Raw genomic sequence first — 57439 nt, 5'->3', positions numbered from 1 at the left:
AGGCACGCTATCGACCGGAAGTTCTGGAGCGCGTATTGCGCGTCACCCGTCACCGCGGTTTTCAGGTTTGTGCCATGAATGTGACGCAGGAATTAAACGGTGATCAGGTACAGATTGATATGACCGTTGCCAGCCACCGATCCGTAGATTTATTGTCAACCCAATTAAGCAAACTGCTGGACATTGCCTGTGTGGAGATCCAGCCGCTGACATCACAACAAATACGTGCCTGAAGGTATCGATTAAGGAAAGTTAATAATGACAAAAAAAGCAGACTATATCTGGTTTAACGGCGAAATGGTTCCCTGGGCGGACGCCAAAGTTCATGTTATGTCCCATGCGCTACACTACGGTACGTCAGTGTTTGAAGGGGTGCGTTGCTATAACTCCCACAAAGGGCCGGTAGTGTTCCGCCATCGTGAACATATGCAGCGCCTGCATGATTCGGCCAAGATTTATCGGATGCCGCTGTCCTATTCTGTGGATGAGTTAATGGAAGCGTGCCGTGAAACGCTGCGTCGCAACAAACTAACCAGCGCCTATATCCGTCCGCTGGTATTTGTTGGCGATGTGGGCATGGGGGTTAACCCACCGGCTGGCTACAAGACTGATGTGATTATCGCGGCGTTCCCGTGGGGGGCATATCTGGGCGAAGAAGCGTTGGATCAGGGAATTGACGCTATGGTGTCGTCCTGGAATCGCGCGGCGGCCAATACTATTCCGACTGCGGCCAAAGCGGGCGGTAATTATCTCTCCTCCTTGTTGGTGGGCAGCGAAGCGCGTCGTCATGGCTATCAGGAAGGGATCGCGCTGGATGTGAATGGTTATGTCTCTGAAGGTGCGGGTGAAAACCTGTTTGAAGTAAAAGATGGCGTGATTTTCACTCCGCCATTTACTTCCGCTGCGCTGCCGGGCATTACCCGTGACGCCATTATCAAGCTGGCGAAGGACAAAGGGTTTGAAGTCCGCGAGCAGGTATTGTCGCGTGAATCGCTGTATCTGGCGGATGAAGTGTTTATGTCCGGTACGGCAGCGGAAATCACGCCAGTTCGCAGCGTGGATGGCATTCAGGTCGGCATCGGCAAGTGTGGTCCGGTCACCAAACAGTTACAGCAGGCGTTCTTTGGCCTGTTCACCGGTGAGACGCAAGACAAGTGGGGTTGGCTGGACCCGGTAAACCCGTAATCAAGCAAAGACAAACTTTTTTCCGGTAGCGATACGCCGCCGGCTACCTGTTTAAACTGGAGTAATCAGAGTATGCCTAAGTACCGTTCAGCCACTACCACGCATGGTCGTAACATGGCTGGAGCGCGAGCCCTGTGGCGCGCCACAGGGATGACCGACGCCGATTTCGGCAAGCCTATCATCGCGGTAGTGAACTCGTTCACGCAATTCGTACCGGGACACGTGCACCTGCGCGATCTCGGCAAACTGGTCGCCGAGCAGATTGAAGCAGCCGGCGGCGTTGCTAAAGAATTCAATACTATCGCGGTGGATGACGGCATCGCCATGGGGCATGGCGGTATGTTGTACTCGCTGCCTTCCCGCGAGCTGATCGCCGACTCAGTGGAATACATGGTCAACGCGCATTGTGCGGATGCGATGGTGTGTATCTCCAACTGTGACAAAATCACCCCAGGAATGCTGATGGCGGCACTGCGTCTTAACATTCCGGCAATTTTTGTTTCCGGTGGACCGATGGAAGCCGGGAAAACCAAGCTGTCTGACCAAATCATCAAGCTGGATCTGATCGATGCCATGATTCAGGGTGCGAATCCGAAGGTCAGCGATGAGGATAGCGCCCAGATTGAGCGCTCCGCCTGCCCGACCTGTGGTTCCTGCTCCGGTATGTTCACTGCCAACTCCATGAACTGCCTGACTGAGGCATTGGGGCTGTCGCAGCCGGGTAACGGCTCGCTGCTGGCGACCCATGCTGATCGCAAAGAGTTGTTTATCAATGCCGGTAAGCGCATCGTCGGTCTGGCGAAACAGTATTACGAGCAAGACGACGCCAGCGTGCTGCCACGCAACATTGCCTCCAAAGCGGCGTTTGAAAACGCCATGACGCTGGATATTGCGATGGGCGGTTCTACCAATACGGTGCTGCACCTGCTGGCGGCGGCGCAGGAGGGTGAAGTGGATTTCACCATGGCGGATATTGACCGTCTGTCACGTCAGGTGCCACACCTGTGTAAAGTGGCGCCAAGCACCCAAAAATACCATATGGAAGATGTGCACCGTGCTGGCGGCGTGATTGGTATTCTCGGTGAGTTGGATCGCGCCGGTCTGCTGAATCAGAACGTGAAAAACGTGCTGGGCTTGACGCTGCCGGAAACGTTGTCGGCCTATGACGTGATGCTGACACAGGATGAGGCGGTGAAAAAGATGTTTGCTGCTGGCCCGGCAGGTATTCGCACCACGCAGGCGTTCTCACAGGATTGCCGGTGGGATTCGCTGGACACTGACCGTCAGGCTGGCTGTATCCGCTCCCGTGAACACGCTTACAGTCAGGACGGCGGTCTGGCGGTGCTGTACGGCAATCTGGCCGAAGACGGCTGTATCGTGAAAACCGCTGGCGTAGACGAAGGCAGCCTGGTGTTCCGTGGTCCAGCCAGGGTGTATGAAAGCCAGGATGATGCGGTAGAAGCGATTCTGGGCGGCGGGGTGCAGGCTGGCGACGTGGTGGTGATTCGCTACGAAGGTCCGAAAGGCGGCCCTGGTATGCAGGAAATGCTCTATCCGACCAGCTTCCTGAAATCGATGGGGTTGGGAAAAGCCTGTGCGCTGATTACCGATGGCCGCTTCTCCGGTGGTACTTCCGGGTTGTCCATCGGCCATGCGTCGCCGGAAGCAGCCAACGGCGGCACCATCGGTCTGGTGCAGGATGGCGACATGATTGCCATCGACATTCCCAAACGCAGCATCGCGCTGGAAGTAAGTGACAGCGAGCTTGCGGGCCGTCGTGAGCAGGAACTGGCGCGTGGCGATGCCGCCTGGACGCCGAAAAACCGTGACCGGCAGGTTTCCTTTGCGCTGCGCGCTTACGCCAGCCTGGCGACCAGTGCGGATAAAGGCGCGGTGCGGGACAAGAGCAAGCTGGGGGGCTAAACGCCATGGCAGTATCACTCCCTCTTCCTGCCGAACCCGGCGGAGCAGAGTATCTGCGCGCGATATTGCGTGCGCCGGTGTACGAAGTGGCGCAAGTTACGCCGCTTGAGCGGATGGATAAACTCTCCTCGCGGCTTGGCAACGTTATTCTGGTGAAGCGTGAAGATCGCCAACCGGTGCATAGCTTCAAGCTGCGTGGCGCTTACGCCATGATGGCGAGCCTCAGTGACGAGCAGAAATTGCACGGTGTGGTAACGGCTTCAGCTGGTAACCACGCGCAAGGTGTGGCGTTGTCCGCCAGTCGCCTCGGTATACGGGCGTTGATCGTGATGCCGGTCGCCACGGCGGACATCAAAGTGGATGCCGTGCGCGGTCTTGGCGGAGAGGTGCTGCTGCACGGGGCTAACTTTGATGAGGCCAAAGCCAAAGCCATTGAACTGTCGCAACAGCAGCAGATGACCTTTGTGCCGCCGTTCGACCACCCGGCAGTGATTGCCGGTCAGGGCACGCTGGCAATGGAACTGCTGCAACAGGATGCGCATCTGGACCGTGTATTTGTGCCGGTGGGCGGCGGCGGCCTGGCGGCGGGCGTGGCGGTGTTGATAAAACAACTGATGCCGCAGATCCAGGTGATCGGCGTTGAAGCGGAAGATTCCGCTTGCCTGCGAGCGGCGTTGGATGCCGGGCAGCCGGTGGATTTGCCGCGCGTCGGTCTGTTTGCTGAAGGGGTGGCGGTAAAACGCATCGGTAACGAAACCCTCCGCCTGTGTCGGGAGTATCTGGACGATGTGATTACCGTCGATAGCGACGCTATCTGCGCAGCGGTCAAAGACCTGTTCGAGGATGTCCGGGCGATTGCCGAGCCGTCCGGGGCGCTGGCGCTGGCCGGGATGAAAAAATACGTCCAGCAGCACAATATCCAGGGAGAACGGCTGGCGCATATTTTGTCCGGCGCCAACGTCAATTTCCATGGGTTGCGTTATGTCTCCGAGCGCTGTGAACTGGGTGAGCAACGTGAAGCGTTGATGGCGGTAACCATTCCTGAACAGAAGGGCAGCTTCCTGAAGTTCTGCCAGTTGCTCGGTGGGCGTTCCGTCACTGAGTTCAACTACCGTTATGCCAATGCCGACAATGCCTGTATTTTTGTCGGCGTGCGGCTGACGCGCGGCAACGTTGAACGTCATGAGATCCTGGCTGAATTGCAGGCGGGCGGGTATCAGGTGGTGGATCTGTCCGACGATGAGATGGCGAAACTGCATGTGCGTTATATGGTCGGTGGCAGACCATCCAAACCCTTGAAGGAGCGGTTGTACAGCTTCGAGTTCCCGGAATCGCCGGGCGCGTTGCTGAAGTTCCTCAATACGCTGGGTACGTACTGGAATATCTCGCTGTTCCATTATCGCAGCCACGGCACTGACTTTGGCCGGGTGCTGGCGGCGTTCGAACGCACGGAGCACGACCCGGCGTTCGAACAACATCTGCAGGCGTTGGGATATGAGTGCCACGATGAAACGCAGAACCCGGCGTTTCGTTTCTTCCTGCAAGGTTAACACCGGTTAGCCTGATGCCATGCGCCCGACGGTGTTACGCCGCCGGGCGCATTTTATTTTGTGAATTGATCAAATATTTCGTTGATAAATTTACCTAAACTTGGAATGTTAATGTTCATTCCATATTTAAAAAAGAGCCAAGCGCCAGTGTACAGTGATGTTAGTAATATTGATGCTATCAATACTGTCTTTAAAGTACGTTTGGTTATTTCCCATGCTTGGTGTCGTGTGCTCGGTTTTTTATTAATGTGAACATGATTGCAAGAAATAAAAACATTGACATCTTTATTCTTTGATGCAGTGGTTATTGTAATTAATAGTAGTATTGTCATGAATGGAATGAAAAAAGATATTGCTGATAAAAGATATAACTTCTGATCATTATTGAATATTATTAATAAAAGTATAAATACTACAGTCAACCAACATAAATAAATCATTGAGAGGAGTATAAGATTCAATTTTGCAATAGATAGTCTGTATTTGTCTGATATTAAATGTGTGGAATAAATTCTTCCTGAAAATAACGGCTCCAGCATTGATATATGCGTTTCCCAGTTTTTTTTCCAGTATTCACCACTCCTAACTATAGATTGGCATATTATAGTTACAAACACACCTAATATTGCAAAAGCACCAATAACAAAAAGTATTTTCTCATCTCTATTATCTACCTCCGGCTTAAAGTAGACAGACAAAAGCAATCCGCATATAGTGAGTAACGCAGCAATCAGAGTCCAACAATATGTTGCTCTTTTCCAGTATAAATCTATTTCTATATTTCTTATTGTATGAGCCTTATCGTAAGCCTCTCTCAGTACAATAATGTCAGTGTTTGATAGGGTTTTCTTATGTGTAACTCTACTGCCTAATAATGCATTGAAGTATGGTTTGTTTGAATTAAAATACTCATTTACGAATGGGTCGATGTCGCTATTTTTTTTCTCTGAGCCGGAGGGTTCTAAATTTTTTGATACATTTCTTCCTAATATATTAAAGGGCATACACAATATCCTGATGTTTTCAGATAGGTCAATGTGAGTTGATATTTTTCTGGTATGAGCTATTCCTTTAGCTCATAGATAGATTGGTACGAACTATTTCCCCTTCACCATCAAATAATCAAACAAATAGCTTTCACCGGCGGCGTCAAACACGGTGATTTGCAACTGCCGGTTATCCACGCAGGTCAACAGCAGTTTTTTCTGTCCGCCGAAGCTGCTTTCCGTCTGGCCAATGGCCTGGGTATCGGTCATCTGGCGGGCGCTGAGCGTGATGTCATCCAGCTTGTTGGCATAGCGGAATGCCACCGAGCCGTTACCGGTAATCTCACCGTCTTCGGCATCCAGCGTCAGGTTGACCAGATGGTATGGCGCTTTCTGGTCATACATTTCTTTGAAGTAATCGCTGAGTTCGCCGTACTCCTGATCAGATAGCTGCAGGTAGTATTCGTAGCTGTAGTCGCCGTCAAAGCAATTGCTACGGCGTGGACGGGCGATCGGGTCAGGCATGGTGTGTTGGGTGACGTCGTTCAGGTAGCGCAGACGGCTGAGTTGCTGCTGGTAGCTCTGGCGCAGGCACTCTTCATCCCGACAGGTGTTGCGGCTGGCGAGCCAGCTACGCTGGAACTGTGTCAGGATCTTGTCTTGTGCGACGCGTTCGGGATTACCGGTGAGAAACGTGCGCGACTTCTGCCACTCTTTCGCCAGCTCGTCATCCAGTTGGCTGAGCGCCGGTGTCTGACAAATCTGCTTCTCCTGCGTCGAGCTGGCCTGCTGGCAGGGAAAGCTGGCTGCCAGCGCCGGGAGCGCACTGCAACCTACAGCCAATGGCAGCAGCAGCGTAGCGAGCGATCGTTTCATCATTTTTCCTGTAAAGTTTCCCAAAATGCCGCTATTAACGGAGCGCTCAGGCGTTTTTTTTGCACGCAAACGCCCAGTTCGAACGGTTCCATGGCCTGAGCTTCTAATATTGACACCCGATTACGCACTGGTTCCGGACTGTTTTCAAGTACTACATCAGGGATTAAGGCGATACCGCAGCCCAGCGCCACCATTGAAACCATCGCTTCATGGCCGGAGACGGTCGCATAAATGGGCGGATTGGTAATGTGCTGACGTCGGAACCAGACGTCAATTCTTTTCCGCACTGGGCCATGTTCCGGCAAAATGAATGGAATTTGCGACCAATCCGGATCGGGTCGCAGTGCCTGGGTTTGCACCGGACAAGGCAATGCCGGAATGATCAACACCAGCGGAACCTTGCCGATGGGCATAAAATCCACGCCGGTCGGCAAGGTTTCCGGATGGCCGGCGATACCGAGATCGGCTTCGTTGGACTGTACTTTATCCAGCGCGTCGGCGGCATCTCCCGTGGTCAGTTTGATTTCTACCAGCGGGTGGCGCGCTCGGAAACGGTCCAGTATCGGCGGTAGGTGGCTGTAAGCGGCGGTGACTGAGCAAAATAGCCGTAGTTCGCCGCTGAGCGACTGGCCCTGCTGTTGTAAAATCAGGCGCAGTTGCTGATACTGTAGCAGGGTTTGCTGAGCGAAGGTTTTCAGGTGTTCGCCGGCATCGGTCAGGCGCACGGTACGGTTGTCGCGCAGAAACAACGCCTGGCCGATGTCCTCTTCCAGACGCTGAATCTGGCGTGACAGGGTGGAGGGGCTGATGTGCATCGCTTTAGCGGTGCGGCCAAAGTGGCGGCTTTCCACCAGATGCAAAAACAGTTTCAGATCCTGTAAGTCCATGCGCGCAGTATCTCGTTTTAGTGTTGCAATTCTTGCAATATGACGTTGTTAATATATCAATTTAAGCAATGCATTTCCTGTCATATCATAATGACATTCTGAGTGGCGGTTAGTGCTTTAGCGCTGTCGTCCCGAACCTAATCCAAACACCCTATCAGATGGAGCACGCCTCAATGGCCAATTACTTCAATACACTGAACCTGCGTCAGCAGCTGGCACAACTGGGCAAGTGCCGTTTTATGAACCGCGATGAATTCGCCGATGAAGCCAGCTACCTGAAAGGCAAGAAAGTGGTCATCGTGGGATGTGGCGCACAGGGTCTGAATCAGGGGCTGAACATGCGCGATTCCGGTCTGGACATCGCCTACGCACTGCGTGCCGAAGCCATCGCGGAAAAACGTGCCTCATGGCGCAAAGCGACTGAAAACGGTTTTAAAGTGGGCACCTATGAAGAGCTGATTCCGCAGGCGGACCTGGTGGTTAACCTGACGCCGGACAAACAGCACTCTTCTGTGGTGCAGGCGGTACAGCCGCTGATGAAACAAGGTGCCGCGCTGGGCTATTCCCACGGCTTCAACATCGTTGAAGTGGGCGAGCAGGTTCGTAAAGATCTCACTGTCGTCATGGTGGCGCCGAAGTGCCCTGGTACCGAAGTGCGTGAAGAATACAAACGTGGCTTCGGTGTACCGACGCTTATCGCCGTTCACCCGGAAAACGACCCGAAAGGCGAAGGCATGGCGATTGCCAAGGCTTGGGCGGCCGCAACCGGCGGTCATCGTGCAGGCGTGCTGGAGTCGTCTTTCGTCGCGGAAGTAAAATCCGACCTGATGGGCGAGCAGACCATTTTGTGCGGTATGTTGCAGGCAGGTTCTCTGCTGAGCTTCGACAAGCTGGTTGCTGATGGCGTTGACCCGGCTTACGCAGAAAAACTAATTCAGTTCGGCTGGGAAACCATCACCGAGGCGCTGAAACAAGGCGGTATCACCCTGATGATGGATCGTCTGTCCAACCCGGCTAAACTGCGTGCTTTCGCGTTGTCTGAACAGCTGAAAGGCATTATGGCGCCGCTGTTCCAGAAACACATGGACGATATTATCTCTGGCGCGTTCTCCAGCGGCATGATGGCTGACTGGGCTAACGACGACGTGAAACTGCTGACCTGGCGTGAAGAAACCGGCAAAACCGCGTTTGAAAACGCACCGCAGTTTGAAGGGAAAATTGCCGAGCAGGAATATTTCGACAACGGCGTGCTGATGATAGCAATGGTCAAAGCGGGTGTAGAACTGGCGTTTGAAACCATGGTCAGCTCTGGCATCATCGAAGAGTCTGCCTACTATGAGTCGCTGCACGAGCTGCCGCTGATTGCCAACACCATTGCTCGTAAACGTCTGTATGAAATGAACGTGGTAATCTCTGACACCGCGGAGTATGGTAACTATCTGTTTGCCAATGCTGCGGTTCCGCTGTTGAAAGGCGCGTTCATGGACAGCCTGCAGCCGGGCGATCTGGGCAAACCGGTCGCGGCGACCAGCGTGGATAACGCACAACTGCGTGACGTGAACGAAGCTATCCGCAACCACCCGATTGAAATCGTTGGTAAGAAACTGCGTGGCTACATGACCGACATGAAACGTATTGCTGTAGCTGGCTAAGGTCATCAGGACTCTCGCATATCAGAACGGGGCGCGGATTGCGCCCCGTTTTTTTTCTATTTATCAGCTATATAGGGAATGGGTCAGCTATGCAGGAAATCAAGGTGGTTAAGGCGTTTCCCTTCTCACTGTCGTGGTTAACGGTCACGGTTGCCGGGGCTTTCGTGCTGCTTTGGGCCTTTCTCTATTGGTCGGATGATGATTACACGCTGGTACGGCAATACCAGCTTGAAGATAACGTTACGGTGAATTTGTTTCAGCTTGAAAGTGGCGATTCAAGGGTAGGGTTTGTCTATCGGTATACTGTCAGCGTGAATGGTGGGGAAGCGAAAGAGGTGCTTAAAACTAACAGCCGTGATGCGGAAGTCCGTATGCAGGATGGCGTACTGGTGATAAACGTAGCCGGCGATGTGTATCGACTGGATAACCGTATTCGTCTTCACGGCGATTATGAAACATTGAAAACCCGCATTACCGTGACTCACCCATAGCATGGTTCGATGGTTCTAGTACGGCCCGATGGTTCGGGCCGTACTGCTGGTACATATTGCTGGCAGTGAATCAGGCGTCTGCCGGTGCAGATTTAAACTCCCGCTCAGCCTGATGGAAGCGCTCGGTGACGACAGTAGAGGGGGCACGCCCCAGCAGGCTTACCACCGCAATTGCAACGCAGGACAGCAGGAAACCGGGGATGATTTCATACAGATTCAGCCAGCCGTACTGCTTCCAGACGATCACGGTCGCGGCACCGACCAGCATACCCGCCAGCGCGCCATTGCGAGTCATGCGTGACCACAGCAATGAAATCAGAATAACCGGACCGAACGCCGCGCCGAAGCCGGCCCAGGCGTAACTGACCAGCCCCAGGACGCGGTTTTCGGGGTTGACTGCCAGCGCAATCGCTATCACCGATACCAGCAGCACCATGGCGCGACCAACCCACACCAGCTCTTTCTGGCTGGCATTTTTGCGCAGAAACGGTTTGTACAAATCTTCAGTAATGGCGCTGGAGCACACCAGTAACTGGCAACTGAGCGTACTCATTACTGCGGCCAGAATCGCGGACAGTAGCACGCCGGCAATCCACGGGTTAAACAGCAGACGCGCCAGTTCGATGAAGACGCGTTCACCGTTCTGAGTAACGTTGCCTGCCTGATCAGGATTGCCCGTGAAGTAGGCAATACCGAAGAACCCGACGGTGATAGCCCCCGCCAGACAAAGCACCATCCAGGTCATGCTGATGCGGCGTGCGTGGCGAATGGTGTGATGTGAGTCAGCGGCCATGAAGCGCGCCAGAATATGCGGCTGGCCGAAGTAGCCCAGTCCCCAACCCAGCAGCGACAGAATGGCGATAGCGTTCAGCCCTTTGAACATGTCCAGATTCGCCGGGCTTTTACCTTCGATCACCGCCAGTGATGGTGTAATACCACCGACAGACAGGATAACGATCACCGGCGTCAGGAGCAGCGCGAAAATCATCAGGCTGGCCTGTACGGTGTCAGTCCAACTGACGGCCAGATAGCCGCCGATAAAGGTATAGGCAATAGTGGCGGCGGCACCGGCCCACAGCGCGGTATCGTAGCTCATGCCAAACGTGCTTTCGAACAGACGCGCACCCGCTACAATGCCGGAAGCGCAATAAATAGTGAAGAACACCAAAATCACCAGCGCGGAAATCACCCGCAGCAGTTTGCTTTTATCTTCAAAGCGATGGCTGAAATAATCCGGCAGCGTCAGAGCATTATGGTTAACTTCGGTGTGTACCCGCAGGCGTCCGGCCACCCAGGTCCAGTTCAGATATGCACCGATGGTCAGGCCAATCGCTATCCAGCTTTCGGATATGCCAGACAAAAAGACCGCCCCCGGCAGCCCCATCAGCAGCCAGCCGCTCATGTCGGATGCCCCGGCGGACAACGCGGTGACCACGCTCCCCATGCGGCGGCCACCCAGAATATAGTCGCCAAAGTTATTGGTGGCGCGATAGGCCATCAGGCCGATCAACACCATCCCGAATATGTACACCAGAAAGGTGACCAGCAAGGGTGTGCTCATGGTCGTCATTGTTGTCTCCATTGTGATGCTATCCGTCAGTCCTGCGCTCCGGCGGGCCGGGCACTGTCCGGCTTGCCGGAACGGATTCGCGATTTAGTTGCTACGGGTTGCACCTTTCAACTGATGGTCGAGTCAACATCAGTACCAATCTGGCCTGATTTGCCGAAACAGCCGGCTGTCCTATCAGAGAAATGGGCGGCAAATATGGTGAAAAGCGTTGTTTGTTAACAAGGTTGCACAAAGTTGCAACATGCCCGATAGTGATTGTGCTTTCCAACATAACTTTCTTATAACAGGAGCGGATATGGGCACCACCACCATGGGCGTCAAGCTTGATGAGGCCACGCGCGAGCGCCTCAAAGCTGCGGCACAGCGAATTGATCGTACGCCGCACTGGCTGATTAAACAGGCCATTTTCAGCTATCTTGAACGCCTTGAACGTGGTGCCGATACGCCTGAAATTCCTCAACTGCTGGTCGGGCAGGACCCGATTGAGGCGGCAGAGATTATGCCGCAATCGCCACAAGAAGAAACCCACCAGCCGTTTTTGGACTTCGCTGAACAGGTGTTGCCGCAGTCGGTACTGCGTTCAGCGATTACCGCCGCGTACCGTCGGCCAGAAACGGAGATGGTGCCGATGCTGCTGGAGCAAGCGCGTATGCCGGAGGCGATGTCACGGGCCGCCAGCACGCTGGCGGCCCGTCTGGCGGCGGCGCTGCGTGGGCAAAAAAACAGCGGCGGTCGAGCCGGCATGGTGCAGAGCTTGTTGCAGGAGTTTTCGCTGTCATCGCAGGAAGGGGTGGCATTGATGTGTCTGGCGGAGGCACTGCTGCGCATTCCGGATAAGCCGACGCGGGATGCGCTGATTCGTGACAAAATCAGCACCGGCAACTGGCAATCGCACGTGGGTCGCAGTACATCGTTGTTCGTCAACGCTGCTGCCTGGGGGCTGCTGGTGACCGGCAAACTGGTTTCCACCCACAATGAATCCCATCTTTCCGGCGCGCTTAATCGCATCATTGGCAAAAGTGGCGAGCCGCTGGTGCGCAAAGGCGTGGATATGGCGATGCGGCTGATGGGCGAACAGTTCGTGACCGGCGAAACCATCGCCGAGGCACTGGCGAATGCCCGTAAGCTGGAAGCGCGAGGGTTCCGTTATTCCTACGATATGCTGGGTGAAGCGGCGCTGACCGCCGATGACGCCGAGGCGTATTTAGCGTCCTACCAACAGGCGATTCACGCCATCGGTAAGGCCGCCTGCGGGCGCGGCATTTACGAAGGTCCGGGTATTTCCATCAAACTGTCGGCGCTGCATCCGCGTTACAGCCGGGCACAGTACGAAAGGGTGATGGAAGAACTTTATCCACGCCTGTTATCGCTAACGCTGCTGGCGCAGCAATACGACATCGGTATTAACATTGATGCCGAAGAGGCGGACCGGCTGGAGCTGTCGCTCGATTTGCTGGAGCGCTTGTGTTTTGAACCCCGACTGGCGGGGTGGAACGGTATCGGTTTTGTGATTCAGGCTTACCAGAAACGTTGCCCGTTCGTGATTGATGCGATTATCGATCTGGCGCGTCGCAGTCAGCGGCGATTGATGATTCGGCTGGTGAAAGGCGCTTACTGGGACAGTGAAATCAAGCGCGCCCAACTGGATGGGCTGGAGGGCTACCCGGTCTATACCCGCAAGCTGTATACCGATGTCTCTTATCTGGCCTGCGCCCGGCGTCTGCTGGCGGTGCCGAACCTGATTTATCCACAGTTCGCCACTCATAATGCCCATACGCTCAGCGCCATCTATCATCTGGCGGGCAACAACTACTACCCAGGGCAGTATGAATTCCAGTGTCTGCATGGCATGGGGGAACCGCTGTATGAGCAGGTGGTGGGCGCGGTGGCGGACGGCAAACTCAACCGCCCGTGCCGGATTTACGCGCCGGTCGGTACCCATGAAACGCTGCTGGCCTATCTGGTGCGTCGCTTACTGGAAAATGGCGCCAACACCTCGTTTGTCAATCGAATTGCGGACCCGGCGGTGGCGCTGGAAACGCTGGTGGCTGACCCGGTCAGTGAAGCGGAGTTGCTGGCGTCGCGGGATGGGCAGGTCGGGTTGCCGCATCCACGCATTCCGTTGCCGCGTGCGTTGTATGGCAAAGCGCGGCGTAATGCCAGCGGATTGGATTTATCCAGCGAGCACCGGCTGGCGTCGCTCTCCAGTGCGTTGCTGACCAGCGCTGCCCGATCATGGCAGGCGCAGCCGGTGCTCGCTGTCGAAGGTGATGTCGGCGGCGACAGTCGGGCCGTGATCAATCCGGCTGAGCCGCGTGATGTGGTGGGGTATGTGCGCGATGCGCAACCGCAGGACATTGCGCTGGCGCTGGAACAGGCAGCCAGCGCAGGCGATATCTGGTTTGCCACGCCAGCGGCTGAACGGGCGGCGATTCTGTCGCGTGCCGCCGATCTGCTGGAAAACCAGCAACAGCAGTTGCTGGGGTTGCTGGTGCGCGAAGCGGGTAAAACGCTGGCGAATGCGGTTGCAGAAGTCCGTGAGGCGGTGGATTTCCTGCGCTATTACGCCGCTCAGGTGAGCGAAACGTTCAACAATCATGACTACCGTCCGCTGGGACCGGTGGTATGCATCAGTCCGTGGAATTTCCCCCTGGCGATTTTCACCGGTCAGATAGCAGCGGCGTTGGCGGCGGGCAACAGCGTGCTGGCCAAACCGGCGGAACAGACTCCGCTGATTGCCGCGCAAGCGGTACAGATACTGCATGAGGCTGGCGTGCCTGCGGGTGCATTGCAATTGCTGCCGGGAGCCGGTGAAACCGTAGGCGCGGCGCTGGTACGCGACGAGCGGGTTCGAGGGGTGATGTTTACCGGCTCTATCGCTGTTGCTACACAGTTGCAGCAAGTACTGGCCGGACGGCTCGATCCGCAAGGGCACACCACGCCGCTCATCGCTGAAACCGGCGGCATCAACGCGATGATTATCGATTCTTCGGCGCTGACTGAGCAGGTAGTGACGGATGTGTTGGTCTCGGCATTCGACAGCGCCGGTCAGCGTTGCTCTGCCCTGCGGCTGTTGTGCGTGCAGGAGGAAGTGGCGGAAAAAACGCTGACGATGCTGCGTGGTGCGATGGCGGAGTGTCGCATGGGCAATCCAGAGCGGCTTTCCACCGATATCGGGCCGTTGATCGATGCCGACGCAAAGCAGCGGATTACGCGCCATATTCAAACGCTGAGGGCGAAAGGGCGGCCAGTGTTTCAGGCTGCCTGGCCGAACAACCGGGACGAAGCGGAATGGACTCGTGGACATTTTATTCCGCCGACGCTTATCGAACTGGAGAGTGTGGAGGAGCTGCAACAGGAGGTATTTGGCCCGGTACTGCATGTGGTGCGCTATTCCCGTAGCCAGTTGGATAGAGTGATCCAGCAGATTAATGCGGCGGGTTACGGACTCACGCTGGGCTTGCATACCCGTATTGATGAAACCATCACACGAGTGACCGGTCTGGCGAAAGTGGGCAACCTGTATGTAAACCGTAATATGGTCGGGGCGGTGGTCGGCGTGCAGCCGTTTGGCGGCGAGGGGCTGTCTGGTACCGGACCTAAAGCGGGTGGGCCGCTCTATCTTCACCGTTTGCTGTCGCACCGCCCGGATGATGCGGCGATACAGACGCTGGCCCGTCAGGACAACGAGCGCCCGGCAGATTTCACCGCACATCAGATGCTGCTGGAGGGATTACGCGCGTTGGAAGTATGGGCGCGACAGACGCAGCGTAACGCACTGGTTTCATGCTGCCAGCGTTATGCCGGGCTGACGCAGAGTGGTACCGTTCGGGTATTGCCGGGTCCCACTGGCGAACGTGATACCTATACGCTGCTGCCGCGTGAGCAGGTGCTGTGCGTAGCAGATAACGACGATGACGCGCTGGTGCAACTGGCGGCGGTGCTGGCGGTGGGCAGTCGGGCGTTGTGGCTTGATACGCCGGCGCGGCAGGCGCTGTATCGGCAATTGCCTGAGCCGGTGCAGGCGCGGCTGGCGTTTTGTCGTGACGGAGTGACGGACGGCAGCCGGTTTGACGCGGTGATTTTCCACGGCGATGCCGATCAGTTGCGCCGCCTGTGCGAACAGTTAGCACAGCGTGACGGCGCCATTGTCGGCGTGCAAGGATTGTCCCGCGGGGAAACCGACATTGTGCTGGAGCGGTTGTTGATCGAGCGCTCGCTCAGTATTAACACCGCTGCCGCGGGCGGCAATGCCAGCCTGATGACGATTGGATAATGAAATCAGAGGTTGTTATCGGTGATTTATGTCGGAACTGTGGAAGGTTTCGTGCTTGATAACATCGGTTATTCTTTTGCAGCATCATCGCACGCACGACAAGGAGAGGCTCAACGCCGCCTCTCCTTGACCTCTGGCTAATGGCTAAACTGCGCCGCTACCGCGGTCCCTTCGGCGTTCGCCTTCGCTGTTCGGACCGCCTGTGACGTGCTCCCAGCACGGCACAGGCTTTCGCCGCGTCCATGCGGCTCATCCGGCGAAGTCGCCCACCTCAGCACAGTTTTAATGCCAGAAAGCACCCACCTGTAATGTAAGAGGGGGTGTTAACAGCCTAAAAACGGCATTCGCCGCCTCTACGCTCGTTAATTACGGTACAGCACCTTGATGATGTGATAGCCGAACTGGGTTTTGACCGGGCCGAAGGGTTTGAGCAGTTCGCAGGAAAACACCGCTTTGTCAAAATCCGGCACCATGTCGCCTTTACGGAATTCTCCCAAATCGCCGCCATTACGTTTTGACGGGCAGGTCGAGTGTTTTTTTGCTAACTGCTGGAAATCCGCTCCCTTCTCCAGTTGAGCCAGAATGTCGGTGGCCTGTTGTTCGGTATCCACCAGAATGTGTAATGCTGCCGCGGTATTTGCCATAGTTAAGCTCCTTGAGCAAAGGGAAAGCCGATGTTGCCAGGCACAGCCTAGCACCCCCTTGTGACGAAAGGAAATGCGGAGCGCGTTCCGAAGCGGGTAACAGATCCTCGCGCCGGCCCGGACTTTTGCTACAATCCTGTTCTGTTACAATCCCCTTCCGTTTGACTGTCGAGCACGAAACACCATGCGCATGAATCCCAGCCAGCAACACGCTGTTGAGTTTGTGACCGGTCCCTGTCTGGTACTGGCCGGGGCTGGGTCGGGTAAAACCCGCGTAATTACTCAGAAGATCGCCCATTTGATCCGTAGTTGCGGTTATCAGGCACGCCATATCGCTGCGGTGACCTTTACCAACAAGGCCGCGCGGGAGATGAAAGAGCGTGTGGCGCAGACGCTGGGTCGCCAGGAAACCCGTGGCTTGCTGATTGCGACTTTCCATACGCTGGGGCTGGAGATCATCAAGCGTGAATACGCCGCGCTGGGCATGAAGTCCAACTTTTCGCTGTTTGACGATCAGGATCAGTTGGCGCTACTAAAAGAACTGACCGAGCTGTGGCTGCAAAATGACAAGGATTTGCTGCAACAGCTCGTGTCAACGTTGTCCAACTGGAAAAACGACCTGATTGATCCGGCACAGGCGACGGCGTTGGCACGCTCGGAGCGGGACCGGTTGTTCGCTCATTGCTACCGGTTGTATGACGAGCATCTGCGCGCCTGCAATGTGCTGGATTTTGATGACCTGATCCTGCTGCCGACATTGCTGCTCAAACGCAATGAAGAGGTACGCGAGCGCTGGCAGAACCGCCTGCGTTATTTGCTGGTGGACGAATATCAGGACACCAACACCAGCCAGTACGAACTGGTGAAGCTGCTGGTGGGCAGCCGGGCGCGTTTTACCGTAGTCGGCGATGACGACCAGTCGATTTACTCCTGGCGCGGTGCTCGCCCACAGAATTTGTCACTGTTGCAGCAGGATTTTCCGCAGTTGCAGGTGATTAAGCTGGAACAGAATTACCGCTCATCCGGACGTATTCTCAAAGCCGCTAATATTCTCATCGCCAACAACCCGCACGTGTTCGAAAAGCGCCTGTATTCCGAGCTGGGTTATGGTGAAGAGCTAAAAATCATCACCGCCAATAACGAAGACCATGAGGCTGAGCGGGTAGTGGGCGAGTTGATTGCCCACCACTTTATCCGCAAAACCCAGTATGGCGACTACGCCATTCTTTATCGCGGCAACCACCAGTCCCGGTTGTTTGAAAAGGTGCTGATGCAAAACCGCATCCCTTATCGCATTTCCGGCGGTACGTCGTTTTTCTCTCGCCCGGAAATCAAAGACCTGCTGGCTTACTTGCGTGTGCTGACCAATCCGGAAGACGACAGTGCGTTTCTGCGCATCGTCAATACGCCAAAACGCGAAATTGGTCCTGCGACACTGCAAAAACTCGGCGAGTGGGCCAGACAGCGTAATCGCAGCCTGTTTAATGCCAGCTTTGACATGGGGCTAAGCCAGACCCTGAGCGGGCGTGGGCTGGAGTCGTTGCAACGTTTCACGCAGTGGATGGGCGGCATGGCCCAGCTGGCGGAGCAGGAGCCGGTGAAGGCAGTGCGTGATTTGCTTCACGGCCTGGATTATGAAAGCTGGTTGTACGAAACCTCGCCCAGCCCGAAGGCGGCGGAAATGCGCATGAAAAACGTCAATACGCTGTTTACCTGGATGACGGAAATGCTTGAAGGCAGTGACCTTGACGAACCGATGACGCTGACTCAGGTGGTAACCCGGTTTACCCTGCGCGATATGATGGAGCGCAACGAAGCCGAAGAAGAACTGGATCAGGTGCAATTGATGACGCTACACGCCTCCAAAGGGTTGGAGTTCCCGTACGTGTATCTGGTGGGGATGGAAGAAGGGTTGTTGCCGCATCAGACCAGTATCGATGAGGAGAATGTCGATGAGGAACGGCGTCTGGCTTATGTGGGCATTACCCGTGCACAGAAAGAACTGACGTTCACCCTGTGCCGCGAGCGGCGTCAATATGGCGAGTTGATACGCCCGGAGCCGAGCCGTTTTCTGCTGGAACTGCCGCAGGATGATGTGATTTGGGAAACAGAACGCAAAGTCACCAGTCCACAGGAGCGGATGCAGAAGGGGCAGAACCATTTGGCCAATTTACGCGCTCAACTGGCGAAGGCCAGAGATAAAAACTGACGGCAGAAAATACGCCGGGCGGTTAGCCCGGCGTGCGGATGACCCTTCTGTCAGGGAGTGACGATTTTGCCGTCCACGCTAACGTTTTTCACCTTACCGAATTTCCACGGCGATGTGCCACTGCACAGATTGCTGAACGTCAGGTTATTGAACTGACTGTCGGTCAGGTCGCTTATCGCGGTGGGCATCACACTGCTGAACTTGATGTTGCTGAAGGTGAACTGGCTTTGCCAGATGTTTTTGCCGTCGTCACCACTTATCTCAATGGCCGGGCTTGAGCCGATACCATCCTGCACAGTAACGTTCTTGACGGTGAAGTCATAGAAACGTGCAGGCACAGTGGCGGGAGTGTAGTCGATGGTACCGTTGTTGTCGGCGTAACTTAATGTCACGATAATGGCCTGCCTGGCAAGGTTTTTCATGGCGCTATTGCGGAATACGATGCCATGCGCGCCACCACCGATGGCGGGAGCGCTCTTGGCTCGCAAGCCAATGTCGTTCTGGTTAATTACGTTGTTTTCCGCCAGGACATCGATAATGCCTGCACCGGTGTGGCTGCCTAACACCACTGCGCCGTGCCCATGACGGAAATAGTTGTTGAATAGCCAGGCGTGTTGTGTCGGCTTCTGGTATTGCGCAGACTGGCCCATACCGGCGGCGAAATTGATGCTGTCGTCACCGGTATCAAACACGCTGTTGAATACCATAATGTTTTGGCTATTGCCAAATTCGACGCCGTCGCCATTGTTGGCATTGAAAGTCTGATGAATAACGCCGTTTTCCACCACATTTTGGCTTTCCAGGAACATCACGCCATGGTTGGCCGGGTTACGAATGGTGACATCAGCGATGTAGGCGTTTTTAACGCCGCGTAGGGTAATCAGGCTTGAACGGTGCTGGCTGTAGGCAGTTTTGGCGTCCATGCCGGTAGCGATAGCCGCTGCTACCTGGTTTTTCGCCAGAATGCCGTCTTTGCTAACCTTGCTGTTATCACTTTTTACGTACTGCGGCAGGTTTTTGCCCAGTTCGTCTTTAGCGTCAGCGCTACGCTGCCAGCCGTTGCCGTCGATAATCCCTTTGCCGGTGATGCGGATGTTCTGGAGTATCCCGACAGCAGAGCTGGTTTTATCGATGGCATTAATCAGCGAAGCCGGGCGCATCTGGGATGAGTAACTGTAAATCTTGTAGGTGTCGGGATAATCGGCCGAATTATCCGACCCTAACAGCGTCGCACCCTGCAACAGATTCAGCGTCATGTCGCTTTTCAGCCACAATGCACCGGTTTTGAAAACCCCTGCCGGGACGTCGATGCGGCAACCGGTTGAGCAGGCGTCAATCGCTTTCTGAATTGCGCTGGTATTGAGCGTGGTGCCGTCGCCTTTCGCGCCGTACTGAGTAATGGTGATCACTTTCGGTATAGCTGTGGTAGTGACAGTGACCGGGTTACTGTCAGCAGAGGTCGTGCCGTCGGCATACACTGCCCGAACAGTGAACTGGTAGTTGGTGTTGGCTTTCAAGCCGTCGATTTTGGCGTTTTGCATTACAATCCGGTGGTGAAAATTGGCTGTATCATTTTTGTAAAACGCATTGATGTATGGCTTAGCTGGCGAGTTTTTGTCGTTGTTTTGACTGGCTAGCCCGATGAGCTGGCCGTTCTGGTAAATCTGGTAGTCGGTGATGTTGGTCGTATCTTCCGGTGCGTCCCACGCCAGCACCACGCTGTGGTCATCATAAGACAATGTTGGAATCTGTAGTTTTTGTGGTGCCTGAACAGTGCTGGCCTCTGTCAGCGCTGGGATGCTGAGCAGGAATATCGACGTTATTGATGCCAGAACATGGCGTCGGGAAAATGTGATGATTTTCATCCGAATTCCTTAATTCTGTTGAAATCAGAGATCTGTACTTGAATCAGGTGCAACGCGACTTTAAAAAAAAGAAAAGGTTTTTTATAAAAACACATCTCATATTTCTTTTTTTCAACGTGCTCACAAAATTAGTCGAGGAAATAACAGAAAGGGGTAACTAATTGTTACCCCTTTTTGCTGTCAGATGGTGTGTTCTTCAATGATTAGTGGCCAGTGCACATAACTTTGCCACAGGCTCTCTTGCGACAGGGTTTCAGCTCTTAAGGGATGTTGGTCAAGCCAGCCGGTAGGTAGAATGACGCGCAAGCTTTCACCCTCTACCCGCAACCTGACTGCTGGCAGGGTGTCGTCGCGGCGGCGGCTGGCAAAGATGATTGCCAGACGCAGCAGACGGCAAAGCCGCTGCGCCAGATTAACCTGTAGCGCGTTTTGTTGTGTCAGCGGGATAGGATCGATGGTGTTGCTCTGGTTTTGCAGCAGTGTCGCCAGTAATTTTTTCTGGGCGGGAGTAAAGCCGGGCAGGTCGCTGTTGCGAACCAGATACGCTGCATGTAATGGTGCCTGACGAAAATCGACGCTCAGGCCGATTTCGTGAATCAGACAGACGCTGCCCAGTAATTCCCGACATCGGCCATCCAGTTGCCAATCACGCGCGACCTGTTGCAGGAAATTGTCCGCCAGCAACCTGACTCGCTGTGCTTGTTCGCTATCCAGCAGATAGCGGCGTTGCAGGTTTTGCAGCGTGCGGTGGCGAATGTCTTGCTCAATCGGCAAATGCAACATGCCGTAGACCAGCCCTTCGCGCAACGCGCCGCCTGCCAGCGTCATGGAGTCGATTTCCAGTTCCTGAAAGATGGCCAGCAGGATAGACAAGCCACTGGGAAACACCAGTGCCCGTTCCAGCGTCAGCCCTTCAATTTCAAGCTCTTCCAGTTTGCTGCACTGGATGGCGCGTTGCTTGAGTTGGCGCAGTTTGCTAAGGGTGATGTATTCGTCCATTCCCTGCGCCACCATGATTTCCTGTAGCGCCTGTACTGTGCCGGACGCGCCGACGCAAATCTGCCACCCTTGCTGGCGCAGAATGTCTTTCACCGGGCGTATCATCTCGCGGGCGGCCTGTTCAGCCTGATCAAAATGGGCCTGAGTCAGGTCACGATCAGCGAAATAGCGTTCCAGCCAGGTGACGCAGCCCATTGGCAGGCTGAATAACTGAGTATGACGGGCACCGATGCCGGTTGCCAGCTCGGTGCTGCCACCGCCGATATCCACTACCAGTCGTTGTTCCGGCCCGCCGGTGGTATGAGCGACACCCTGATAGATGAGTCGTGCTTCTTCTTCACCGCTGATAACCTGAATCGGCAGACCCAGAATCTGTTGGGCTCGTTCAAGGAATTCGTCAGCGTTAGTGGCCAGCCTCAGCGTTGCCGTCGCTACCACGCGAACCTGTTGCGCCGGAATATCCTGCAACCGTTCGGAAAATAGTGCCAGACAGTGCCAGCCGCGCTGCATTGCCTCTGGTGAGAGGCGGTTATTAGCATCCAGCCCGGCTGCCAGACGGACTTTGCGCTTGATGCGAGCCAGCGTTTGTACACTGCCCGCTACCTCACGCGCCACCAGCATATGAAAGCTATTGGACCCTAAATCGATAGCGGCATAAAAAGAAGAAGCGCTCAGCATTGGCAACTCAACCCGGTCGTTTTCGATTGCTGCGGGGCGCACCGCTACGGCGAGGCGCGCCGGGTCGGCGTGGGCCACCGCTGGAGCGCGGGCGGCTCAGACGTTTTGGCTCCGGCAGGTCAGCCAGCAAGGCTTCGCTGCTGTATTTGCTCACCGGAATACGGTGGCCGATATAATCTTCAATCGCTGGCAGATTCAGTGCGTACTCTTCGCAGGCCAGGCTAATGGAATAGCCGCTGGCGCCAGCACGACCGGTACGACCGATACGGTGTACGTAGTCTTCGCAATCATCAGGTAAGTCGTAGTTGAACACGTGGGTTACGGACGGAATATGCAGACCTCGCGCCGCCACATCGGTCGCCACCAGAATATCCAGATGACCCTGAGTGAACTCTTCGAGTATGCGCAGCCGCTTTTTCTGCGCCACATCGCCGGTCAGCAGGCCGACACGATGGCCGTCTGCGGCCAGATGGCCCCAGATGTCTTCACAACGGTGTTTTGTGTTGGCAAAGATGATGCAGCGATCTGGCCACTCTTCTTCGATCAACGTTTGCAGCAGCCGCATCTTCTCTTCATTGGAAGGATAAAACAGCTCTTCCTTGATGCGATGACCGGTTTTTTGCTCCGGTTCCACCTCGACGTATTCGGCGTTGTTCATCTGCTCAAACGCCAGTTCACGTACGCGGTAGGATAAGGTGGCGGAAAACAGCATGTTCAGACGTTGATTAGCCGGCGGCATACGGCGGAACAACCAGCGGATATCTTTGATAAAGCCAAGATCGTACATGCGATCAGCCTCATCCAGCACCACTACCTGAATAGCGCCCATATGGACATGGTTCTGCTTGGTGTAATCGATTAAACGACCGGTGGTACCGATAAGAATATCGACGCCGTCTTCCAGCACTTTTAGCTGCTTGTCGTAGCCGTCGCCACCGTAAGCTAGCCCCAGTCGCAGACCAGTCGCCTTCGCCAGTGCTTCGGCATCGGTATAGATCTGTACCGCCAGTTCACGGGTCGGCGCCATGATCAGTGCACGGGGTTGGTTGGTCTGGCGTTCGGCGGGGGCGGGGTGAGTCAGCAAATAATGAAATGTAGACGCCAGAAATGCCAGCGTCTTGCCTGTTCCGGTTTGCGCCTGGCCCGCCACGTCACGGCCTGACAGCGCCAGCGGTAATGCCAGCGCCTGAATGGGTGTGCAGTTATAAAAGCCTTTATTTTCAAGTGCTTCAATAACCTGCGGATGCAGTGCGAAGTCGGAAAACTTCTGTTCGGTTAAATGTGTTTTGCTCATAGCGTGGTAGAATATCAGTTAACTATTGCTTTACGAAAGCGTATCCAGTGAAATAAAGTCAACCTAATAGTTGGTTAATGCTACACCAATTGGGTAGAGATAATCCTGCGGAGTAAAACATGAGCGATAAAATTATTCATCTGACGGACGACAGCTTTGAGGTGGACGTATTGCAGTCCGGGCATGTGACACTGGTTGATTTCTGGGCTGACTGGTGTGGTCCTTGTAAAATGATTGCTCCGATTCTGGATGAGATCGCCGATGAGTATGATGGCAAACTGACGATTGCCAAACTTAACATTGATGAGAACCCGGCTACTGCGCCGAAATACGGTATCCGTGGTATCCCGACGCTGCTGCTGTTTAAGAATGGCGAAGTTGCCGCTACTAAAGTGGGCGCGCTGTCCAAAGGGCAATTGAAAGAGTTTCTGAACGCCAATCTGTAATTCGTCATACATTTAGTTCCCAGGCGGCAGCGGGATAGGGTAATGAGATTTTCTCATTCTGACCGCTGGACGCCTACCGGGAAGCGTGCTAGATTCGTTAATACTGCACATCGTACTTACCTTATAGTTTGATCCTTAGGCTTGAGCCTGAAGTTAGAATCTAAAGTTTTATCCCATGCTAGGCTCGGAAATTATTAATTTTCAGCATGTTAGCTTCCGGTCCGGCAATCTGACAGTTTTTACGTTAAATTAGTTTTGCGGTGTCTTCGACCTCTTGCCATGTGTGTGCCTCGTATCAGTGCGATTCGGCCTGAGCGGCACAATGTCTGGTGATTGAAGGCGGTTAAGCGGCATGGATGTTCCTGCCATACCATTCACGTTAATAGTTCGAGATTTACCCCGAGTTTAAGAACCCACCATTATGAATCTTACCGAATTAAAAAATACGCCAGTATCTGAGTTGATTACTCTTGGCGAGAATATGGGGCTGGAGAATCTGGCTCGTATGCGTAAACAGGATATTATTTTCGCTATCCTTAAGCAGCACGCAAAAAGTGGTGAAGACATCTTTGGCGATGGCGTACTGGAAATATTGCAGGATGGTTTTGGTTTCCTCCGTTCCGCAGACAGTTCCTACCTCGCCGGCCCTGATGATATCTACGTTTCCCCTAGCCAAATCCGACGCTTCAACCTCCGCACTGGCGATACTATTTCCGGTAAGATTCGTCCTCCGAAAGAGGGTGAGCGCTATTTTGCACTGCTGAAGGTCAACGAAGTCAACTACGACAAACCGGAAAATGCCCGTAGCAAAATCCTGTTTGAAAACCTGACGCCGCTACATGCTAATTCGCGTCTGCGTATGGAGCGCGGTAACGGCTCTACTGAAGACCTGACGGCTCGTGTGCTGGATCTGGCTGCGCCGATTGGTCGTGGACAGCGTGGTTTGATCGTGGCACCGCCGAAAGCCGGTAAAACCATGTTGCTGCAAAATATCGCTCAAAGCATCGCTTACAACCATCCTGATTGCGTATTGATGGTGCTGCTGATTGACGAACGTCCGGAAGAAGTGACGGAAATGCAGCGTTTGGTGAAAGGGGAAGTGGTGGCGTCAACCTTTGACGAACCGGCTTCTCGCCATGTTCAGGTTGCCGAAATGGTGATCGAGAAAGCCAAACGTCTGGTTGAGCACAAGAAGGACGTCATTATCCTGCTGGACTCTATCACTCGTCTGGCGCGTGCTTACAACACCGTGGTACCGGCGTCCGGCAAGGTGCTGACCGGGGGGGTTGACGCTAACGCCCTGCATCGTCCGAAGCGTTTCTTCGGTGCGGCCCGTAACGTCGAAGAAGGCGGCAGCCTGACTATCATCGCCACCGCGCTTATCGATACCGGTTCGAAGATGGACGAAGTGATTTACGAAGAGTTCAAGGGCACCGGTAATATGGAATTGCACCTGTCTCGTAAGATTGCAGAGAAACGAGTGTTCCCAGCCATCGACTACAATCGTTCTGGTACTCGTAAGGAAGAGCTGTTGACCACGTCTGAAGAGCTGCAGAAGATGTGGATTCTGCGCAAGATCATCCATCCGATGGGTGAGATCGATGCGATGGAGTTCCTTATCAACAAGCTGGCGATGACCAAAACCAACGACGAGTTCTTCGATATGATGAAACGCTCGTAATAGGTTGTGTCATACAAGAAAACGCCACGATATCGTGGCGTTTTGCGTTGTCAGCCCGGTATGCGGTAGTTGGCATTTTCGAACACACAGCCCTCTTTGAGAGCTGAGCTGTATAATGGTTTTGTTGCTCGGATGTGCAAGAACTTTCTGAAAATTTTGGTAAATTGACGCCGATAGGCTCAATTACCGGTAGTATTATCAGGCGCTGATAAATGTGTTATGAATCATGATGGGTGCCCAATTAGTCGCCGTATTCCTGTGCTCTGTCTTACTCACTGCTGATGGTTGGCGGTGTCTCTGTCTACATCTGCGTTTGCCTGCTATTGTTCCTGGTTTACCTTATATGCGCGGATGCGTTGGTTAGCACGCTGGATCGCTTTGATACCAGTATTGGTGTGTAGGTAGCGTTACTATCGAAGTCATCGCTATTGTTGATAAACCGAAATTGTGAATAAACCAAATAGGAAAACTTCATGAAACGGGAAACACTCCCTCAGGCGATGCCGCTGGATGATGAACTGGATGTTCGCCTGCTTTGTCAGGTGCTCTGGCAGGGAAAAGTTTGGGTTGTCGGTTTTGCGGTGCTATTTGCGCTGCTGGCGTTGGTTTATTCCTGGTTGGTACAGCCGGTGTGGCGTACCAGCGCGGTTACCGATAAACCGGCGGCAGCCATGTTGTCGTCGTTCTTTGAACAGCAACAGTGGCTACATTCGCTGGATGCGTCGGCTACCATGCCTGATGGTAACGCGATTGTGGAAGATGCCTATAATGAATTCACGATGCAGGCCGCCGCTTACGATACCCGGCGTGAGTTCTGGCTACAGTCGCCTTATTACCGCGAACATCGCAAAGGCGACGACAAGGCGGATGCCATTTTGCTGGATTCTCTGATCGACGATATTCAGTTTATGCCGCGTGATGTTGCAAAAAAAACCAACGATACCCTCAAATTGGCCGCTGATAATCCGCAAGATGCCAGTAATCTGTTACGGCAATATGTGCAATTCGCTAACCAGCGTGCCGTTAATCACCTCAATCAGAATCTGGCTGGAAACTGGGCGGCGCGTATCCGATTTGAGCGTACTTTGCTGCAACGAGAAGAGACGATTGCGCGTGCTGCTTATGATCAGGAGCTAAAGCGTGTGACACAAGCGCTCGCCACTGCCCGCCAGCAAGGGATTACGGAGCCAAAGGGCGAGGAGTTGTCTGATTCGGCGCTGTTTTTGCAGGGGGATTCCTGGTTACAGGCGCGTCTGGATATGTTGAAGGCAAATGGGCCGGAATTTGACGCCGATTACGCGCCACGTCAGTCGGTTCTGTCGATGCTGGAAGCCGGTCCGGTGCTGGCAGACCGCTTTCAGACGTACCGCTATCTGCATACGCCGGAAGAGCCGGTTCAGCGCGACAGTCCGCGCCGCGGTTTTCTGGTGCTGATGGGGAGCTTCATTGGCCTGCTGGTGGGTGCTGGTCTGGTGCTGGTGCGTCGCTCCATCTGAGTGACCAACAGGTTGATAGCAATTTGGGTCAGTAATACATTTTTACCGTGGCGGCAAACCGGAATTAAAGAGAGTCACCAGTGAAAGTCTTGACGGTTTTTGGCACTCGCCCTGAAGCGATAAAAATGGCGCCCATAATAAGGGCGATGGCTCAGGATGCTTTCTTTGAATCCCGCGTTTGTGTGACAGCACAGCACCGTGACATGCTTGATCAGGTGCTGAGCCTGTTTGAGATTATGCCGGACTACGACCTCAATATAATGCAGCCGGATCAGGGGTTGGTGGAGATTTCTTCACGTATTCTCTCTGGTCTGGGGTCGGTGTTGACCCAGTTCCAGCCTGACCTGCTGCTGGTGCATGGCGATACCACCACCACCCTGATGGCGAGTCTGGCGGCGTTCTACCATCGTATTCCGGTTGCCCATGTCGAAGCCGGACTACGTACCGGCAAGCTGACATCCCCCTGGCCGGAAGAGGCTAATCGTCTACTGACCGGGCATATAGCTACCTATCACTTTGCACCAACGATCACGGCGCGGCAGAATTTGCGGCGGGAACAGGTTCCGGCTTCCCGTATCTGGGTAACAGGCAATTCGGTGATTGACGCCTTGTTCTGGGTTCGGGATCGGATTACTCATGATCGTGAATTGCACGCGCAATTGCAGGAGAAGTACGCCTTTCTGGAACCGGAACGAAAAATAATTTTGGTTACCAGCCATCGGCGGGAGAGCTTTGGCACGGGGATGGAACGAATTTGTCACGCGCTGGCGGTACTCGCTCAACATCATCCGGATATCCAAATTGTCTATCCGGTACACCGAAATCCCAACGTGCTGGAGCCGGTTCAACGTATTCTCAGCGGCATTGATAACGTGTTTTTGATAACGCCGCAGGACTATTTGCCTTTTGTCTATCTGATGCATCGCGCCTGGCTGATCCTGACGGATTCCGGGGGAATTCAGGAAGAGGCGCCTTCGCTCGGAAAACCTGTGCTGGTGATGCGCGAGACTACCGAAAGGCCGGAAGCGCTGGCCGCAGGTACCGTGCGGCTGGTGGGAACCGATACTGCGACTATCATCCGAGAGGTTTCCCGCCTGCTGGCAGATGCGTCTATTTATCAGGCAATGAGCTATGCGCATAACCCCTATGGCGACGGGTTAGCCAGCCAGCGAATTCTTTCTGTTTTGAAAAACACCGGGTAACTGCATGAGTTTTAATCGTATCTGTGTGGTGGGCCTGGGGTATATCGGCCTGCCGACTGCCGCATTGTTGGCATCACGGCAACAACCTGTTTTTGGTGTGGATGTGAACCCGCACGTGGTGGAGACCATCAACCAGGGCCATACTCATATTACAGAGCCGGGCCTGGCACAGACGGTGCAACTGGCGGTGGCGCAAGGGTATTTACAGGTCGGCACTCATCCGGTGTCGGCGCAGGCGTTTCTCATCGCGGTGCCGACCCCGTTAAAAGCGGGCCATCAGCCGGACATCTCGTTTGTTGAAACGGCTGCTTTGTCACTGGCGTCGGTGTTAAAACCGGGAGATGTGGTGATTCTTGAATCGACTTCGCCGGTCGGCACCACAGAGCAGATGGCAGCCTGGCTGGCGCAAGCGCGCCCGGATCTGAGTTTTCCCCAGCAGGTGGGTGAAGCGTCGGATATTTGTATTGCCTATTGTCCGGAACGGGTGTTGCCTGGCCGTATCATGGAGGAGCTGCTCAGTCAGGAGCGGGTGATAGGCGGGATGACGCCGCGTTGCGCAGCGCGGGCCAGCGAGTTGTATCGCCTTTTCCTTGATAGTGACTGTGTGATGACCGATGTGCGCACCGCAGAGATGTGCAAGTTGACAGAAAACAGCTTTAGGGATGTGAATATTGCGTTCGCCAATGAATTGTCGCTGATTTGTGCCGAACAACATATTGATGTGTGGACGCTGATTCGGCTGGCTAATCGCCATCCGCGCGTCGATATTTTGCAGCCGGGACCGGGAGTCGGCGGCCACTGCATCGCGGTTGACCCGTGGTTTATCGTGTCTCAGTACCCGCAACAGGCACGCCTGATTCGTACTGCCCGCGAGGTGAATGATGCCAAACCACGCTGGGTGATGGAGCGGGTGAAGATTATGGTGGCAGAGGCGTTGGCGCAGGGGGGAAATCGTGCTCGTGAACTGCGCATCGCCTGTCTGGGGCTGGCATTCAAGCCTGATGTGGAAGATCTTCGCGGAAGTCCGGCGCTGGCGATTGCGGAACAGATTGCCGAATGGCATGTCGGGATTACCTGGGTCGTTGAGCCGAATATCCGGCAGTTGCCGCCTGGGTTACAGGTAAAAGCGAGGTTAGTGAATATTGATCTCGCGCTGAGTGAAGCGGATATGTTGGTGCTGCTGGTGGATCACCGGCAGTTCAGGGCGCTTGCCCCTGAACAGGTAGCGCAACGTTGGGTGGTGGACACCAAAGGCGTCTGGCGGTGAAGCGGCGTCGGTGACCTCTGTTGATTCGGCGTTAACCGGAGTGACCTATGCCTGTGAGTGCTGAGATGTGTGCGGAAATTGAACCTCTGGTATGGGAAAGTGATTTTTTCCAGCGTATCAGTGGAAGGTTGAGTTTCACCGATACCGCACCGCCGTTAACCTTTACTGAGCTGGATCGCTATGAGTTATGTCAGGCTAAACTGGCGGCAGACGATTTGGTGACGGCAGATGCACTGTTTGCGCTGGGGTTCCGGCTGGCGGAAGGCGAGGTGGATTTCAGTATGCCGGTTGTCCCTGCTGCCAGGGCGGTGTTTGCCGTTGGCGTTCGGGAGGCTGAAGTCGGCGATATCCCGGCGCTGCGTGCGGCGGCGGCAAAAAGTTTTGTGCTGAGCCGGTTTCGGGCGCCGTGGTATCGACCGGATGATTGTGGCCGTTTTTACGCTCGTTGGGTAGAGAAAGCGGTATACGGCACCTTTGATGACGCTTGTCTGGTGCTGGGGGTACAAGGTGGGCCGCTGCAAGGGTTTGTCACTTTACGCCAGACATCGCCAAACTCGGCGCGCATCGGCGTGTTGTCCGCCTGGCCGGGTATGACCGGGCAGGGAATTGGGCAACGGTTGATGCAGGTGGCGCGGGTCTGGTGCCAGCAACGTGGTATTCGCCGGCTGACGGTGGCGACGCAGACCAGTAATCTGGCGGCTTTACGGCTCTATCTGCGCAGCGGCGCACGGGTGGAGAGCACCGCCTACTGGTTTTATCGATGAAGGTTTGCAGGTGACGAGATGATTCCTTTTAATGCGCCGCCGGTGGTGGGATCGGAACTGGAATATATGCGGGCGGCGATGCGCAGCGGTAAAATCAGCGGTGATGGCGCCTTTACCCGCCGTTGTCAGCAATGGCTGGAACATTACTCTGGCAGTGGCAAAGTGCTGTTGACGCCGTCCTGCACCGCATCGCTGGAGATGGCGGCGTTATTGCTGAATATCCAACCCGGCGATGAAGTCATCATGCCGAGCTATACCTTCGTTTCGACCGCCAATGCTTTTGTGCTGCGTGGCGCCACCATTGTGTTTGTCGATATCCGTCCCGATACCCTCAATCTTGATGAAAACCATATTGAAGCGGCGATTACAAAAAAGACGCGCGCCATTGTGGTGGTGCATTACGCCGGGGTGGGTTGCGAGATGAGCGCTATCATGGCGTTGGCGCAACAGTACGGCCTTTTTGTGGTGGAGGATGCGGCACAGGGGATGATGTCGCACTATCAGGACCGGCCTTTGGGCGCTATCGGCCATATCGGTTGTTTTAGTTTTCACGAAACCAAGAATTACACCGCCGGCGGCGAAGGCGGTGCGACGCTGATTAACGACCCTGAACTGGCGGCGCGCGCCGACATTATCCGTGAGAAAGGCACCAACCGCAGCCAGTTTTTTCGTGGACAGGCGGATAAGTACACCTGGCGCGATATCGGCTCCAGTTATCTGATGGCGGATATTCAGGCCGCTTACCTGTGGGGGCAACTGGAGGTGGCGCAGCGTATTCATGACCGGCGTCTGACGTTATGGCAACACTATGCGCGGGCATTTGCACCGCTGGCGGCGCTGGGTCGGGTGACATTGCCGGTGATTCCGGCAGACTGCCGTCACAATGGTCACCTGTTTTTCCTGCGTCTGCGTGATGAGGTGGAACGTTCAGCGTTTATCAGCCATATGAAAGAAGCGGACATACTGGCGGTGTTCCACTACATTCCTTTGCATTCCAGTCCGGCTGGTCGGCAATTTGGGCGCTTTGTCGGCGAAGATAGGCATACTACGCGGGAAAGCGAACGGCTGGTACGTCTGCCGTTGTTCTACAACTTGTCTGATCTTAACCAGCGTACTGTCATCCATTCGGCGCTGAGTTTCTTTTCCTGATGTCGCTGGCACGGGCATCACTGTGGACGGCGGCTTCAACGCTGGTCAAAATCGGCGCGGGGCTGGTGATCATCAAACTGCTGGCGGTGGCGTTCGGTCCGGAAGGCGTCGGGTTGGCCGGTAACTATCGCCAGTTGATCACCGTGCTGGGGGTGATGGCCTGTGGGGGGATTGTCAACGGCATTACCCGTGCGGTGGCTGCCGCGCCGCCTGCGCCTGATCGCCCCAGTCCATTGCTGGGAACGGCGGTGTCGCTGTCGATGGGGTTTTCGCTATTGCTGGCGCTATCGCTGGGGTTGCTGGCTACGCCGCTGTCACGCCTGTTGTTTGGCGATGACGGCTACCAGCCGGTCATTGTTGCACTGGCCTGGCTGCAACTGGGGATAGCTGGCTCCAGCCTGCTGCTGGCTATCCTGAAAGGGTATCAGGATGCGCAAGGCAATGCGCTGGCGGTAATGGCGGGCAGTCTGCTGGGCGCGATGGCGTATGGCATTAGTTTCTGGTTGGGCGCGTATACCGGCGCACTGGTGGGCCTGGCGCTGATGCCCGCACTGGTGTGCCTGCCTGCGTTAGCGTTGTTATTGCGGCGCACGCCATTAGGTTTGCGAGCACTCACACCTTCATGGTCGTGGCCGCTGGCCGGGCAGTTAACCCGGTTCAGCCTGATGACGTTGATAACCGCGGTGACGATGCCGGTAGGCTATGTGATGATGCGAAACCTGCTGGCAGCTCATTATACCTGGCAGGACGTCGGGCTATGGCAGGGGATGACGACCATTTCCGATGCCTGGCTGCAATTCATTACCGCCTCGTTTACGGTTTATCTGCTGCCTGCGCTGGCGCGACTGCAAGATAAGACCGCGATCCGGTATGAGATTTTCAGCGCATTACGGTTTGTGCTGCCGATGGCGGCGTTGATGGCCGTGGTTATCTGGCTAATGCGCGATATAGCGATTCACTTACTGTTTTCCGGCGCGTTTTCGGCCATGCGTGACCTGTTTGTATGGCAGCTGGCGGGTGATGTATTGAAAGTAGGCGCTTACGTTTTTGGTTATCTGGTGGTGGCCAGAGCCTCGCTGCGGTTCTATGTGCTGGCTGAATTGGGGCAGTGTCTGTTGCTGGGCGGGTTTGCCCGCTGGCTGATTCCATTGCATGGCGCGCTGGGCGCATCACAGGCGTATCTGGCAACCTATGCGGTCTATTTTTTGTTGTGTTGCGGCGTTTTCATGCTGTATTGCAGGCGAGCATGACCACACTTATCCATGTTCTGGGGGCGGATATTCCCCACCATAACCACACGGTGCTGCGTTTCTTTAATGATACGCTGGCACCGTCGCTGCCGTTGCATCAGACGCAGCGGTTTATGGTGGTGTCGGCGACTGAACTCTCCAGGCATACCTATGCGATGCTGCATATAACACGCTTTGCTAGCCAGAAAGCGCTGGCGCGCGCTGTGGTCGCGCAGGCGCGGGCAGATCGCACCGTCCGCTTCTTTTTTCACGGCCAGTTTAACCCCTGGTTGTGGCTGGCGTTGCTGTGTGGCGGTATCCGCACCACGCAGGCATACTGGCATATCTGGGGCGCGGACCTGTATGAAGAGGCCCACGGCTGGCGCTACCGCTGGTTTTACCGTCTGCGGAGGTTGGCGCAACGCCGGGTCGCGCAGGTGTTCGCTACGCGCGGCGATATCGACTATTTCCAACGCCGCTACCCGGCGGCGTTGGCGTCGCTGCTCTATTTTCCCACCCGCATGAACCCGTACGACGTGCGTACACATGAAAAAGCGCCGGACGCACCGTTGACCATTCTGGTCGGCAACTCCGGTGATCGCAGTAACCGCCATCTGGCGGCGCTGGACGCCATTCATCGTCAGTGTGGCGCGCAGGTGCGGGTGATCGTGCCGATGGGGTATCCGGCAGACAATCATGCCTACATTGAGCAGGTGTCACAGCATGGGCTGGCGTTATTCGGTGCTGAGCGCTGCCGTATTCTGCGCGAATCGTTGGCGTTCGACGACTATCTGGCGTTGTTGCGTACCTGCGATCTGGGTTACTTTCTGTTTCATCGTCAGCAGGGGATCGGCACGCTGTGTTTGTTAATTCAACTGGGTATACCGTTCGTTATCAGTCGTCATAACCCATTCCGGCAGGATTTGGCGGAACAGCGCCTGCCGGTATTGCTGGGCGAGGAGGAACTGAACGAGGCCATGGTGCGTGACGCCCGCGAGCAACTGATGCGGGTGGATACCCGGCAGATTGCGTTCTTCAGCCCCGGCTATGAACAAGGGTGGCGACGGGCGTTGGCGCTGGCAGCGGGAGACGGCGATGACTGAGTGGACGTTTTTCGGGTTGTGGCTGGTCTGGCTGGGGGGCAGCGGCGTGGTGTTGTGGCTCTGCGGGCGTGAGTTCCGCCGTTGTCGTTTCAACTTCAACGTGCTGTTTTCATTGCTGTATCTGCTGACGTTCTATTTCGGTTTCCCGTTGACGGCTTTACTGGCGTTTCGCTTCGGCGTTGAGACGGCCTCGCCACTGAATTTATTGCTGGCGCAGCTGTCCGCCACGGCGTTTTATGTCATCTATTATGCCGGTTATAAAATACGGCTACGATCCGTGTCGTCGGTCACTCGTCCGCTACCGCTGACCATGACGCGGCTGGAAGTCCTTATCGCCTGTGGGTTGCTGGCAATGGTGGCGCTGACGACCACCGCGGTGTTCTTTGCCAACAACGGCTTGTTGTTGTTCAAACTCGGTTCTTACAGCCAGATTTTTTCTCGTGATGTCGCCGGTGTTGCCCTGAAACGCTTCTTTTACTTCTTTATTCCCGCCATGTTGATGTGGTATTTCCTGCATCAGACCCGACGCGCCTGGCTGATTTTCCTGTTGGCGACGGTGGCGTTTGGCGGGTTGATTTATCTGCTGGTGGGCGGCACGCGTGCCAATCTCATTATCGCTTTTGCCTTGTTTCTGTTTATCGGCCTGCAACGCGGCTGGATAGCGCTGTGGATGCTGGCAGCGGCAGGCTGCGCCGGTATTGTGGCAATGTTCTGGCTGGCGCTTAAGCGTTACGGTCTGGATGTGCGCGGTGAAGAAGCGTTTTACACCTTCCTGTATCTGACGCGAGATACCTTCTCACCCTGGGAAAATCTGGCCACATTGTGGCAGCACCTCGACGAGATTACCTTGCAGGGGCTGGCACCCATCGTGCGGGATTTTTATGTGTTTATTCCCACCTGGTTGTGGCCGGAGCGACCGGCACTGGTGTTGAACAGTGCCAACTATTTCACCTGGGAAGTGCTGAATTACCATGCCGGTCTGGCGATATCGCCGACGCTGCTCGGTTCGCTATTGATCATGGGCGGCCCTCTGCTTATTCCGCCAGGTGCGGTCATCGTCGGCTTGCTTATCAAGGGGTTTGATGGACTTTACCGCTACGGACGGCAGGTGGAAAACCGCTATCTGTCCGCCGTGTTGCAGGCGTTTTGCTTTGGCGCGGTGTTTAATCTGATCGTGCTGGTGCGCGAAGGCATCGATGCGTTTGTTTCGCGGCTGGTGTTTTTCTGTCTGGTCTTCGCTGCCTGTTTGCTGGTTGCTAAGTTGCTGTACTGGCTATTGTTGCGCGCCGGTGTGGTCGTTATCCGCACCCCGTCTCAAGGAGAAGGAAATGAATAATGCGTTGCCGCAATACGCTATTCGCGGCATTCCGCTGCAGGGCTTTCGGGATAGGGAACAATGCGTGTCGATGCTGTTTTCGGGCGGTTCGCCGCGTCCGGGAACGCTGATTGCCATTAACGCCGAGAAGGTGCTGGCTGCCGATCACGATACGACATTGCGTGAACTGATGCTACAGGAAGGGCATTGTAACTATGCTGATGGTATCAGCGTGGTGTGCTCCATTCGCCGCAAGTACCCAGGCGCACAGGTGCAGCGCATCGCAGGCGCGGATCTGTGGGAGGCGCTGATGCAGCGCGCTGGTCAGCAGGGAACGCCAGTATTTTTACTGGGGGGAAAGCCATCGGTGCTGGCAGAGACCGAACGTAAGTTGCGTGAACAGTGGCAGGTCAACATTGTGGGTACACAGGATGGTTATTTCACGCCACAGCAGCGTCAGACAGTCCTGGAGCATGTGCGTGACAGTGGCGCTCAACTGGTGACGGTAGCGCTGGGTTCCCCCCGACAGGAATTACTGATATGTGATTGCCGTCAGTTACACCCCAATGCGCTTTATATGGGGGTGGGCGGTACTTATGATGTGTTTACCGGGCAGGTTAAACGCGCCCCTGTGGCATGGCAGCGCTATGGGGTGGAATGGCTATATCGTCTGTTGACGCAACCCAGCCGTTTTCGTCGTCAGGTTAAATTATTACGTTATTTGGCCTGGCATTTCAGCGGTAGGCTTTAAAGCGTATCACCATATCGGCCTCGTCTTTTCTGACTATTGTCCCATTTTTTCCCCGGCTTTATCGTTGTGTTCAAGGTCTGTTCGCGCTATTTATTTCATCGTACTCAGGTACAAGGAAAGGTAGGAATCCGGTTTGCATTGCGGTATCTTCTCGGCCATTTTTCTGGCCGAAGGTCTGTTATGCCTTGCCGGGAGAGAGTCGGTATCCCCTTTAAAGCATGATGGGTATAAAACAATAACGCTTTTGATGCCGACGTAAAAAGGAACTATTGAAGACAGAGGTTATATGGTAAATACAGAGAAACAAGACCAGCTCCACCGGGGGCTGGAAGCGCGACATATTGAGCTTATCGCGCTGGGCGGCACTATTGGCGTGGGGCTGTTCATGGGGGCCGCAAGCGCCCTGAAATGGGCTGGGCCGTCCGTGCTGCTGGCCTATATTGTGGCAGGCATTTTTGTATTCTTCATCATGCGTTCGATGGGGGAAATGCTATTTCTGGAGCCGGTGACCGGTTCGTTTGCAGTTTATGCCCACAATTACCTGAGTCCGTTCTTCGGTTATCTCACAGCCTGGGGTTACTGGTTCATGTGGATGGCCGTTGGCATTTCGGAAATTACCGCCATCGGCGTCTATGTGCAGTACTGGTTCCCAACATTACCGCAGTGGATACCAGCGATTGGCGCGGTGGCGCTGGTGGCGGTCGCCAACCTGGCTGCCGTGCGTTTGTACGGTGAAATCGAGTTCTGGTTCTCGATGATCAAGATAACCACTATCGTGGTCATGATTGTGGTAGGCGTAGGGATTATTTTCTTTGGTATCGGTAACCACGGCCAGTCAGTTGGTTTCGCCAACCTGACCGAACACGGCGGCTTTTTGGCAGGCGGCTGGAAAGGGGTGTTGTTTGCGCTCTGTCTGGTGGTGGCGTCTTATCAAGGAGTGGAACTGGTCGGTATTACCGCCGGTGAAGCGCGTAATCCTCAGGTGACGCTGAAGCGGGCGATCAATAACATCCTGTGGCGTATCCTGATTTTCTATGTTGGCGCTATTTTCGTGATTGTGACCATTTTTCCATGGAATGAGATTGGTACGTCCGGCAGCCCATTTGTGTTGACCTTCTCCAAAATCGGCATCACTGCGGCGGCTGGCATTATCAACTTTGTGGTGCTGACGGCGGCGCTGTCCGGTTGCAACAGCGGCATGTACAGCTGTGGGCGTATGCTCTATTCGTTGTCTAACAACCGCCAGTTGCCGTCGGCATTGGGCCGCGTAACGGCCGGCGGCGTCCCGGCTGTCGGGGTGATGGTGTCGATTTTGTGTCTGGTGGCGGGATCTGCACTGAATTATATTATCCCTAACCCGGAAAAAGTGTTCGTGTACGTCTACAGCGCCAGTGTGCTGCCGGGAATGATTCCCTGGTTTGTGGTGCTGATAAGCCAGCTGCGTTTCCGCCAGCAGCATCAGGCCGCGCTTGCTGCTCATCCGTTCAAGTCTATTTTGTTCCCGTGGGTGAACTACCTGACGATGGCATTCCTGATCTGTGTGCTGGTTGGAATGTACATCAACGAAGACACGCGCATGTCGTTAGTGGTCGGTGGTATTTTCCTGGCGGCGGTCAGTGTGCTTTACGTAGCATTGGGGTTGGGTAAAAAACAGCCGCAGATGCGGGCAGAAGCAGAGTAATCGTCGCTAATCGCGGGTGGCGGCGGCGGATTGACCGGGTTTTAACTGTAAATGAGCAAAGCATAAGCAAACGCATCATTTCTGTGAAAAAAGCACTGGACAGGCCCCTATTAAATCCGTACTATCCCCACCCGCAACGGCGCTACGCGCCCGTAGCTCAGCTGGATAGAGCGCTGCCCTCCGGAGGCAGAGGTCTCAGGTTCGAATCCTGTCGGGCGCGCCATTACGTTGGGCGCGGGAGCTGCGGAGGTACTTATTACCCCGTAAATCGAGTACCGGAATACGTAGTAAAGCAGTGGTATATGGTGGCTATAGCTCAGTTGGTAGAGCCCTGGATTGTGATTCCAGTTGTCGTGGGTTCGAGTCCCATTAGCCACCCCAAATTTTAAGTTTGTGATATGCGAAGGTGGCGGAATTGGTAGACGCGCTAGCTTCAGGTGTTAGTGTCCTCAGGACGTGAGGGTTCAAGTCCCTCTCTTCGCACCACACAAACGAAAATAGCAGTACCGTGTTACATCATGATCGGCGAGTAGCGCAGCTTGGTAGCGCAACTGGTTTGGGACCAGTGGGTCGGAGGTTCGAATCCTCTCTCGCCGACCATCCCATTCTTAAGAAACGGCAGTCCAGACGGGCTGCCGTTTTTTGCTTTTAGCGCATCAACATTCTTTACAAAACTTCGTGGTGTTGAGGCTATAAGCCACTTATTCCGCCTTACTGCTTTCCAGCACCTTATCGCTACCGAAATATTTCTCTGCCAGCGCTTTTAGCTGACCATTCTGACGCAGTTCCTGCAGCTGTTGATTAAACTCCGCCAGTAATTTGTTACCTTCCGGTGTTCTGGCAAATGGAAAGGCGACTTGCTCGTTAGAGATGGGGTTACCGACCAGTTTTAGCGGCAAGTGGCGTTTGTTAATTTCTGCCAGCAGGATAGGGCGCGAGTTGACATAGCCCTGAACACGGTTATTGATAACATCATTCATGGCGCCATCGCGGGTTTCATAGGTGCGAATGGTGACGTCATTATTGGGGAACGCATTGCGCAGATTGGTGACATGAGTAGAACCCAGCACGCCAGACACCGTTTTACCTTTAAGATCATCCAGAGATTGAATGTCTTTGTTGTTAATGCTGGTGACGATTTGCGATGCGTAGTTGAGATACGTGTTGGTGAAGTTGTATTTTTTCTGACGCTCGGTTGTTTTCACAAAATTATTGGCGACCGTATCCAGTTTTCCTGCTTCCAGTTGGCCCATCAGTCCGCTGAAATCAGCGGTGGTCCAGGTAATCTGGTAGCCCAGTTTGTGGGCGATGGTTTCCGCCACTTCTACATCATAACCCACTAACGTGCCGTTCTCTTTATAAGACCCAGGGAAACTTTGACCGGTGGTGCCCACGCGTAGCACTTTATTCTGTGTCTCCGTACTCTTGTTGTTATCACAGCCGACCAGTATTACTGCGGCAAACAAGGGGAGTAGTGCGATGCTGAGGTAGCGAGTCAGTCGGGTTTTTTTCATTACGGGATTCCTGTCTGAGTGTTCCTGGTTTAAATAAGGTCGAATTTAAAATGACATAAGTGACAACGAGCTCATCAACTCTGGGGGGAAGTAATCGCAGGTAAAAAAAACAGTTGGATGCGTATTAACGAAGGTGATGGAACGTTATCTGTGATGGTGACTATATCATTCAAAATAAAGGAAATTTATATCTTCATGTTATATCTTATCATTATTTGAGTGGTTACAACGTGCAGGCAGGATTTTACTATTGTGTTCTGTAGGCTGTGCTTATTGGTTGGTGCAGCAGAGAGAAATCAAGGAATTGACGTGTTTGCCATAAAATCCCCAGGGGTCTATCACCATCAGTCTGGCTTGCTGTCACGCGTAGGTGAACTCATTGCACCGTTTTCGGGTCGTATCGCTATATTAACCAGCCCGCGAGCCTGGGATGCGGTGAAAAGTACGTTGTCCGAGAGTTTGGCGAAGGTTGACGTACAGTTTGATGTGCATCTGTTGGAAGGTGAGTGCACACGCGATGCTATCGCATACCATCGGCATGAAATCGCCCAGGATGGTGTTCATTTTGTGTTGGGTGTCGGCGGTGGCCGAGTGATGGACTGTGCCAAAGCGGTGGCTGACGGGTTAGACAACGGTCAGGTAGCGACCTTGCCGACGATTGCCGCTACCTGTGCCGCCTGGTCTCCCATCAGCATTTTGTATGATGAGCAGGGCGGACATCAGGGAACGCAGGTATTACAGCGTATGCCTGAGATGGTGCTGGTAGACAGCGATGTGATTGCCCGTAGCGATGTGCGTTATCTGAAGGCAGGAATCGTCGATGCCCTTGCCAAATGGTATGAGTTTCAACCCTATCTGGCGAAAAACAGCGATAATCTGGCGCTTAACCTCAAGGTACAAGCAGCAGCGCTGGCGAAAGACACCTTTATACAGTGGGGAGAACAGGCTTTGCATGACAATGCCGAACAGCGGGTCACGCGGGCATTGCAAAAGGTGATAGATGCCAATATTGCCTTGGCGGGTCTGGCTAACAGTATGCGGGATGATTCACCCTCACCTGGCGTGGCCCACGCGATTCATAATCGCATGACACACGTCCCTGAACTGCATGACTGGCTACACGGTGAGAAAGTAGGATACGGATTGCGAGTACAGTCGCTGCTGGCGCGTGGTGACGGTTCGGTTGAACCCGATTTACTGGCGCACTTACAGCGTTATGATGCTCCCGCACGTTTACCGGTGGCGGAGGCGCGCTATGCCGAACTTTCGCAGACGCTGTCTGAAACCTTTACATTTCCCAAAGACAGTGCCGTGCTACTGCCATTTTCGCTCACACCAGAGGCGATTCGGCACGCAGTGCTTGCGACGCAGTACAGCGCCTGATTTGCTTTTACGCCTGACTGCTGCACACCTCTTTTGGCATTATTATTCATTACATTGGTAGTTAAATGGAGGTGTGTATGTCAGTTGTCGAACCGATTGAGAAACAATTTGCCGCTTATAACGCCCATGATTTAACCGCCTTTTCTGCCTGTTTTCATGAGGATTTCCGTGCTTATCGTATGCCATCGGCAAGCCCGTCCATGGTCGGGAAAACGGCGCTGGAGGCGTTTTATCGTGAACATCGTTTTAATAACCCGGCACTACGTGCTGAATTGGTGTCCCGTACAGTACTGGGTAATCAGGTTTTTGATCATGAAAAGATTTACGGACTCAGTCCTGATCCAATCGAAAGTATCGCTGTGTTTGAAGTGAAAGGCGGGGTGATTACCACGGCGTGGTTCTATTTTGCATAGTCATCACTGTTGCATAGTCGTCACTACCGCACCGCGTAATTATGCAGATGTCATGATTTCTTTCAGGGGAACTAAAGGCGACTAAAGATCAGTGGCTGTGCCCCTGAGCAATTCTTATCCGGTGTTCTGTCAGTAATCGGTTTTTTGGTTTCAAAAAAAATAATTACTGACGAAATCATAAAATAATAAAGAATATGTTATATCGATCAAATATATAGGCGGGAATATCGCCATGATATAGTCGCTGGCAAACAGCAGCGTCATCTTGACCCACCTCCCTTTTCCCCATTATTACAATGTAAACGAGTGAGTTATGGCATCACATTTGATTGATTTTCTTTTGATTGGAAATAACTTTGGCACACCAGAAATGCGCGCCGTATGGTCAGAGCACAATCGCCTGACTCGCCAGGTTGACGTGGAAATCGCGTTAGCGCTGGCAGAGGGCGAACTGGGTGTCATTCCGCAAGATGCGGCCAACACCATTGCTTCCCATGCCAACGCCAGCGCCCTGAATATTGAAGAAATAGCTCAGGATGCGGTGCGTATGAAGCACTCTCTGATGCCGACTATCACTGCTATTCAGAAGCAGTGCGGCGACGCTGGCGAATATATCCATTACGGCGTGACCACGCAGGATGTGGTGGATACCGCCACCGTGCTGCAATTGCGTCAGGCATTCGATATTGTGGTGCGCGACACCCGGCTGGTCGCTATCGAACTGAAACGGCTGGCGAAGAAACATCAGCATACCTTGATGACGGGCCGTACCCACGGTATGCAGGCCATGCCGACCACCTTCGGTTTCAAGCTGGCGGTATGGCTGGACGAGTTCGTACGGCACCTGCAACGTCTGAATGAAATTCGTGATCGGGTGCTGGTCGGCAACATTAACGGCGCTATCGGCACCTACGCTTCATTTGGTGAGCTGGGCCCGGAAATTGAACGTCACACCCTGGCTCGCCTGGGTCTGAATACCCCAAATATCGGCTGGCAGTCCGCCCGTGACCGTTTCTCGGAATACGCGTCGGTAGCCGTGCTGATCAGCGGTACGCTCGGTAAAATCGGCAACGAGTTGTACAACCTGATGCGCACCGAAATCAACGAAATCGAAGAGCCGTTCTCCGAAGGGAAGATCGGTTCTACCACTATGCCGCACAAACGCAATCCGGCGGCGCTGGAAGGGCTGGCGAGCCTGACGGCACCGCTGTTCAAGAGCGCGGCTCTGATCCACGAATCGATGAAAGTCGAGCACGAGCGTGACGCCATGAGCTGGCGCGCGGAATGGATAGCCCTGCCGGAAATCAACATCTATCTGTCGGCGCAACTGCAAAACGCGCTCGGTATCCTGCGCGGTATGTCGGTGAATGAAAAACAGATGCGCGCCAATCTGGACTTGCAAAACGGCCTGTTGCTGTCGGAAAAGGTGATGTTTGAAATCGGCAAACTGCTTGGTAAGCAGACTGCCCATCATCTGGTATACGAATGCTCGATGGCGGCATTTGAGCAGAACCGTGAATTTAAGGCGTTACTGCTGGAGCATCCGGTACTGTCGCAGCACCTGACGGCTGCTATGCTTGATGCCTGGCTGGACCCGGCGAATTACGTTGGCAGTGCACCGCAGAAAGTGGACGAGGTGATCCGCTACGCGGATGGCAGCGGCCTGCTGGCTGAGTGACGGGAGACACGATGAGTACCGTATTTCGTCAGGCCACGGCTGCCGATGATGACGCGTTTCTGGCGCTGGCGCTGGCTGCCTATGCGCCGGTACGTGAGCTTGGCATCAAGTTTGATGCTGCCTATGCGGACATCGACATGGCGCGTCGCCATCTGCGCAGCAACGGCGTGTATGTGATGGAGAAAGACGGGCGTCTGGCTGCGTCTATCACCATTCGTTATCCGTGGGGGCCGAATCCCGGTCCTTACGGGTTGCCGCACCTCGGCTGGTTCGCCACTCATCCGGATTTCAAACAACAAGGTCTGGGCAAACAGATGCTGGACTGGCTGGAACAGGTGGTGCTGAAAGAGCAGTTAAAAGCGCCCGCTGTAACGCTGGGTACCGCCAAACAGCACCCCTGGTTGCTGGAAATGTACCGGAAATATGGCTTTCAGGAAGTCGGCCAGGCGGATTTAGGAAAAGGACACCTCACGATTTATATGCGAAAAGTCCTGGATCAGGACCTTTATCACCACTGGGAAAAGAAACACCCCTGAGAGGCGTTATTCGATGACAATGAAAAAAATTATCCTTCCTGTTTTAGCCTTGTCAGCCGCTATTCTGGTAGCCGGTTGCGATTCTCAGAACAGCAATGAAAAAGTACTGCGCATCGGCGCAACCGGGCAGAGTTACCCCAGTTCGTTCAAGCAAGACAACAAACTGGTCGGGTTTGACGTGGAAGTGGCGGAAACCATCGCTAACGATCTGAACTACAAAGTAGAGTGGGTCACGGCGGATTTCAGCGGCCTGATGGGGCAACTGGAAGCCAGCAAGCTGGACACTATCGCCAACGTGGTGGCGATTACCCCGGCACGTCAGGAGAAATACAATTTCTCGCAGCCTTACAGCTACTACGGCAGTCAGATCGTCACACATAAAGACAACACCAGCATCAATACGCTGGATGATTTGAAAGGAAAAACCGTGGCGGGCGTGCTGGGTTCCAACCACGTCACCAATCTGAAAAAGGCCTTTGCCGACGGTAGCGTGACTATTCGCACCTATGAAACTCGCGACGGCGCGATGAGCGATGCGCTGGCCAAGCGTGTTGAAGGTTACATCAACTCCCGCCCGATCCTGCTGGCGGAAATCAACAAACGCAACCTGCCGTTCAAGATGGTAGGTGAGCCACTGGTGATAGAGCAGGTCGGCTTCCCGTTCCATAAAGATCAGAAAGGTGACGAACTGCGCAAGAAGTTCGATGACGAACTGACCAAAATGCGCAACGACGGTCGCCTGAAAACCCTGTCTGTCAAATACTTCGGTGAGGATATCACCGCGGGCAAGTAACCCCGTCGGCTCACTCAACCCCTGCGATGCCAGCCCGACTGTGGGCTGGCATCAGCTGTAATGGTATGGTTCATGAATATCGATCTTTCCTACCTGTTGAAGGTATTTCCCCAGGTACTGATGTACTTGCCCACCACGCTGCTGTTGGCGGTGGTGTCGATGTTATTTGCGATTGTGTTAGGACTGATGCTGGCGCTGGTTCGTGAGAGCCGGTTTGTGGTGGTGTCGAAACTGGTGGAACTCTATATTTCGTTGTTTCGTGGCATCCCGTCGCTGGTCCAGCTGTTCATTATCTATTTCGGTCTGCCGCAACTGTTTCCGTCACTGAATGGCCTGTCTGCCATGACAGCGGCGATTATCGGGTTCAGCTTGAAAAACTCCGCTTATATGGCGGAAATTTTCCGGGCGGCGCTGGCATCGGTAGATTTTGGTCAAACCGAAGCCGGTCTGTCGGTAGGAATGAGCAAAGTACAAATTTACCGTCGTATTGTGCTGCCACAGGCGATGCTCAATGCGCTGCCTGCTACCGGCAATACCTTTATTTCGCTGATTAAAGACACCTCGGTGGCCTTTGCGCTTGGCGTGTCGGAACTATTTGCCGAAGGCAAGATGATTGCAGCCGAATCGCTGCGTTTCTTCGAAACCTTCCTGGTGGTGGGGCTGATTTACTGGCTGCTCATCGTGGTGTACTCCTGGCTGCAGTCTCAGCTGGAGAAAAAGCTCAGCCACTCACGGCAGCGTTAAGGAGCCGACATGATTAGTGTAAAAAATCTGACTAAACGTTTTGGCGAGCAGGTGGTGCTGAACAATATCAGCCTGGATATCGCCAAGGGGGAAGTGGTGGCGATCATCGGGCCTTCCGGTTCGGGTAAATCTACCCTGCTGCGATGCCTGAATTTGCTGGAAAAACCAGAGTCTGGGGTGATTGTTATCGGCGAGCAGTCGTTGGATACCCGCCGTTATACCAGCAAGGAAGAGTATGCGCTTCGGCGTCAGACGGCGATGGTGTTTCAGAACTACAATCTGTTCAAAAACAAAACTGCGTTGGAAAACATCACCGAAGCGCTGATTGTGGTGAAGAAGATGCCGAAAAAGCAGGCGGACGAGATAGGGCTGTCGCTGCTGGAATTGGTGGGGTTGTTGCCGCAGGCGCACCAGTACCCGGTAACGCTGTCCGGCGGTCAGCAGCAGCGTGTCAGTATCGCCCGTGCACTGGCGGTGGAGCCGAAGGCGATTTTGTTTGACGAACCGACCTCGGCGCTCGATCCGGAGCGCGTGCATGAAGTGTTACAGGTGATTCAGAAACTGGCGGGGCAGAACACCACCATGGTGATCGTGACCCATGAAATGCAGTTCGCCAAAGAAGTGGCTGACCGGGTGATCTTTATGGCTGACGGGCACATCGTTGAACAAGGCCCGGCGGAGCAAGTGATCAGCTTCTCCGATAATCCGCAGACCCGTCGCTTCCTGCGGCAACTCACCACGATTCAGGAACCATCAGAGTTCGATATCTGATCGATAACCTATTCACCTGTGGGCCTGTCCTGTGATTTCAGGGCAGAAGAAGAGGAGTCCCCGACATGAAAGAGCATTCGCAGTTTGCGCCGTTGGCGCAGTTTATTCAGGCGTTTCGGCATGACCTGCATCAGCACCCGGAATTGTCCAATCACGAGTTTGAAACCACGAAAAAAATCCGTGCCGCACTGGAAAAAGAAGGGATTCGCATACTTGATCTGCCGCTGAAAACCGGTCTGGTGGCGGAAGTGGGTGGCCTGCAAGACGGTCCGCTGGTTGTCGTGCGTTCCGATATTGATGCCCTGCCGATTGAGGAAGAGTCCGGCGTCGCATTCAGTTCAAAAAATGCCGGGGTGATGCACGCCTGTGGACACGATTTTCACTCATCGGCGGCGCTGGGTGCGGCGATTTTGCTTAAACGCATCGAATCGGAGCTGAAAGGCACCGTGCGTATTTTATTTCAGGCTGCTGAAGAAACTGGGTTGGGCGCACCGGAGGTTATCGCGGTTGGTGCGCTGGACGGCGCGAGTGCTATTTTTGGCATTCATAACGATCCAACGTTACCGGTCGGTGTGATTGGCGGTAAAGACGGCGCACTGACCGCCGGAGTGGACCGTTTCGAAATCAAGATTGCCGCTAAAGGCTGCCACGCAGCCAAGCCGCATGAGGGCAACGACCCGATCATTATTCTGGGGCAACTAATTTCCGCGGTGCAGACTATCATCAGTCGTACAGTACCCTCAGACAACAATGCGGTAGTGTCGATAACTCAGGTACACAGTGGCAGCACCTGGAACGTGATTCCTGACACCGCCTATGTGGAAGGCACCGTTCGTACGTTCAGTCAGACGGCACGCGACTTGATTGAGCAGCGTTTTCGCCAGATTGTGGCGGGTATCGCCAGCACGTTTGGCGCGGAAATCGAGTTTATCTGGCACGCGGGGCCGCCGTCGGTGGTGAATACGCCGCGCTGGGTGGATTTTGCGTTGCAGGTGGCCGATGCCGAAGGATTTGAGGCCCGTCGCGTTGACGCCAGCCCGATTGGTGAGGATTTCGCGTTTTATCAGCAGAAACTGCCGGGCACCTTTATGATGGTGGGGTCTGGCGGCCCTTACGCGTTGCACCACCCTAAGTTCCGGGTGGATGACCGGGCGCTGTTTCCTACTGCACACTATTTGTATCAACTGGCAAAGCAGAGTCTGGAGCAACTGTCACAGGCTGCCTGATTAAGCCGTCAACCCAATTGATGACAACGGCCACGGTTACCCGTGGCTGTTTTGCATTTATCCGTTTTGAGTTTATCGATGGGGCAATAGTTGTGGCTTTTTAGCGACAGGGTGGGGGCTTTGATGTCGCTGACAGGAGACATATAACTTATTGAATATTAATGGTTATGAAAGAGGGTGTTGGCAATGTCTCTGTTTAGCGACAGTATGACTGAGTAATGCTTGATTTTTCAGCAGGTTAGTCGTTCCTGCATTCAACGACATGGCATATTTAATTCTTTATTTATCAATGAATAATGTTTTTTTCTTGGTTTTTTTAAAAGTTGGCATCATTAATGCATTTTTATAGGCGTAGATGCTCATTCCACCTTCTATGTTTGCTTCGGCTTCATAAACCTGGGAATGACGCAGAGCCATTTACGGCGCCTGACGTCCAGTCATTGATGAAGTGCTGTTTCATTAGTGGCTGGACGTAATGTTGAGTGGGGCGCCCTAAAGTTGTCTTTCAGACCTGATTTTTATTGCACGCTTGTCGCTGATCGGCAAGCGTTTTTTTTCGCCATTATTTAGCTGAATCATGGTGTTAGCTGTGCCGTAGCATGAAGACCGGCGCGATAGCGCCGGCTTGGGCCATTCAGGCATCCTGAGAGGGCTGTAACGTCAACAACAGGCCATCACGCCGCATACGGGCGGCGTCTTCGGGGCGCTTCAGGCGGTCAAAAGCATCGGCGCACCAGGCGTAGTCATAGGCATCTGGCCGCAGTGCCAGTGCGGCGGAGAATGCATCGCTGGCCTGTTGCCATTCGCCGTGTTTCATCAGTAATTGCCCCAGCGTGCTGTGTAGCAACGCATCGTCATGGTGTTGCTTCAGACGCTGACGCAGTAGTTTTTCCAGCGGCTCTGGCTGACCGGCATTAAGCCGAGGGAGCAACTGTACCAGCCGATGGTCAAATTGCTGCTTTAGCCCATCGACAATGATGTCCTGTGCGGTGACGTGGTCGTCGCACACGATTAAGCGTTCAGCCATCGCCACCTGCATTGGCAGCGCCTGACGCACTTTACGCGGCTGATTCTTCCACCACTTTTTCAGCCCTTCACTGCCGCCTTCCGCCATCGCCTGATCCATCAGGCCGATGGTTGCGCGTTGTTGCAATTCATCCAGATAGGATTCGTCATGCAGCCGGGTTTTACGCATCGCCGGCAGAATATCCAGCAATGCGCTGTAGGCATGGGTACGCAAAAATGCCTGCTCCGCCAGACGCAACACTTCCGGGTGGCGTGGCGCCACTTCCAGCAGACGATCAACACCGTGGCGGGCGGCGTGGTCTTCGTTACGGGCTAGCTGGATGCGCACGCGGGTAATATCCACGGGCAACTGGTCACAGTCGGCAATTTCCGCCGCCCGCTCCAGATATTGCCGGGTGCGGGCTTCGTCGCCGCGCTGCTGAGCTGCTTCTGCCGCCAGCAGGTAGTTCACTACCGGTTGTTCAGCGTGATCGGCATTGCGGGTCAACAGCTTTTCAACCTGCAGATAGTCGCCTTCGGTCAGTTTCAACAACGCCGCTTTGGTCTGCTGACGCGCCCTGGTGCGCTTGCGGCCAATGAACCAGCCACGGGTGCGGATGCCGGTGCGCAACACGCGCCGCAGCAGCCATTCCAGCGCCAGAAAAACCAGCAAAAACAGCACCAGCATCACCACCAGCCCGGTGACGCTGGTTTCAATGTTGTAATTGTCAGTCTGGATCAGCACATAACCCTGATGACCCGCCAGCATCGGCCCTACCACGATGCCGGCTATCAGCACTGCAAATAGCAGGAATACCTTCAGCATCTTCAGCCCTCCTGTGGGGTGGCGGACGGCTGCGCCAGCAGGTTGCGGACTCTGGTTTGCATCAATTTATCCAGCAGCGGCTGGCTTTGCAGTTCATTCGGTACATCCATCGACACGGACTGCTGACTCAGCGCATCCAACTGATCAATAAACGCTTTGGTGGTTGGGTCGCTTTCGTCAAAGTAGGCTCGTACCCAGGTTGCCGCTGTTTCCAGCGACTGGCGATAGGTTTCGTTCTGATGGCGCGGTACCGCCTGTGCGGCAATTAACAGGCGAGCGCGGATGTTTTCGCGCAGATACACATCCTGATTCGGTGCCAGCAGCGGTTCGGTGCTGTCGTCGCGGCGGCGAATGGTAATGAAGTCCGACAGGAATTTGTGCCAACTCTTACTCAGGTTCTGCCGCCATTCGCTCAGTGAGGCTGACAATGTCGCGTCGCTTTCTTCCATCGGCGCTTCATCGGTGTTGTTATCGGCCAGTCGCAGGTTGTCCACTTGATCGGCCAGTTGGTTCACTTTGAGGATAATGCCATCGAAATCGATCTGACTGACGTTCGCCAGCATACTGATATCGTGGGTGATAGCCCGCCGTACGTCGATAAGGCTAGGGTCGTTCATGTCTGCCAGGCTGGCATCGGCGCTTTTAAGTAAGGCACCGGCGGTGGTGACGTCTTTATCGCTCCACAGTTTACGGCCTGCCTGTTTTACCAGGAAATCAGCCTGCGCCAGCAGCCAGGTTTTCGAGTCGCTGTTGGCGAGCGTCGCCAGTTTTTCCTGCATTTCCCCGGCCTGACGGGTCAGGGTTGCCAGCCGTTGCTCATCGGCGCTCACGGACTTGGCTTGCTGGTCCAGCGTTTGCTGCCATTGCTGTTGTGCTTGTGATTGTTGTTTTTGCAGCGCTGCGAGCTGGTCTTGCAACTGAGTCATCGTAGCATTCTGGCGCGCCATCTGCTGGTGGGTGTAATAGTAAACACCGCCGCTCAGCGCCAGAGAAACCACGATAGCAATAGCGCCGAATACAAGGCCATGGCGTGCCGTGCTGGCAGGAGGCGGCGATTTTTGCGGATGCGCGGGTTCGGCCCTTTCGGCAACCTCTTCAGAGGGTGTTGAGGAGGTAATGTGTTCCGTCATATGAGTACATCCTATGATCAGGGGAATGGTAATTGTCCGGGTTATTCTTTTGCAGCCAGCGTAGCAGCATACGCGGCATTACTGTAGTGCGCGCATCAGCGCATCGTTATCCGCGTTATCGGCTATCTGAATGTCGTGCCAGCCTAACTCGCGTGCCACCCCAGCCAGGCGTTCGCTAACCACCACAACCCGGCAACCCGTCAGCCAGGTGGTTCGATAATAATCAGGCACCAGTTTATACAACTGTTGCAGCATTTCTCCGCTGGTAATCACCAACGTATCGATACCAAGATGTTGCCAACGCTGACATTGTTCCACGCCGTCGTAGATAACCGGGGTGCGCTGATAACATTCGCAGTAACGGACCTGCGCGCCACGCCGCTGCAACGTATCTCCCAGCAGTTCCCGGCCTCCATTGCCGCGCAGCAGCAACGCCTGTTTACCGGCGACTTGTTGCAGTGCGGGTAATTGCAACAATGTTTCGCTGGTAGCGCGCTCCGGCGGGTAGTGCACCGACAAACCGCTGACAGTATGCAGCGCCAGCCCGGTGGCGCGCCCTACCGCAAAATAACTGAGTGACGTAGGCCACTCCATTCCGGCGCGAGACAGCACCGGAACGGCGAATTCCACCACCTGCTGAGACAGGGCCAATACCACATCGCTGGGATGCAGAGCCTGTAGCATGGAAGGCAATTGCGGCAATTCGCTGCCGGGAGAAAATTCGATTAACGGGCTATGGTAAGCTTGCAAGCCTGCCATTCTGAGACGGGCTACCAGCTGCTCACCCGCAGGAGAGGGACGGGTAACCAGAATCGTCATGAGGAGGCTCCTCCATAAACCGATTGCAAAATATCGCGTGCGCCGCGTTCAAGCAGTTCGTCCGCCAGGTCGATACCCAGCGTTTCGGCGTCCTGACGTAGTCCCCGTCGTTCGGCGTAAATAATGCGGCTGCCGTCCGGCGCACCCACCAGTGCCCGCAGCCACAGTGTATCATCCTGCAGTTCGGCATAGCTGCCGATGGGCACCTGGCAACCGCCTTCCAGCCGGGTATTCATAGCGCGCTCGGCCAACACCCGCGTTGCCGTGTCATCATGGTTAAGCGGTGCCAGCAGTGCGCGGGTACGAGCATCGTCCAGCCGACACTCTACGCCAACCGCGCCCTGACCGACCGCCGGTAACGACTGTTCCGGGCTAAGTGCGGTACGAATACGGTCTTCCAGTCCGAGGCGTTTTAGCCCCGCGACGGCCAGGATGATCGCGTCGTAGTCGCCGTTATCCAGTTTGGATAAGCGGGTGCCGACATTGCCGCGCAGGTCGCGGACAACCAGATCCGGGCGATGGGCACGCAACTGGCACTGACGACGCAGGCTGGAGGTACCGACGCAGGCGCCTTCAGGTAGCTCATCCAGCGTGGCGTAGCGGTTGGAGACAAAGGCGTCGCGCGGGTCGTCACGCTCGCAAATGGTCACCAGACCTAACCCTTCGGGGAACTCGACGGGGACATCCTTCATCGAATGTACCGCGATATCGGCACGGTTTTCCAGCAACGCCAGTTCCAGTTCCTTGACGAATAATCCCTTACCCCCCACTTTGGCCAGTGGTGTATCCAACAGGACATCGCCGCGGGTGACCATCGGAACCAGTTCCACCCGCAAACCGGGATGACAAGCTTCCAGCCGTTGCTGCACAAAGTGGGCCTGCCATAGTGCCAGCGGACTTTGTCGGGTGGCGATCCTGAGAATAGTGTCTACCATGCTTAATACCGTATTGATCCTTTTTTTCCATCGTACCATTGAAGGCAAGCTGGTGTCAGTTGCCCGGCCCTTGTGATGATGAGGGCGGGGAATACTAAAACCTGAACCGGGATAGCCGCAAGCGGCAAGAGCGGCGATAATATGTGCAATGCTGAAGCATCAATAAACAAATCCGACTTTCTTTAGTTTCTTTACGCCCTTTCGGCAAGGTGTTAAATTGATCACGTTTCCAGCAATAATCTGCCCGTCATTCTTCCAATATCTACTCTGGGCAGGCTGGAAAACAACGGCTTCTTTATAGGCACTGGGATAAGCGGGCGAAACGTCTTGTACTTCTACATCGAGACACTGAAGCAAAGACTGGATGCGATCAACCAACTGCGTGTGGATCGTGCTCTGGAAGCAATGAAACCGGCTTTTAAGCAGGTTTACAGTCTTTTGCCAGTTTTATTACATCATCATCACCCGCTGATGCCTGGTTATCTGGAAGGCAAAGTTCCGCACGGCATTTGTCTTTTCTCCCCCGATGAAAGACAGCAGCACTATCTCGATAGCGTGGAATTACGCTGGGGTGAGTTGTCTGCGCCGGACCGCAAGGGCGAATTACCGATCACTGGTGTCTATTCCATGGGCAGCACCTCGTCCATCGGGCAGAGTTGCAGTTCCGATCTCGACATTTGGGTCTGTCACCAATCCTGGCTGGATAGCGAAGAGCGCCAGCGTCTGCAGCAGAAATGTTCATTGTTGGAAAAATGGGCGGCAGGCCAGGGTGTAGACGTCAGTTTCTTCCTGATGGATGAAAACCGTTTCCGCCACAACGAGAGCGGTAGCCTGGGTGGCGAAGACTGCGGCTCTACACAACACATTTTGTTGTTGGATGAGTTTTATCGCACGGCGGTGCGCATGGCGGGCAAGCGCATCCTGTGGAACATGGTGCCGGTAGAAGAAGAGGAGCACTACGATGAGTATGTGCTGTCTTTGTATGCCCGTGGTGCGCTGGCACCAAACGAATGGCTGGATCTTGGCGGCCTGAGCGCACTGTCGGCGGAAGAGTATTTTGGCGCCAGCTTGTGGCAGTTGTATAAAAGCATTGATTCGCCTTACAAGGCGGTGCTGAAAACGTTACTGCTGGAAGCTTACTCTTGGGAATACCCTAACACGGGTCTGCTGTCGAGCGAGATCAAAGCGTGTCTGCATAAAGGCGAGATCGTTTCTTTTGGGCTGGACCCTTACTGCATGATGCTGGAGCGCGTCACCCAGTATCTTAATGCTATCAATGACCAGACCCGGTTGGATCTGGTGCGCCGTTGTTTCTACCTCAAAGTGTGTGAAAAGCTCTCCCGCGAGCGTGCCTGTACAGCCTGGCGCCGCCAGATCCTGATGCAACTGGTGCAGGAATGGGGATGGAGCGCCGAACGGCTGGTGATGCTGGACAACCGTGCCAATTGGAAAATCGGGCAGGTGCGCGAAGCGCACAACGAATTGTTGGATGCGATGATGCAAAGCTATCGCAACCTGATCCGTTTTGCCCGCCGCAATAATCTGAGCGTCAGCGCCAGTCCGCAGGATATCGGGGTGCTGACCCGTAAGCTGTATGCCGCTTTCGAGGCGTTGCCCGGCAAAGTGACGCTGGTTAACCCGCAGATTTCGCCCGACCTGTCGGAGCCGAATCTGACCTTTATTTATGTTCCCGCAGGGCGCGCCAACCGCTCCGGCTGGTATCTGTACAATCAGGCACCGTCGATGGACGCCATCGTCAGCCATCAGCCGCTGGAATATAACCGCTACCTGAACAAGCTGGTGGCCTGGGCGTATTTTAACGGCCTGCTGACATCATCCACCCGTGTGCACATCAAAGGGCATGAGTTGTGTGATATCGCACGGTTGCAGGAGTTGGTATCGGATGTGTCCAGTCACTTCCCGTTGCGTGTGCCAGCTCCCACGCCGAAAGCGCTGTACAGCCCATGTGAGATTCGCCATCTGGCGATTATCGTCAATCTTGAGCATGACCCGACGGCGACGTTCCGCAATCAAGTGGTGCATTTTGATTTTCGCCAACTGGATGTGTTTAGCTTCGGCCAGCAGCAGCAATGTCTGGTCGGCAGTATCGATTTGCTGTACCGCAATTCGTGGAATGAGGTGCGTACCCTGCATTTCAGCGGCGAGCAGGCGATGCTGGAGGCGCTGAAAACCATTCTTGGCAAAATGCATCAGGACGCCGCGCTACCGGATTCACTGGAAGTGTTCTGTTATAGCCAGCATTTACGCGGGTTAATTCGAACCCGCGTGCAGCAACTGGTATCTGAGTGTATTGAGTTGCGCTTGTCCAGCACGCGTCAGGAGCCTGGCCGCTTCAAGGCGGTAAAAGTCGCGGGTGAAACCTGGGGGTTGTTCTTCGAGCGCCTGAGCGTGTCGGCTCAGAAACTGGAAAATGCGGTGGAGTTCTATGGCGCGATTTCCAACAACAAGTTACAAGGGCTGCCAGTTCAGGTGGAAACCAATCACATTCACCTGCCGCCGGTGGTGGATGGTGTCGCCAGCGAAGGGATTATCCAGTTCTTCTTTGAAGATCAAGCGGATAACCAAGGTTTCAATATCTATATTTTAGACGAGTCGAACCGGGTGGAAGTCTATCACCATTGCGAAGGCAGCAAGGAAGAACTGGTGCGCGATGTCAGCCGCTTCTACTCCTCGTCGCATGATCGCTTTACCTACGGCTCCAGCTTCATCAATTTCAACCTGCCGCAGTTTTATCAGATTGTCCAGTTAGACGGTCGCACCCAGGTGATCCCATTCCGTAGCAGCGCCTTGTCGCATTTGTGCGTGACGCCTTCGTCTGAGGAGAAGGCAAATCTGGTGCTGAGTCAGCGTCTACAGATGCTCTGATTCGTACCGAAGATATCCCGGTATGGCAATTGGGGCGAGAGCGCCCCAATTTACTTTATGCGGAACATTGCCTTATGTGTAACGTTGTTTTAGCCGAAACGCACTGTCTGTTTTAGTCGAAATGAATCGCTTCGCCGCTTTGTTCCGAGCAGGCTTGTGCCAGCAGCGTCATGAAATCGTTGCCGCTGCGGTCACAAATCCAGCGGCCATTCTGATAGTCGAAGTGATAGCCGCCGTTTTTGGTCGCCAGCCAGACCTGATGCATCGGTTCCTGCCGGTTAATCACGATCTTGCTGCCATTTTCAAAACTCAGGGTCATCACGCCGCCGTTGGTTTCGTAATCGATATCCGCATCGCTATCAAACCGATCCAGCGTTTCTTCTACTTTCAGCATTAGCGCATCGGCCAATTGATGAAACTCGCTATCGTTCATATTCGATTCCTATTGATTTTCATGATCCACCTGCGATTATAGAGAGCATAGGTCTCTGAATGACAGGTTTTAACGAAATGAAAACTTTTTTTCGTCAGGGCGCACTGGCACTGCTGGTGTTGTCGCTGGCTGGTTGTGGTTTAAAAGGCCCGCTCTATTTTCCGCCAGAGCAGCCTGCTCCGGCTAAAAAAACGCAGCAGCAAAATACCCAGACTCCGCAAGCATCATCCGTCCGGCAGTAGCCGCCGCGATACGCAGGGTGACTGAGGGTAATCTCGCGGGTTGCGACAGCCTGTCTGCCGTGCCCGTTTAACGCAGCGGGGTCAGAAAATGCAGTTTTCCAAAATGCACGGTCTGGGCAATGATTTCATGGTTGTCGATGCCGTGACGCAGAATGTCTATTTTTCACCGGATCTGATCCGTCGCTTGTCGGATCGGCATTGCGGAGTGGGGTTCGATCAGCTGTTGATCGTCGAGCCGCCTTACGATCCTGAGCTGGATTTTCACTACCGGATTTTTAATGCAGATGGCAGCGAAGTGGCGCAGTGCGGTAATGGCGCGCGCTGCTTTGCCCGTTTTGTTCGCCTGAAAGGATTGACCAGTAAACGTGATATCAACGTCAGTACGCATAATGGCCGTATGGTGTTGTCGGTAACGGAAGATGAACTGGTGCGGGTGAACATGGGTGAACCCAACTTTGAACCGCAGCAGGTGCCGTTTCGCGCTGTAAAGCCGGAAAAAACCTATATTTTACGCGCCGCTGAACATACGGTGCTGTGCGGTGTGGTGTCGATGGGCAATCCGCATTGCGTGCTTCAGGTGGATAATGTGGATACGGCACCGGTGGAGGAACAAGGGCCGTTGCTGGAAAACCATGAACGTTTTCCTGAGCGGGCTAATGTCGGTTTTATGCAGGTGGTAAACCCTCATCTTATCCGGTTGCGCGTGTTTGAGCGCGGCGCGGGCGAGACGCAGGCGTGCGGCAGCGGTGCCTGCGCCGCGGTGGCGGTAGGTATTCAGCAAGGGCTGCTGGCAGCAGATGTCAACGTGCAATTGCCGGGCGGTGAACTGGAGATTCACTGGGATGGTCCTGGTCACCCGCTGTTTATGACCGGCCCAGCTACTCATGTTTATGATGGATTCATTCATCTATGAAAAACGTGGAAGAGCAGATTGAACGTCAGGTGCTGAGCGACGAGCTGGTGCTGCAGCATTTGCACCAGCACCCTGATTTTTTCATTCGCCATTCCCGCCAGATTGAAACTCTGCGCATCCCGCATCCGGTACGAGGCAGTGTGTCGCTGGTGGAATGGCAACTGGCCCGCCAGCGCAATCGCATTCAGTTTTTGGAAGAAGAGATCGCGTTGTTGATGGAACAGGCGACTCGCAACGAGGCGCTGTTTAGCCAATTGCTGCAATTGCAGATGGCGCTATCGATGGCTGATTCACTTCAGGAACTGCTTGATCGATTATACCGTTGGGCGCGCCAACTGGGGCTGACGGGGGCATCTGTTCGCCTGTTTGCTGACCGCTGGCGTATCGGCGCGCCTTGCGATTTTACCCATCTGTCGCTCAACCGTACGTTGTTCGAGCCGTTGCGTATCCAGCGGCTGGGTGAACGGCATCACTATCTTGGCACGCTGAACGGCCCGGAGTTGTTGCTGTTATTGCCGCAGGCGCGCCACGTCGGTTCGGTGGCGCTGTCGCTGATGGGAAAACAGGGCGATCTGGGGGTGTTGATTTTTAGTAGCCGTGACAGTCATCACTATCAGGACGGCATGGGTACTGAGCTGCTGCAACATCTGGCGACGATAGTGCCGGTATTGCTGGAGCGATGGATTGAACGCCTATGAACCCCGATTCCCCCCTTTCTGCTCCAGCCGAAGCCTTTTTGCGTTATCTGCGGGTTGAGCGGCAACTGAGTCCGCTGACACAACGCAGCTACGCCCATCAGCTACAGGTGATTATTGAGATGTTGTCGGCATCCGGCGTGACTGACTGGCAGGCGCTGGATGCCGCCGGTGTACGGGCCGTGGTGGCGCGCAGCAAGCGTGATGGGTTGAATGCGGCCAGTCTGGCGCAGCGTTTGTCGGCGCTACGCAGCTTTCTTGACTGGCTGGTAGGCCGCGGTGAACTCAAGGCCAACCCTGCCCGCGGCGTACCCGCGCCGAAAGCCGGGCGACATCTGCCCAAAAATATGGATGTAGATGAAATGAGCCGCCTGCTGGATATCGATCTCAGCGATCCGCTGGCGGTGCGTGATCGCGCCATGCTGGAAGTCATGTACGGCGCCGGGCTGCGTTTAGCGGAACTGGTTGGGCTGGACTGTGGACATATTGACCTGGATAGCGGCGAAGTGTGGGTGATGGGAAAGGGCAGTAAAGAGCGCAAGCTGCCTGTCGGCGTGACCGCCGTCACCTGGCTGCGTCACTGGCTGGCGATACGGGATATTTACGCGCCGGAAGACGACGCGATCTTCATCTCCAGCCTGGGAAAGCGTATTTCAATGCGCAACGTACAAAAGCGTTTTGCCGAGTGGGGCGTCAAGCAGGGCGTGAACAGCCATGTTCACCCGCATAAGTTGCGGCATTCATTCGCCACTCACCTGTTGGAGTCCAGCGGCGATTTGCGTGCCGTGCAGGAACTGTTGGGTCATGCTAACCTTTCCACCACCCAGATTTATACCCATCTGGACTTTCAACATCTGGCATCGGTGTACGATGCCGCGCACCCACGTGCCAGACGAGGTAAATCCTGATGTATTTTTATCGCCCGCTTGATCGAATTGAGGCCATCACGTTCGATTTGGACGATACCCTGTACGATAACTATGAGGTTATCCGGCGTACCGAGCAGGAATCATTACGGTTTTTGCAGCATTATGACCCCAGATTGCAGGCGTTCAGCAGTGAGGGTCTGCATCAGTTGCGGCAGGCACTGCTGGCGCAAGAGCCGGAGATTTATCACGATGTTACGCAGTGGCGCTGGCGTTCCGTGCATCTGGCGATGACCCAGGTAGGGATGTCGCCGGATGAGGCTGCCACCGGCGCGGATGCCGTGATGGCGGAGTTTGCCCGCTGGCGCAGCCGCATTACCGTGCCGCAGGAAACCCACGATACATTGCAGGCGCTGGGGCAGCGCTGGCCGCTGGTGGCGATCACTAACGGCAATGCCGATC

At 54.6% G+C, this 57439-nt stretch carries 49 protein-coding genes and 4 tRNA genes (2 of these 53 running past the window's edge); 38 read left to right on the top strand and 15 right to left on the bottom strand.

Annotated elements, in window-relative coordinates; translation table 11 throughout:
• The 4 genes from ilvM to ilvA form a co-directional block, all read left to right on the top strand.
• On the top strand, nt 1-233 hold the 3' portion of the coding sequence (gene ilvM / locus Dpoa2040_RS15335) for an acetolactate synthase 2 small subunit (protein WP_168641814.1). It extends 25 nt beyond the left edge of the window; the window shows 233 of its 258 coding nt (coding positions 26-258); its start codon lies beyond the left edge, outside the window; its stop codon occupies nt 231-233.
• 25 nt (nt 234-258) lie between these two features.
• Complete coding sequence (gene ilvE / locus Dpoa2040_RS15330; RefSeq protein WP_168641813.1) at nt 259-1185, top strand: branched-chain-amino-acid transaminase; 927 nt, start codon at nt 259-261, stop codon at nt 1183-1185.
• A 72-nt stretch (nt 1186-1257) separates the two neighbouring features.
• Nucleotides 1258-3108, top strand: a complete 1851-nt coding sequence (ilvD, locus tag Dpoa2040_RS15325; RefSeq protein ID WP_168641812.1) for a dihydroxy-acid dehydratase — start codon at nt 1258-1260, stop codon at nt 3106-3108.
• 5 nt (nt 3109-3113) lie between these two features.
• On the top strand, nt 3114-4658 hold the full coding sequence (gene ilvA / locus Dpoa2040_RS15320; RefSeq protein ID WP_168641811.1) for a threonine ammonia-lyase, biosynthetic: 1545 nt from the start codon (nt 3114-3116) through the stop codon (nt 4656-4658).
• 53 nt (nt 4659-4711) lie between these two features.
• Here the strand turns inward: ilvA and Dpoa2040_RS15315 are convergent, their stop codons facing one another.
• From Dpoa2040_RS15315 to ilvY, 3 genes are all read right to left on the bottom strand, one after another.
• Nucleotides 4712-5662, bottom strand: a complete 951-nt coding sequence (locus tag Dpoa2040_RS15315) for a hypothetical protein (protein WP_168641810.1) — start codon at nt 5660-5662, stop codon at nt 4712-4714.
• A gap of 93 nt (nt 5663-5755) precedes the next feature.
• On the bottom strand, nt 5756-6520 hold the full coding sequence (locus Dpoa2040_RS15310) for a lysozyme inhibitor LprI family protein (protein ID WP_168641809.1): 765 nt from the start codon (nt 6518-6520) through the stop codon (nt 5756-5758).
• A complete protein-coding gene (gene ilvY / locus Dpoa2040_RS15305; RefSeq protein WP_168641808.1) occupies nt 6520-7407 on the bottom strand; it encodes an HTH-type transcriptional activator IlvY in 888 nt (295 codons plus the stop codon). Before ilvY ends, Dpoa2040_RS15310 begins: the two co-directional genes overlap by 1 nt.
• A gap of 173 nt (nt 7408-7580) precedes the next feature.
• Here ilvY and ilvC point away from each other — a divergent pair, with 173 nt between their 5' ends.
• Both ilvC and Dpoa2040_RS15295 read left to right on the top strand, forming a co-directional pair.
• Entirely contained in the window at nt 7581-9059 is a 1479-nt protein-coding gene (ilvC, locus tag Dpoa2040_RS15300; protein ID WP_168641807.1) for a ketol-acid reductoisomerase, read from the top strand.
• 89 nt (nt 9060-9148) lie between these two features.
• Nucleotides 9149-9550, top strand: a complete 402-nt coding sequence (locus Dpoa2040_RS15295) for a hypothetical protein (protein WP_168641806.1) — start codon at nt 9149-9151, stop codon at nt 9548-9550.
• Nucleotides 9551-9620: 70 nt separating this feature from the next.
• Here Dpoa2040_RS15295 and putP read toward each other — a convergent pair whose 3' ends face one another.
• A complete protein-coding gene (gene putP, locus Dpoa2040_RS15290; RefSeq protein WP_168641805.1) occupies nt 9621-11120 on the bottom strand; it encodes a sodium/proline symporter PutP in 1500 nt (499 codons plus the stop codon).
• Between the two features lie 295 nt (nt 11121-11415).
• On the opposite strand from putP, the gene putA reads away from it, so the two are divergent.
• Nucleotides 11416-15396 carry a trifunctional transcriptional regulator/proline dehydrogenase/L-glutamate gamma-semialdehyde dehydrogenase gene (putA, locus tag Dpoa2040_RS15285; protein ID WP_168641804.1) on the top strand — a complete coding sequence of 1327 codons (3981 nt, stop codon included), beginning with the start codon at nt 11416-11418 and terminating at the stop codon, nt 15394-15396.
• A gap of 362 nt (nt 15397-15758) precedes the next feature.
• On the opposite strand, the gene ppiC is transcribed toward putA, so the two are convergent.
• Nucleotides 15759-16040, bottom strand: coding sequence for a peptidylprolyl isomerase PpiC (gene ppiC / locus Dpoa2040_RS15280; RefSeq protein WP_012767933.1), 282 nt, complete (start codon nt 16038-16040; stop codon nt 15759-15761).
• 184 nt (nt 16041-16224) lie between these two features.
• Here ppiC and rep point away from each other — a divergent pair, with 184 nt between their 5' ends.
• Nucleotides 16225-18249, top strand: a complete 2025-nt coding sequence (rep, locus tag Dpoa2040_RS15275; protein ID WP_168641803.1) for a DNA helicase Rep — start codon at nt 16225-16227, stop codon at nt 18247-18249.
• Nucleotides 18250-18299: 50 nt separating this feature from the next.
• Here rep and Dpoa2040_RS15270 read toward each other — a convergent pair whose 3' ends face one another.
• From Dpoa2040_RS15270 to rhlB, 3 genes are all read right to left on the bottom strand, one after another.
• Nucleotides 18300-20114 carry a glycosyl hydrolase family 28 protein gene (locus tag Dpoa2040_RS15270; RefSeq protein WP_168641802.1) on the bottom strand — a complete coding sequence of 605 codons (1815 nt, stop codon included), beginning with the start codon at nt 20112-20114 and terminating at the stop codon, nt 18300-18302.
• A 180-nt stretch (nt 20115-20294) separates the two neighbouring features.
• Nucleotides 20295-21791: an exopolyphosphatase gene (ppx, locus tag Dpoa2040_RS15265; protein ID WP_042873327.1), complete on the bottom strand. Its 1497-nt coding sequence runs from the start codon at nt 21789-21791 to the stop codon at nt 20295-20297.
• A 7-nt stretch (nt 21792-21798) separates the two neighbouring features.
• The gene (gene rhlB, locus Dpoa2040_RS15260) at nt 21799-23085 is read right to left on the bottom strand and encodes an ATP-dependent RNA helicase RhlB (protein ID WP_042873325.1); all 1287 of its coding nucleotides are present in this window, start codon (nt 23083-23085) and stop codon (nt 21799-21801) included.
• Between the two features lie 119 nt (nt 23086-23204).
• On the opposite strand from rhlB, the gene trxA reads away from it, so the two are divergent.
• The 16 genes from trxA (at nt 23205) to Dpoa2040_RS15180 (ending at nt 37769) form a co-directional block, all read left to right on the top strand.
• A complete protein-coding gene (trxA, locus tag Dpoa2040_RS15255; RefSeq protein WP_042873324.1) occupies nt 23205-23531 on the top strand; it encodes a thioredoxin TrxA in 327 nt (108 codons plus the stop codon).
• Between the two features lie 421 nt (nt 23532-23952).
• Nucleotides 23953-25212, top strand: a complete 1260-nt coding sequence (rho, locus tag Dpoa2040_RS15250; RefSeq protein ID WP_042873323.1) for a transcription termination factor Rho — start codon at nt 23953-23955, stop codon at nt 25210-25212.
• A gap of 473 nt (nt 25213-25685) precedes the next feature.
• Nucleotides 25686-26708, top strand: coding sequence for an ECA polysaccharide chain length modulation protein (gene wzzE, locus Dpoa2040_RS15245; RefSeq protein WP_168641801.1), 1023 nt, complete (start codon nt 25686-25688; stop codon nt 26706-26708).
• A gap of 80 nt (nt 26709-26788) precedes the next feature.
• Nucleotides 26789-27910, top strand: coding sequence for a non-hydrolyzing UDP-N-acetylglucosamine 2-epimerase (gene wecB, locus Dpoa2040_RS15240; RefSeq protein ID WP_168641800.1), 1122 nt, complete (start codon nt 26789-26791; stop codon nt 27908-27910).
• Nucleotides 27911-27914: 4 nt separating this feature from the next.
• On the top strand, nt 27915-29177 hold the full coding sequence (wecC, locus tag Dpoa2040_RS15235) for a UDP-N-acetyl-D-mannosamine dehydrogenase (protein WP_168641799.1): 1263 nt from the start codon (nt 27915-27917) through the stop codon (nt 29175-29177).
• A 47-nt stretch (nt 29178-29224) separates the two neighbouring features.
• Nucleotides 29225-29941 (top strand): dTDP-4-amino-4,6-dideoxy-D-galactose acyltransferase, encoded by a 717-nt coding sequence (rffC, locus tag Dpoa2040_RS15230; protein ID WP_042873315.1) that lies wholly within the window; start codon nt 29225-29227, stop codon nt 29939-29941.
• A gap of 18 nt (nt 29942-29959) precedes the next feature.
• Nucleotides 29960-31090, top strand: a complete 1131-nt coding sequence (rffA, locus tag Dpoa2040_RS15225; RefSeq protein WP_168641798.1) for a dTDP-4-amino-4,6-dideoxygalactose transaminase — start codon at nt 29960-29962, stop codon at nt 31088-31090.
• The gene (wzxE, locus tag Dpoa2040_RS15220) at nt 31090-32340 is read left to right on the top strand and encodes a lipid III flippase WzxE (RefSeq protein ID WP_168641797.1); all 1251 of its coding nucleotides are present in this window, start codon (nt 31090-31092) and stop codon (nt 32338-32340) included. Before rffA ends, wzxE begins: the two co-directional genes overlap by 1 nt.
• Nucleotides 32337-33422 carry a TDP-N-acetylfucosamine:lipid II N-acetylfucosaminyltransferase gene (locus Dpoa2040_RS15215; protein ID WP_168641796.1) on the top strand — a complete coding sequence of 362 codons (1086 nt, stop codon included), beginning with the start codon at nt 32337-32339 and terminating at the stop codon, nt 33420-33422. Before wzxE ends, Dpoa2040_RS15215 begins: the two co-directional genes overlap by 4 nt.
• Nucleotides 33415-34758, top strand: coding sequence for an ECA oligosaccharide polymerase (wzyE, locus tag Dpoa2040_RS15210; protein WP_168641795.1), 1344 nt, complete (start codon nt 33415-33417; stop codon nt 34756-34758). The genes Dpoa2040_RS15215 and wzyE overlap by 8 nt, the downstream gene beginning before the upstream one ends.
• Complete coding sequence (gene wecG / locus Dpoa2040_RS15205) at nt 34751-35488, top strand: lipopolysaccharide N-acetylmannosaminouronosyltransferase (RefSeq protein ID WP_168641794.1); 738 nt, start codon at nt 34751-34753, stop codon at nt 35486-35488. Before wzyE ends, wecG begins: the two co-directional genes overlap by 8 nt.
• A gap of 286 nt (nt 35489-35774) precedes the next feature.
• A complete protein-coding gene (locus Dpoa2040_RS15200; RefSeq protein WP_168641793.1) occupies nt 35775-37169 on the top strand; it encodes an amino acid permease in 1395 nt (464 codons plus the stop codon).
• 146 nt (nt 37170-37315) lie between these two features.
• Nucleotides 37316-37392: transfer RNA gene (locus Dpoa2040_RS15195), tRNA-Arg, on the top strand.
• Nucleotides 37393-37474: 82 nt separating this feature from the next.
• Nucleotides 37475-37550: transfer RNA gene (locus Dpoa2040_RS15190), tRNA-His, on the top strand.
• A gap of 19 nt (nt 37551-37569) precedes the next feature.
• Nucleotides 37570-37655: transfer RNA gene (locus Dpoa2040_RS15185), tRNA-Leu, on the top strand.
• A gap of 37 nt (nt 37656-37692) precedes the next feature.
• Nucleotides 37693-37769 (top strand) — tRNA-Pro (locus Dpoa2040_RS15180).
• Between the two features lie 101 nt (nt 37770-37870).
• Here Dpoa2040_RS15180 and Dpoa2040_RS15175 read toward each other — a convergent pair.
• Nucleotides 37871-38683: an amino acid ABC transporter substrate-binding protein gene (locus Dpoa2040_RS15175; protein WP_210423970.1), complete on the bottom strand. Its 813-nt coding sequence runs from the start codon at nt 38681-38683 to the stop codon at nt 37871-37873.
• A 309-nt stretch (nt 38684-38992) separates the two neighbouring features.
• On the opposite strand from Dpoa2040_RS15175, the gene Dpoa2040_RS15170 reads away from it, so the two are divergent.
• From Dpoa2040_RS15170 to Dpoa2040_RS15135, 8 genes are all read left to right on the top strand, one after another.
• On the top strand, nt 38993-40066 hold the full coding sequence (locus Dpoa2040_RS15170; protein WP_168641792.1) for an iron-containing alcohol dehydrogenase family protein: 1074 nt from the start codon (nt 38993-38995) through the stop codon (nt 40064-40066).
• 77 nt (nt 40067-40143) lie between these two features.
• Nucleotides 40144-40479, top strand: coding sequence for a nuclear transport factor 2 family protein (locus Dpoa2040_RS15165; RefSeq protein ID WP_042873301.1), 336 nt, complete (start codon nt 40144-40146; stop codon nt 40477-40479).
• Between the two features lie 313 nt (nt 40480-40792).
• Nucleotides 40793-42157, top strand: coding sequence for an adenylosuccinate lyase (purB, locus tag Dpoa2040_RS15160; protein ID WP_168641791.1), 1365 nt, complete (start codon nt 40793-40795; stop codon nt 42155-42157).
• Between the two features lie 11 nt (nt 42158-42168).
• Nucleotides 42169-42693 carry a GNAT family N-acetyltransferase gene (locus Dpoa2040_RS15155; RefSeq protein WP_042873295.1) on the top strand — a complete coding sequence of 175 codons (525 nt, stop codon included), beginning with the start codon at nt 42169-42171 and terminating at the stop codon, nt 42691-42693.
• A gap of 13 nt (nt 42694-42706) precedes the next feature.
• Nucleotides 42707-43486 carry an amino acid ABC transporter substrate-binding protein gene (locus Dpoa2040_RS15150; RefSeq protein ID WP_042873293.1) on the top strand — a complete coding sequence of 260 codons (780 nt, stop codon included), beginning with the start codon at nt 42707-42709 and terminating at the stop codon, nt 43484-43486.
• Between the two features lie 72 nt (nt 43487-43558).
• Entirely contained in the window at nt 43559-44230 is a 672-nt protein-coding gene (locus Dpoa2040_RS15145; RefSeq protein WP_042873291.1) for an amino acid ABC transporter permease, read from the top strand.
• A 9-nt stretch (nt 44231-44239) separates the two neighbouring features.
• Nucleotides 44240-45001 carry an amino acid ABC transporter ATP-binding protein gene (locus Dpoa2040_RS15140; RefSeq protein ID WP_042873288.1) on the top strand — a complete coding sequence of 254 codons (762 nt, stop codon included), beginning with the start codon at nt 44240-44242 and terminating at the stop codon, nt 44999-45001.
• Between the two features lie 65 nt (nt 45002-45066).
• A complete protein-coding gene (locus Dpoa2040_RS15135) occupies nt 45067-46227 on the top strand; it encodes a M20 peptidase aminoacylase family protein (protein ID WP_168641790.1) in 1161 nt (386 codons plus the stop codon).
• A 279-nt stretch (nt 46228-46506) separates the two neighbouring features.
• Here the strand turns inward: Dpoa2040_RS15135 and Dpoa2040_RS15130 are convergent, their stop codons facing one another.
• The 5 genes from Dpoa2040_RS15130 to hemC form a co-directional block, all read right to left on the bottom strand.
• Entirely contained in the window at nt 46507-46644 is a 138-nt protein-coding gene (locus Dpoa2040_RS15130) for a hypothetical protein (protein ID WP_168641789.1), read from the bottom strand.
• A 217-nt stretch (nt 46645-46861) separates the two neighbouring features.
• On the bottom strand, nt 46862-48058 hold the full coding sequence (gene hemY, locus Dpoa2040_RS15125) for a protoheme IX biogenesis protein HemY (protein ID WP_168641788.1): 1197 nt from the start codon (nt 48056-48058) through the stop codon (nt 46862-46864).
• 2 nt (nt 48059-48060) lie between these two features.
• Nucleotides 48061-49188 carry a uroporphyrinogen-III C-methyltransferase gene (gene hemX, locus Dpoa2040_RS15120; protein ID WP_168641787.1) on the bottom strand — a complete coding sequence of 376 codons (1128 nt, stop codon included), beginning with the start codon at nt 49186-49188 and terminating at the stop codon, nt 48061-48063.
• A gap of 78 nt (nt 49189-49266) precedes the next feature.
• Entirely contained in the window at nt 49267-50007 is a 741-nt protein-coding gene (gene hemD, locus Dpoa2040_RS15115; protein WP_168641786.1) for a uroporphyrinogen-III synthase, read from the bottom strand.
• On the bottom strand, nt 50004-50942 hold the full coding sequence (gene hemC, locus Dpoa2040_RS15110) for a hydroxymethylbilane synthase (RefSeq protein WP_146410974.1): 939 nt from the start codon (nt 50940-50942) through the stop codon (nt 50004-50006). The genes hemD and hemC overlap by 4 nt, the downstream gene beginning before the upstream one ends.
• Nucleotides 50943-51269: 327 nt before the next feature.
• Between hemC and Dpoa2040_RS15105 the strand changes: the two genes are divergently transcribed.
• The gene (locus Dpoa2040_RS15105) at nt 51270-53828 is read left to right on the top strand and encodes a class I adenylate cyclase (RefSeq protein ID WP_168641785.1); all 2559 of its coding nucleotides are present in this window, start codon (nt 51270-51272) and stop codon (nt 53826-53828) included.
• Between the two features lie 112 nt (nt 53829-53940).
• Here Dpoa2040_RS15105 and cyaY read toward each other — a convergent pair whose 3' ends face one another.
• Entirely contained in the window at nt 53941-54261 is a 321-nt protein-coding gene (gene cyaY / locus Dpoa2040_RS15100) for an iron donor protein CyaY (protein ID WP_168641784.1), read from the bottom strand.
• Nucleotides 54262-54338: 77 nt separating this feature from the next.
• On the opposite strand from cyaY, the gene Dpoa2040_RS15095 reads away from it, so the two are divergent.
• From Dpoa2040_RS15095 to yigB, 5 genes are all read left to right on the top strand, one after another.
• Nucleotides 54339-54503, top strand: a complete 165-nt coding sequence (locus Dpoa2040_RS15095; protein WP_305792413.1) for a lipoprotein — start codon at nt 54339-54341, stop codon at nt 54501-54503.
• Nucleotides 54504-54591: 88 nt separating this feature from the next.
• Entirely contained in the window at nt 54592-55416 is an 825-nt protein-coding gene (dapF, locus tag Dpoa2040_RS15090; RefSeq protein ID WP_042873273.1) for a diaminopimelate epimerase, read from the top strand.
• The gene (locus Dpoa2040_RS15085; RefSeq protein ID WP_042873271.1) at nt 55413-56114 is read left to right on the top strand and encodes a DUF484 domain-containing protein; all 702 of its coding nucleotides are present in this window, start codon (nt 55413-55415) and stop codon (nt 56112-56114) included. Before dapF ends, Dpoa2040_RS15085 begins: the two co-directional genes overlap by 4 nt.
• Nucleotides 56111-57019: a tyrosine recombinase XerC gene (xerC, locus tag Dpoa2040_RS15080; RefSeq protein ID WP_042873269.1), complete on the top strand. Its 909-nt coding sequence runs from the start codon at nt 56111-56113 to the stop codon at nt 57017-57019. The genes Dpoa2040_RS15085 and xerC overlap by 4 nt, the downstream gene beginning before the upstream one ends.
• On the top strand, nt 57019-57439 hold the 5' portion of the coding sequence (yigB, locus tag Dpoa2040_RS15075; RefSeq protein WP_168641782.1) for a 5-amino-6-(5-phospho-D-ribitylamino)uracil phosphatase YigB. The gene runs 296 nt beyond the window's last position; only the first 421 of its 717 coding nucleotides appear in the window; its start codon is at nt 57019-57021; the stop codon falls past the right edge of the window. Before xerC ends, yigB begins: the two co-directional genes overlap by 1 nt.

The sequence above is a fragment of the Dickeya sp. CFBP 2040 genome, assembly GCF_012273755.1.
In the GTDB taxonomy this organism is placed as follows: Bacteria; Pseudomonadota; Gammaproteobacteria; order Enterobacterales; family Enterobacteriaceae; genus Dickeya; species Dickeya poaceiphila.
The sequence above is the reverse complement of the archived record's forward strand: the minus strand, read 5'-3'. Positions and strand labels throughout refer to the sequence as shown.

What these genes read in the sequence shown, in the direction of transcription:
- Dpoa2040_RS15150 (WP_042873293.1), top strand. Translation starts at nt 42,707, where the DNA reads ATGACAATGAAAAAAATTATCCTTCCTGTTTTAGCCTTGTCAGCCGCT.
- ppiC (WP_012767933.1), bottom strand. Translation starts at nt 16,040, where the DNA reads ATGGCAAATACCGCGGCAGCATTACACATTCTGGTGGATACCGAACAA.
- hemX (WP_168641787.1), bottom strand. Translation starts at nt 49,188, where the DNA reads ATGACGGAACACATTACCTCCTCAACACCCTCTGAAGAGGTTGCCGAA.
- Dpoa2040_RS15200 (WP_168641793.1), top strand. Translation starts at nt 35,775, where the DNA reads ATGGTAAATACAGAGAAACAAGACCAGCTCCACCGGGGGCTGGAAGCG.
- Dpoa2040_RS15215 (WP_168641796.1), top strand. Translation starts at nt 32,337, where the DNA reads ATGACCACACTTATCCATGTTCTGGGGGCGGATATTCCCCACCATAAC.
- ilvA (WP_168641811.1), top strand. Translation starts at nt 3,114, where the DNA reads ATGGCAGTATCACTCCCTCTTCCTGCCGAACCCGGCGGAGCAGAGTAT.
- Dpoa2040_RS15095 (WP_305792413.1), top strand. Translation starts at nt 54,339, where the DNA reads ATGAAAACTTTTTTTCGTCAGGGCGCACTGGCACTGCTGGTGTTGTCG.
- Dpoa2040_RS15130 (WP_168641789.1), bottom strand. Translation starts at nt 46,644, where the DNA reads ATGGCTCTGCGTCATTCCCAGGTTTATGAAGCCGAAGCAAACATAGAA.
- rffA (WP_168641798.1), top strand. Translation starts at nt 29,960, where the DNA reads ATGATTCCTTTTAATGCGCCGCCGGTGGTGGGATCGGAACTGGAATAT.
- ilvD (WP_168641812.1), top strand. Translation starts at nt 1,258, where the DNA reads ATGCCTAAGTACCGTTCAGCCACTACCACGCATGGTCGTAACATGGCT.
- dapF (WP_042873273.1), top strand. Translation starts at nt 54,592, where the DNA reads ATGCAGTTTTCCAAAATGCACGGTCTGGGCAATGATTTCATGGTTGTC.
- xerC (WP_042873269.1), top strand. Translation starts at nt 56,111, where the DNA reads ATGAACCCCGATTCCCCCCTTTCTGCTCCAGCCGAAGCCTTTTTGCGT.
- hemC (WP_146410974.1), bottom strand. Translation starts at nt 50,942, where the DNA reads ATGGTAGACACTATTCTCAGGATCGCCACCCGACAAAGTCCGCTGGCA.
- Dpoa2040_RS15135 (WP_168641790.1), top strand. Translation starts at nt 45,067, where the DNA reads ATGAAAGAGCATTCGCAGTTTGCGCCGTTGGCGCAGTTTATTCAGGCG.
- putP (WP_168641805.1), bottom strand. Translation starts at nt 11,120, where the DNA reads ATGACGACCATGAGCACACCCTTGCTGGTCACCTTTCTGGTGTACATA.
- rhlB (WP_042873325.1), bottom strand. Translation starts at nt 23,085, where the DNA reads ATGAGCAAAACACATTTAACCGAACAGAAGTTTTCCGACTTCGCACTG.
- Dpoa2040_RS15155 (WP_042873295.1), top strand. Translation starts at nt 42,169, where the DNA reads ATGAGTACCGTATTTCGTCAGGCCACGGCTGCCGATGATGACGCGTTT.
- wzzE (WP_168641801.1), top strand. Translation starts at nt 25,686, where the DNA reads ATGAAACGGGAAACACTCCCTCAGGCGATGCCGCTGGATGATGAACTG.
- Dpoa2040_RS15165 (WP_042873301.1), top strand. Translation starts at nt 40,144, where the DNA reads ATGTCAGTTGTCGAACCGATTGAGAAACAATTTGCCGCTTATAACGCC.
- ilvC (WP_168641807.1), top strand. Translation starts at nt 7,581, where the DNA reads ATGGCCAATTACTTCAATACACTGAACCTGCGTCAGCAGCTGGCACAA.
- hemY (WP_168641788.1), bottom strand. Translation starts at nt 48,058, where the DNA reads ATGCTGAAGGTATTCCTGCTATTTGCAGTGCTGATAGCCGGCATCGTG.
- trxA (WP_042873324.1), top strand. Translation starts at nt 23,205, where the DNA reads ATGAGCGATAAAATTATTCATCTGACGGACGACAGCTTTGAGGTGGAC.
- rffC (WP_042873315.1), top strand. Translation starts at nt 29,225, where the DNA reads ATGCCTGTGAGTGCTGAGATGTGTGCGGAAATTGAACCTCTGGTATGG.
- rep (WP_168641803.1), top strand. Translation starts at nt 16,225, where the DNA reads ATGCGCATGAATCCCAGCCAGCAACACGCTGTTGAGTTTGTGACCGGT.
- Dpoa2040_RS15085 (WP_042873271.1), top strand. Translation starts at nt 55,413, where the DNA reads ATGAAAAACGTGGAAGAGCAGATTGAACGTCAGGTGCTGAGCGACGAG.
- ppx (WP_042873327.1), bottom strand. Translation starts at nt 21,791, where the DNA reads ATGCTGAGCGCTTCTTCTTTTTATGCCGCTATCGATTTAGGGTCCAAT.
- Dpoa2040_RS15295 (WP_168641806.1), top strand. Translation starts at nt 9,149, where the DNA reads ATGCAGGAAATCAAGGTGGTTAAGGCGTTTCCCTTCTCACTGTCGTGG.
- rho (WP_042873323.1), top strand. Translation starts at nt 23,953, where the DNA reads ATGAATCTTACCGAATTAAAAAATACGCCAGTATCTGAGTTGATTACT.
- Dpoa2040_RS15310 (WP_168641809.1), bottom strand. Translation starts at nt 6,520, where the DNA reads ATGAAACGATCGCTCGCTACGCTGCTGCTGCCATTGGCTGTAGGTTGC.
- Dpoa2040_RS15175 (WP_210423970.1), bottom strand. Translation starts at nt 38,683, where the DNA reads ATGAAAAAAACCCGACTGACTCGCTACCTCAGCATCGCACTACTCCCC.
- Dpoa2040_RS15140 (WP_042873288.1), top strand. Translation starts at nt 44,240, where the DNA reads ATGATTAGTGTAAAAAATCTGACTAAACGTTTTGGCGAGCAGGTGGTG.
- ilvY (WP_168641808.1), bottom strand. Translation starts at nt 7,407, where the DNA reads ATGGACTTACAGGATCTGAAACTGTTTTTGCATCTGGTGGAAAGCCGC.
- ilvE (WP_168641813.1), top strand. Translation starts at nt 259, where the DNA reads ATGACAAAAAAAGCAGACTATATCTGGTTTAACGGCGAAATGGTTCCC.
- Dpoa2040_RS15145 (WP_042873291.1), top strand. Translation starts at nt 43,559, where the DNA reads ATGAATATCGATCTTTCCTACCTGTTGAAGGTATTTCCCCAGGTACTG.
- cyaY (WP_168641784.1), bottom strand. Translation starts at nt 54,261, where the DNA reads ATGAACGATAGCGAGTTTCATCAATTGGCCGATGCGCTAATGCTGAAA.
- hemD (WP_168641786.1), bottom strand. Translation starts at nt 50,007, where the DNA reads ATGACGATTCTGGTTACCCGTCCCTCTCCTGCGGGTGAGCAGCTGGTA.
- Dpoa2040_RS15315 (WP_168641810.1), bottom strand. Translation starts at nt 5,662, where the DNA reads ATGCCCTTTAATATATTAGGAAGAAATGTATCAAAAAATTTAGAACCC.
- wzxE (WP_168641797.1), top strand. Translation starts at nt 31,090, where the DNA reads ATGTCGCTGGCACGGGCATCACTGTGGACGGCGGCTTCAACGCTGGTC.
- purB (WP_168641791.1), top strand. Translation starts at nt 40,793, where the DNA reads ATGGCATCACATTTGATTGATTTTCTTTTGATTGGAAATAACTTTGGC.
- putA (WP_168641804.1), top strand. Translation starts at nt 11,416, where the DNA reads ATGGGCACCACCACCATGGGCGTCAAGCTTGATGAGGCCACGCGCGAG.
- wecC (WP_168641799.1), top strand. Translation starts at nt 27,915, where the DNA reads ATGAGTTTTAATCGTATCTGTGTGGTGGGCCTGGGGTATATCGGCCTG.
- wecG (WP_168641794.1), top strand. Translation starts at nt 34,751, where the DNA reads ATGAATAATGCGTTGCCGCAATACGCTATTCGCGGCATTCCGCTGCAG.
- Dpoa2040_RS15270 (WP_168641802.1), bottom strand. Translation starts at nt 20,114, where the DNA reads ATGAAAATCATCACATTTTCCCGACGCCATGTTCTGGCATCAATAACG.
- wzyE (WP_168641795.1), top strand. Translation starts at nt 33,415, where the DNA reads ATGACTGAGTGGACGTTTTTCGGGTTGTGGCTGGTCTGGCTGGGGGGC.